Source organism: Corallococcus sp. Z5C101001 (genome assembly GCF_007352635.1).
Taxonomy (GTDB): domain Bacteria; phylum Myxococcota; class Myxococcia; order Myxococcales; family Myxococcaceae; genus Corallococcus; species Corallococcus silvisoli.
Map to the genome: position 1 here is coordinate 55,351 of NZ_VKLU01000019.1, position 56,758 is coordinate 112,108.

Annotated in this window: 52 protein-coding genes (2 of these 52 running past the window's edge); 45 read left to right on the top strand and 7 right to left on the bottom strand. The window is 71.0% G+C overall.

The window, feature by feature from the left end; all coding sequences use genetic code 11:
- The 13 genes from FOF48_RS33035 to FOF48_RS33095 form a co-directional block, all read left to right on the top strand.
- A protein-coding gene (locus FOF48_RS33035) for a response regulator (protein WP_143908397.1) crosses the window boundary here: on the top strand, window positions 1-128 show its final stretch. Its footprint begins 247 nt before the window's first position; the window shows 128 of its 375 coding nt (coding positions 248-375); its start codon lies off the left edge, out of view; it ends in the stop codon at window positions 126-128.
- A complete protein-coding gene (locus FOF48_RS33040) occupies window positions 125-2,662 on the top strand; it encodes a chemotaxis protein CheA (protein WP_143908399.1) in 2,538 nt (845 codons plus the stop codon). Before FOF48_RS33035 ends, FOF48_RS33040 begins: the two co-directional genes overlap by 4 nt.
- 35 nt (window positions 2,663-2,697) lie before the next feature.
- Window positions 2,698-3,261: a chemotaxis protein CheW gene (locus FOF48_RS33045; RefSeq protein ID WP_143908401.1), complete on the top strand. Its 564-nt coding sequence runs from the start codon at window positions 2,698-2,700 to the stop codon at window positions 3,259-3,261.
- On the top strand, window positions 3,258-3,785 hold the full coding sequence (locus FOF48_RS33050) for a chemotaxis protein CheW (RefSeq protein ID WP_143908403.1): 528 nt from the start codon (window positions 3,258-3,260) through the stop codon (window positions 3,783-3,785). Before FOF48_RS33045 ends, FOF48_RS33050 begins: the two co-directional genes overlap by 4 nt.
- A 45-nt stretch (window positions 3,786-3,830) precedes the next feature.
- A complete protein-coding gene (locus FOF48_RS33055; protein ID WP_143908405.1) occupies window positions 3,831-4,223 on the top strand; it encodes a hypothetical protein in 393 nt (130 codons plus the stop codon).
- Window positions 4,211-4,579: a hypothetical protein gene (locus tag FOF48_RS33060; protein WP_143908407.1), complete on the top strand. Its 369-nt coding sequence runs from the start codon at window positions 4,211-4,213 to the stop codon at window positions 4,577-4,579. Before FOF48_RS33055 ends, FOF48_RS33060 begins: the two co-directional genes overlap by 13 nt.
- On the top strand, window positions 4,576-6,567 hold the full coding sequence (locus tag FOF48_RS33065; RefSeq protein WP_143908409.1) for a HEAT repeat domain-containing protein: 1,992 nt from the start codon (window positions 4,576-4,578) through the stop codon (window positions 6,565-6,567). The genes FOF48_RS33060 and FOF48_RS33065 overlap by 4 nt, the downstream gene beginning before the upstream one ends.
- Before the next feature lie 13 nt (window positions 6,568-6,580).
- A complete protein-coding gene (locus FOF48_RS33070; RefSeq protein ID WP_186002174.1) occupies window positions 6,581-7,453 on the top strand; it encodes a protein-glutamate O-methyltransferase CheR in 873 nt (290 codons plus the stop codon).
- The gene (locus FOF48_RS33075; RefSeq protein ID WP_143908411.1) at window positions 7,453-8,496 is read left to right on the top strand and encodes a chemotaxis response regulator protein-glutamate methylesterase; all 1,044 of its coding nucleotides are present in this window, start codon (window positions 7,453-7,455) and stop codon (window positions 8,494-8,496) included. The genes FOF48_RS33070 and FOF48_RS33075 overlap by 1 nt, the downstream gene beginning before the upstream one ends.
- Before the next feature lie 70 nt (window positions 8,497-8,566).
- Window positions 8,567-8,953 (top strand): response regulator, encoded by a 387-nt coding sequence (locus FOF48_RS33080; RefSeq protein ID WP_143908413.1) that lies wholly within the window; start codon window positions 8,567-8,569, stop codon window positions 8,951-8,953.
- 26 nt (window positions 8,954-8,979) lie between these two features.
- Window positions 8,980-9,744, top strand: a complete 765-nt coding sequence (locus tag FOF48_RS33085) for an ABC transporter ATP-binding protein (protein ID WP_143908415.1) — start codon at window positions 8,980-8,982, stop codon at window positions 9,742-9,744.
- Window positions 9,741-11,471 (top strand): putative ABC exporter domain-containing protein, encoded by a 1,731-nt coding sequence (locus tag FOF48_RS33090; protein WP_143908417.1) that lies wholly within the window; start codon window positions 9,741-9,743, stop codon window positions 11,469-11,471. Before FOF48_RS33085 ends, FOF48_RS33090 begins: the two co-directional genes overlap by 4 nt.
- Window positions 11,422-12,387: an NAD(P)-dependent oxidoreductase gene (locus FOF48_RS33095; RefSeq protein ID WP_328701120.1), complete on the top strand. Its 966-nt coding sequence runs from the start codon at window positions 11,422-11,424 to the stop codon at window positions 12,385-12,387. The genes FOF48_RS33090 and FOF48_RS33095 overlap by 50 nt, the downstream gene beginning before the upstream one ends.
- Before the next feature lie 48 nt (window positions 12,388-12,435).
- Here the strand turns inward: FOF48_RS33095 and FOF48_RS33100 are convergent, their stop codons facing one another.
- A complete protein-coding gene (locus FOF48_RS33100; protein ID WP_143908421.1) occupies window positions 12,436-12,633 on the bottom strand; it encodes a hypothetical protein in 198 nt (65 codons plus the stop codon).
- A 9-nt stretch (window positions 12,634-12,642) separates the two neighbouring features.
- Between FOF48_RS33100 and FOF48_RS33105 the strand changes: the two genes are divergently transcribed.
- Complete coding sequence (locus FOF48_RS33105) at window positions 12,643-12,912, top strand: hypothetical protein (protein WP_143908423.1); 270 nt, start codon at window positions 12,643-12,645, stop codon at window positions 12,910-12,912.
- 197 nt (window positions 12,913-13,109) lie between these two features.
- Here FOF48_RS33105 and asnS read toward each other — a convergent pair whose 3' ends face one another.
- On the bottom strand, window positions 13,110-14,510 hold the full coding sequence (gene asnS / locus FOF48_RS33110) for an asparagine--tRNA ligase (protein WP_143908425.1): 1,401 nt from the start codon (window positions 14,508-14,510) through the stop codon (window positions 13,110-13,112).
- Between the two features lie 205 nt (window positions 14,511-14,715).
- Here asnS and leuS point away from each other — a divergent pair, with 205 nt between their 5' ends.
- The 3 genes from leuS to lptE are packed head-to-tail and all read left to right on the top strand — an operon-like array spanning window position 14,716 to window position 18,366.
- Window positions 14,716-17,217, top strand: a complete 2,502-nt coding sequence (gene leuS / locus FOF48_RS33115) for a leucine--tRNA ligase (RefSeq protein WP_143908427.1) — start codon at window positions 14,716-14,718, stop codon at window positions 17,215-17,217.
- A gap of 43 nt (window positions 17,218-17,260) precedes the next feature.
- A complete protein-coding gene (locus FOF48_RS33120) occupies window positions 17,261-17,812 on the top strand; it encodes a hypothetical protein (RefSeq protein WP_143908429.1) in 552 nt (183 codons plus the stop codon).
- A 32-nt stretch (window positions 17,813-17,844) separates the two neighbouring features.
- The gene (lptE, locus tag FOF48_RS33125; protein WP_143908431.1) at window positions 17,845-18,366 is read left to right on the top strand and encodes an LPS assembly lipoprotein LptE; all 522 of its coding nucleotides are present in this window, start codon (window positions 17,845-17,847) and stop codon (window positions 18,364-18,366) included.
- A gap of 47 nt (window positions 18,367-18,413) precedes the next feature.
- Here the strand turns inward: lptE and rpsT are convergent, their stop codons facing one another.
- Together rpsT and mazG are read right to left on the bottom strand one after the other, a co-directional pair.
- On the bottom strand, window positions 18,414-18,677 hold the full coding sequence (gene rpsT / locus FOF48_RS33130) for a 30S ribosomal protein S20 (RefSeq protein ID WP_143908433.1): 264 nt from the start codon (window positions 18,675-18,677) through the stop codon (window positions 18,414-18,416).
- Window positions 18,678-18,838: 161 nt separating this feature from the next.
- Window positions 18,839-20,026 (bottom strand): nucleoside triphosphate pyrophosphohydrolase, encoded by a 1,188-nt coding sequence (mazG, locus tag FOF48_RS33135; RefSeq protein ID WP_143908435.1) that lies wholly within the window; start codon window positions 20,024-20,026, stop codon window positions 18,839-18,841.
- A 105-nt stretch (window positions 20,027-20,131) separates the two neighbouring features.
- On the opposite strand from mazG, the gene FOF48_RS33140 reads away from it, so the two are divergent.
- The 20 genes from FOF48_RS33140 (at window position 20,132) to FOF48_RS33235 (ending at window position 44,724) form a co-directional block, all read left to right on the top strand.
- Entirely contained in the window at window positions 20,132-22,285 is a 2,154-nt protein-coding gene (locus FOF48_RS33140; RefSeq protein ID WP_143908437.1) for a tetratricopeptide repeat protein, read from the top strand.
- Between the two features lie 3 nt (window positions 22,286-22,288).
- Window positions 22,289-23,407, top strand: coding sequence for a DUF4388 domain-containing protein (locus tag FOF48_RS33145; protein ID WP_143908439.1), 1,119 nt, complete (start codon window positions 22,289-22,291; stop codon window positions 23,405-23,407).
- A gap of 96 nt (window positions 23,408-23,503) precedes the next feature.
- Window positions 23,504-24,592: a PhoH family protein gene (locus tag FOF48_RS33150; protein ID WP_143908440.1), complete on the top strand. Its 1,089-nt coding sequence runs from the start codon at window positions 23,504-23,506 to the stop codon at window positions 24,590-24,592.
- Between the two features lie 207 nt (window positions 24,593-24,799).
- Entirely contained in the window at window positions 24,800-27,319 is a 2,520-nt protein-coding gene (locus FOF48_RS33155) for an HD family phosphohydrolase (RefSeq protein WP_143908442.1), read from the top strand.
- Window positions 27,316-28,197, top strand: a complete 882-nt coding sequence (gene ybeY, locus FOF48_RS33160) for an rRNA maturation RNase YbeY (RefSeq protein WP_186002175.1) — start codon at window positions 27,316-27,318, stop codon at window positions 28,195-28,197. Before FOF48_RS33155 ends, ybeY begins: the two co-directional genes overlap by 4 nt.
- A 133-nt stretch (window positions 28,198-28,330) precedes the next feature.
- A complete protein-coding gene (locus tag FOF48_RS33165; RefSeq protein ID WP_143908501.1) occupies window positions 28,331-29,650 on the top strand; it encodes a DUF4105 domain-containing protein in 1,320 nt (439 codons plus the stop codon).
- 48 nt (window positions 29,651-29,698) lie between these two features.
- A protein-coding gene (gene prfB, locus FOF48_RS33170; RefSeq protein WP_235686114.1) for a peptide chain release factor 2 occupies window positions 29,699-30,821 on the top strand; the annotation gives its coding sequence in 2 pieces (ribosomal slippage) (window positions 29,699-29,767 and window positions 29,769-30,821; 1,122 coding nt in all).
- A 156-nt stretch (window positions 30,822-30,977) separates the two neighbouring features.
- Entirely contained in the window at window positions 30,978-31,610 is a 633-nt protein-coding gene (locus FOF48_RS33175; RefSeq protein ID WP_143908443.1) for an RNA polymerase sigma factor, read from the top strand.
- Window positions 31,607-31,987, top strand: coding sequence for an anti-sigma factor (locus FOF48_RS33180; RefSeq protein WP_143908445.1), 381 nt, complete (start codon window positions 31,607-31,609; stop codon window positions 31,985-31,987). The genes FOF48_RS33175 and FOF48_RS33180 overlap by 4 nt, the downstream gene beginning before the upstream one ends.
- A gap of 120 nt (window positions 31,988-32,107) precedes the next feature.
- The gene (gene lysS, locus FOF48_RS33185; RefSeq protein WP_143908447.1) at window positions 32,108-33,667 is read left to right on the top strand and encodes a lysine--tRNA ligase; all 1,560 of its coding nucleotides are present in this window, start codon (window positions 32,108-32,110) and stop codon (window positions 33,665-33,667) included.
- 12 nt (window positions 33,668-33,679) lie between these two features.
- On the top strand, window positions 33,680-36,046 hold the full coding sequence (locus FOF48_RS33190) for an ABC transporter permease (protein ID WP_143908449.1): 2,367 nt from the start codon (window positions 33,680-33,682) through the stop codon (window positions 36,044-36,046).
- A 2-nt stretch (window positions 36,047-36,048) separates the two neighbouring features.
- Entirely contained in the window at window positions 36,049-36,723 is a 675-nt protein-coding gene (locus FOF48_RS33195; RefSeq protein ID WP_143908451.1) for an ABC transporter ATP-binding protein, read from the top strand.
- Window positions 36,724-36,799: 76 nt separating this feature from the next.
- A complete protein-coding gene (bamA, locus tag FOF48_RS33200) occupies window positions 36,800-39,277 on the top strand; it encodes an outer membrane protein assembly factor BamA (protein ID WP_186002176.1) in 2,478 nt (825 codons plus the stop codon).
- 116 nt (window positions 39,278-39,393) lie between these two features.
- Complete coding sequence (locus tag FOF48_RS33205; RefSeq protein ID WP_143908454.1) at window positions 39,394-39,954, top strand: OmpH family outer membrane protein; 561 nt, start codon at window positions 39,394-39,396, stop codon at window positions 39,952-39,954.
- 15 nt (window positions 39,955-39,969) lie between these two features.
- On the top strand, window positions 39,970-41,034 hold the full coding sequence (gene lpxD, locus FOF48_RS33210; RefSeq protein ID WP_143908456.1) for a UDP-3-O-(3-hydroxymyristoyl)glucosamine N-acyltransferase: 1,065 nt from the start codon (window positions 39,970-39,972) through the stop codon (window positions 41,032-41,034).
- The gene (fabZ, locus tag FOF48_RS33215) at window positions 41,031-41,501 is read left to right on the top strand and encodes a 3-hydroxyacyl-ACP dehydratase FabZ (RefSeq protein WP_370456618.1); all 471 of its coding nucleotides are present in this window, start codon (window positions 41,031-41,033) and stop codon (window positions 41,499-41,501) included. Before lpxD ends, fabZ begins: the two co-directional genes overlap by 4 nt.
- A gap of 33 nt (window positions 41,502-41,534) precedes the next feature.
- Complete coding sequence (lpxA, locus tag FOF48_RS33220) at window positions 41,535-42,311, top strand: acyl-ACP--UDP-N-acetylglucosamine O-acyltransferase (RefSeq protein ID WP_143908458.1); 777 nt, start codon at window positions 41,535-41,537, stop codon at window positions 42,309-42,311.
- 33 nt (window positions 42,312-42,344) lie between these two features.
- Window positions 42,345-43,148, top strand: coding sequence for an LpxI family protein (locus FOF48_RS33225; protein WP_143908460.1), 804 nt, complete (start codon window positions 42,345-42,347; stop codon window positions 43,146-43,148).
- A 71-nt stretch (window positions 43,149-43,219) separates the two neighbouring features.
- Window positions 43,220-44,245, top strand: a complete 1,026-nt coding sequence (locus tag FOF48_RS33230) for an OmpA family protein (protein ID WP_143908462.1) — start codon at window positions 43,220-43,222, stop codon at window positions 44,243-44,245.
- Between the two features lie 8 nt (window positions 44,246-44,253).
- Window positions 44,254-44,724 (top strand): hypothetical protein, encoded by a 471-nt coding sequence (locus FOF48_RS33235; RefSeq protein ID WP_143908464.1) that lies wholly within the window; start codon window positions 44,254-44,256, stop codon window positions 44,722-44,724.
- Here FOF48_RS33235 and FOF48_RS33240 read toward each other — a convergent pair.
- The 3 genes from FOF48_RS33240 to lpxB form a co-directional block, all read right to left on the bottom strand.
- Entirely contained in the window at window positions 44,717-45,346 is a 630-nt protein-coding gene (locus FOF48_RS33240) for a MarC family protein (protein ID WP_143908466.1), read from the bottom strand. The two genes, FOF48_RS33235 and FOF48_RS33240, sit on opposite strands and share 8 nt — an antisense overlap.
- An 11-nt stretch (window positions 45,347-45,357) precedes the next feature.
- Window positions 45,358-46,062 carry a polyprenol monophosphomannose synthase gene (locus FOF48_RS33245; protein ID WP_143908467.1) on the bottom strand — a complete coding sequence of 235 codons (705 nt, stop codon included), beginning with the start codon at window positions 46,060-46,062 and terminating at the stop codon, window positions 45,358-45,360.
- Between the two features lie 62 nt (window positions 46,063-46,124).
- A complete protein-coding gene (gene lpxB, locus FOF48_RS33250; protein WP_143908505.1) occupies window positions 46,125-47,294 on the bottom strand; it encodes a lipid-A-disaccharide synthase in 1,170 nt (389 codons plus the stop codon).
- 65 nt (window positions 47,295-47,359) lie between these two features.
- Between lpxB and FOF48_RS33255 the strand changes: the two genes are divergently transcribed.
- From FOF48_RS33255 to FOF48_RS33290, 8 genes are all read left to right on the top strand, one after another.
- On the top strand, window positions 47,360-49,246 hold the full coding sequence (locus FOF48_RS33255; RefSeq protein ID WP_143908470.1) for a DUF4388 domain-containing protein: 1,887 nt from the start codon (window positions 47,360-47,362) through the stop codon (window positions 49,244-49,246).
- 2 nt (window positions 49,247-49,248) lie between these two features.
- Window positions 49,249-51,033 (top strand): ABC transporter ATP-binding protein, encoded by a 1,785-nt coding sequence (locus FOF48_RS33260; protein WP_143908472.1) that lies wholly within the window; start codon window positions 49,249-49,251, stop codon window positions 51,031-51,033.
- A gap of 70 nt (window positions 51,034-51,103) precedes the next feature.
- Window positions 51,104-52,261 carry a PHP domain-containing protein gene (locus FOF48_RS33265; RefSeq protein WP_255442939.1) on the top strand — a complete coding sequence of 386 codons (1,158 nt, stop codon included), beginning with the start codon at window positions 51,104-51,106 and terminating at the stop codon, window positions 52,259-52,261.
- A gap of 20 nt (window positions 52,262-52,281) precedes the next feature.
- Window positions 52,282-53,565: a 3-deoxy-D-manno-octulosonic acid transferase gene (locus tag FOF48_RS33270; RefSeq protein ID WP_143908474.1), complete on the top strand. Its 1,284-nt coding sequence runs from the start codon at window positions 52,282-52,284 to the stop codon at window positions 53,563-53,565.
- Window positions 53,562-54,563, top strand: a complete 1,002-nt coding sequence (locus FOF48_RS33275; RefSeq protein WP_143908476.1) for a glycosyltransferase family 4 protein — start codon at window positions 53,562-53,564, stop codon at window positions 54,561-54,563. The genes FOF48_RS33270 and FOF48_RS33275 overlap by 4 nt, the downstream gene beginning before the upstream one ends.
- Window positions 54,563-55,594, top strand: coding sequence for a glycosyltransferase (locus tag FOF48_RS33280; RefSeq protein WP_143908478.1), 1,032 nt, complete (start codon window positions 54,563-54,565; stop codon window positions 55,592-55,594). Before FOF48_RS33275 ends, FOF48_RS33280 begins: the two co-directional genes overlap by 1 nt.
- Window positions 55,591-56,691 (top strand): tetraacyldisaccharide 4'-kinase, encoded by a 1,101-nt coding sequence (lpxK, locus tag FOF48_RS33285; RefSeq protein WP_143908480.1) that lies wholly within the window; start codon window positions 55,591-55,593, stop codon window positions 56,689-56,691. The genes FOF48_RS33280 and lpxK overlap by 4 nt, the downstream gene beginning before the upstream one ends.
- A gap of 31 nt (window positions 56,692-56,722) precedes the next feature.
- On the top strand, window positions 56,723-56,758 hold the beginning of the coding sequence (locus FOF48_RS33290) for a bifunctional heptose 7-phosphate kinase/heptose 1-phosphate adenyltransferase (protein WP_143908482.1). Its footprint extends 978 nt past the window's final position; the window shows 36 of its 1,014 coding nt (coding positions 1-36); it begins with the start codon at window positions 56,723-56,725; the stop codon falls past the right edge of the window.

The following is a 56,758-nucleotide window of genomic DNA, read 5'->3' on the forward strand; positions in this document are numbered from 1 at the left end:
TCACCACCGAGGGGCGTGAGCAGGACCGCTCGCGGGGGCTGGCGCTGGGGGCGGAGGGGTACCTGGTGAAGCCGTTCCTGCCGGAGGACCTGGAGGCGCTCCTCAAGCGCTTCCTGAAGCCGCTGTGACGCCCGGAGGCAAGGCGCTGGCGGAGTTCGTCGCCGAGGCCACGGAGATCCTCGATGCGCTGGGCAGGGATCTGCTCGCGCTGGACGAGGCGCGCGAGCAGGAGGCGGATCCGGAGCACATCAACGGCATCTTCCGCGCGGCGCACTCGCTGAAGGGGTTGTCGGGGCTCTTCGGTCAGGAGCGCATCACCCAGCTGGCGCACGCCGCGGAGGACTTGTTGGACCGGCTGCGGCTGGGGCGCCTCACGCTGGACAACCAGGTCCTGGACACGCTGGTGGACGCGCTGGACACGTTCCAGGCGCTGCTCGGGGAGGCGTCGCGGAGCGAGGAGGGCGCCGAGCTCACCCAGCGCACCCGTGACATGGAGGACCGGTTCGCGCGGCTGGGCTCGCCGCCACCCGCGGTGGAAGAGGATCCGCTGGAGCGGCTGGAGCTGGACGCGGCGGTGCGCGCCGTCTTCACCGAGTACGAAGAGCACCGGCTGCGCGAGAACGTGCGGCGCGGGGTGGCGCTGTGGCGCGTGCGCGCGGCGTTCGACCTCACGGACTTCGACCAGGGGCTCGCGGACCTGAACACGCGGCTCAAGCCCCTGGGAGAGGTGATCAGCACGCTCCCCTCGTCGCGGCCGGGCGGCGTGAACGGCATCGCGTTCGACCTCATCTTCGGCGCGAAGGTGGCTGCGCCGGCGCTGGAGGCGGGGCTCCAGGGCACCCCCGCGGAGCTGGCTCCGCTGGCCGTGCGTCCGCCGCAGCAGGGGCACACCGGGGCCGTATTCGACGTCCCCGCGCCCCCGCCTCCCGAAGCTGTCGAGGCGGAGGCCCGTCCCCCGAAGCGCGGTGGCAAGAAGAAGGGCGGCCGTGCGAAGGCGCCCGCTCCGGGTGCCACGCCTGAGGCGCCGTCAGCGCCCGTGGACTCCCGGACCGCGTGGGCGCCCGGGACCGCGAGCTCCCCATCGCCCGGCGCGGTGCGCGCTGGGGCGCCGATGGTGTCCGGGCCTTCGAATGAGGTCGCGTCCGGGGCTCCGTCCGCCAGACCCGTGAGCACAGGGCTGTCGCTGTCACGGCGGTCAGAGGGCCCAGGCGTGTCGCGGTCGCCGGGCCTCACGGACACCGGCTCCTCACGGCCGCCGCCACAGTTGGAGACCGGGGACCTGGAGGCCGAAGATGGCGCTGGAGCGCCCTCCGCCCTGGCGCCGGTCTCGGGGGGAAATCCTCCGCGCATGCGGGCGGTGGGACCGCCCCCCACGGTGGTCGGACTCCAGGCCGCCGCGTCCGCGCCCCTGCCGGCCACGGGCCGTCCCCGGACGGAAGAGACGTCCCTGCGCTCGCTCACGCAGACGGTGCGCGTGGACATCGGTCGGCTGGACGGGCTCATCAACATGGTGGGCGAGTTGCTGCTCATCAAGGCCAACCTCCAGCGGCTGGCGGAGACGTCCCGGCAGGATGGGACGGTCGCGCTCTCCAAGCTCTTCGGCCAGGAGCTCTCACGCGAGACGCGGCAGCTGGAGCGCAAGCTGGAGGCGCTCCAGGAAGGCCTGCTCGAAGCGCGCATGGTCCCGGTGGGCCAGGTGTTCGACAAGCTCGCGCGGCTGGTGCGCAAGATCGCCCGCGAGGCCGGCAAGGAGATCGACTTCGTCAGCGCTGGCGGCGAGGTGGAGCTGGACAAGCTCATCGTCGAGGAGCTCAGCGACCCCCTGATGCACCTCATCCGCAACGCCATCGACCATGGCGCGGAGGGGCCGGAGGCGCGGCTCGGCGCGGGCAAGCCCCGGCGCGCGGTGGTGCGCCTGCGCGCGGAGCAGAAGGGCAACCACGTCGTCATCAGCGTGAGCGACGACGGCTCCGGCATCGACGAGGTGCGGGTGCGCGAGGTGGCCCTGTCGCGCGGGCTCGTCACCCCGTCCCAGGTGAGCGAGATGACGCGGCGCGAGCTGCTCAACCTCATCTTCCTGCCGGGCTTCTCCACCCGCTCCAGCGTCAGCGCGCTCTCCGGACGGGGCGTCGGCCTGGACGTGGTGAAGAACAACCTGGGCAACCTCTCCGGCATCATCGACGTGTGGAGCGAGCGCGGCCGGGGCACGGCCTTCCACCTGACGCTGCCGGTGACGCTGGCCATCGTGCGCGCGCTGGTGGTGGGCGTCAGCGGCCGCACCTACGCGGTCCCGCTCAACAGCGTGCTGGAGATCCTCTCCGTGCAGCCGCGCGACATCCGCACCGTGGAGCGCCGCGAGGTGTTGGACCTGCGCGGCCAGACGCTGCCCTTCCTGCGGCTGGGGCGGCTCTTCCACCTGCCGGAGCGCGAGGTGAACCGCCACTTCGTCGTGGTGGTGGGCCTGGCGCAGCAGCGCCTGGGCATCGCGGTGGATGAGCTGTTCGGCCAGCAGGACATCGTCACCAAGCCCCTGGGCGGCCGGCTGAGCAACGTGAAGGGCGTCTCCGGCGCCACCGACCTGGGCAACCGGCGCACCGTCCTGGTGCTGGATGTCGCGGAACTCCTGGAAGAAGGCATCGCGCAGGAGCGGCGCCGCGCGTAAGGCACCCGTGCCGGGGGGCTGATATCCTCCGCCGGGTGTCCCGTTTCGAAGCCCTGCTCGACGCGTTCTTCTACCGTCCGGACGAGGACGTCGGCGGTCTGCTGGACTTCGCGGCGGGCAGTGACGGGCTGGCCCCGAGCATCCTGGAGGAGGAGCCCACCGAGTACCTCGCCTTCCGCCTGGAGGCGGAGTGCTACGCGGTGCCCATCCTCGCGGTGCGGGAGATCTGCAAGGTGCCGCTGCTCACGGAGATCCCGCGCGCGCAGCCGCACCTGCTGGGCGTGATGAACCTGCGCGGCGAGCTGCTGCCCGTCTACGACGTCAAGCTGCGGCTGCGGCTCGCGGAGGTGCCTCCCGTGGTCGCGGGGCCGGATGCGGGCCTGCCTCCCCGGGCCGCGCGCATCCTGGTGCTCAAGACGGAGGATGGGCCCGCGGGCGTGTGGGTGGACTCGGTGGCGGGCGTGGTGCGGCTCAAGCCGTCCATGGTGGAGCTGTCACCCGCGGGGCTGCGAGGGGACCGCGACTGCGTGGCGGGGCTGGGGCGCAAGGGCTCGCAGCTCTACATCCTGTTGGACCCGGAGCAGGCGCTCACCCCATGACGGACCCCGTGAACCTGCTGGCCCGCCGTCCTCGCGGTGGCGGGCCCGACGACCCTCCGGCCCCCGACGCGGAGGCGCAGCTGTGCGCCTTCTTCGTGGGCAATGAGGAGTACGTGCTCGACATCATGCGCGTGGAGGAGATTCTTCCTCCCCAGCGCGTCATCCCCATCCCCCACGCCCCGGCCTTCGTGGAGGGGGTGTTGCACCTGCGCGGCGCGATGCTGCCGGTGGTGGACCTGCGCCAGCGCCTGCTGGGACAGGCGACCCCGGAGACCCGGCGCACGCGGATGCTCGTCTGCCGGCTGGGGACGCGACGCGTCGTGGCGCGGGTGGACCGCGTGGCGGAGGTGCTGCGCGTGCGCCGCGGCGACATCAAGCCCGCGCCGGCGCTCATGGCCGCGGGCCGCACGCCCTTCGTGGTGGGCGTGTGCGGGCCGCCGGAGCGGCTGCGGCTGCTGCTGGACCTGAAGGCGCTCCTGCGCGCGGAGCTGGAGCGGGAGTCACGGCCGCCGACAGCGACCTGAGGGGCCCGTTTTCGTCGTGCGTCCCGGCGGTTTAACGGGGACGCCATGCGAGACCTGACCGGGCATCGAAAGGCGTTGGGGCTTCTCTACGTGTTCGTGCACGCGCTGACGCTCCTGGGCGCCGTCGGGCTGGGGGTCGTCACCTGGATGATGGTCCACATCGCCACGGGCCGCGTCGCGCACTCGCCCGCGGGGTATTCGGTCGCGATCTACGGGATGGTGGCGTTCACGGTCGCCGTCTTGTGGGTGGCGCTCGCCGGGCTGTCCCTGGGCATGGGGCTGCTGCGCGGGCAGTCCGTGTCCAGGGGCACGGCCACGGTGCTCGCCATCCTCGCGCTGGCCAACTTTCCGGTGGGGACGGTGCTCGGAATCTACTCCCTCTGGTTCTTCGGGCAGGAGGGGTGGGATTCTGGGCCCGAGGAGGCATGCGCGACCTGAGCGGACACCGGCGGACCCTGAGCCCCTTCTTCGTGGCGGTGCTCGGCCTCCGCCGGTTCGCCAGCTCGCGCCGCGTCATCGGCTGCCTCCGCGCGCCCTCCGTCGGGCAGGCCCGTATCGCGGACGCGGTGGCCATGACCCGCCTCTTGGTCCTCTCGCTGGCGCGGGCCTTCGCGGGGCGTGTCGTGCGCCAGCGGAGCGGCCGCCCCGTGCCCAGGTTGCTCGGACTGGCGCTCTCCGGGCTCTCGCTGACAGGATTCCCGCCAGGGACCGCGCTGGGGCTCGATGCCCCCGGGGCCCGCATCCCAGCGGCGGACCGCTTCTGGGCCCTGCCACCAGAGGAGGACGGCGGATGAGCGACACGGTGCGGTCTCCCGAAGTGCTGGAGGAGGCGCGCTACCGGGCGTTGCAGGCGGTGGATCCGCGCACGCCAGGGGCCCTGGAAACCCTCACGCAGGGACTGCACGACGAGAGCTGGCGCGTGCGGCACGCGGCCGCGGAGGGCTTGCGCCGCGTCCCGGACGCGCCAGGAGTCACCGCCCGGCTCATCTCCGTCCTGGGCGAGCGGGGCGAGACAGGCGCGCGCAACGCGGCGGCCGAGGCGCTTGCCGGCATGGGGCCCGTGGCGCTGCGTCCGCTGGTGCGCCTGCTGGAGCACGAGGATCCGGATCAGCGCAAGCTCGCGGCGGACATCCTGGGACAGCTGGGTCGCCCGGAGGTGGAGGACGTGCTGCTGCGCGCGCTCTCCGACGTGGACCTCAACGTGCGCGTGGCCGCGGCGGAAGCGCTGGGCCGGCTGGGCGGGGACGCCGCGGCGCGGGCGTTGGAGTCACTGCTGGACGCACCCACGGCCCTCTTGCGGCTGGCGGCGCTGGAGGGCCTCGCGTCGCTCAAGCGCGCGCCGCCCCTGGCGCGGGTGATGGCGCTAGTGGAGGACCCGGGCCTGCAACGCAGCGCCTTGCGGCTGTTGGGGCTGCATCCCCCAGGCGTGTCCACGGAGCGCATCTGTCAGGCCCTGGCCTCTCCGGTGCGTTCGGTGCGCGAGGCCGCCTTCGTCGCGTTGGGCACCCAGGCGGGAGGGCTGGGGCCCTATGAGCGGGGCGAACTGGACGCGGTCGCGCGCGCGGTGGTGGGCGGCATTCCGGAAGTGACGGAGCGGGTGGCGCAAGCGCTGGATGGCGAGGACGTGCAGGTGCGGGCCGGCGCGCTGGTGGTCGCGGGGGCGCTGGGAGAAGCGTCGCTCGCGGTGGCGGTGGCGGAGGTGGCGCGCGAGGACCGGCTCCTGCGCGAGGTGCTCTTCACCCTGGGACAGCTGGGGCCGGAGGGACGGCGGCTGCTGCTGGGCAACATGGGGACGCTGTCCCTGCCCGCGCGCACGGTGGCGGCCGAGGCGCTGGTGCTGCTGGTGGATGCGACGTCGGTGCCGGAGCTGTGCGCGCTCCTGGAGTGGGCGGAGGATGACCTGCGCACGGTGGTGGTGCGGGCGCTGGGGCGCACGCGCTCGCCGGACGCCGTGGCGCCGCTGGTGGCGCTGCTCGCGGATCCTTCCCTGTCGGGGATGGCGTCGCGCGCGCTGGAGCAGCTGACCGTGGGCCACCCGCTGGTGGCGCTGGCCGCGCTGGAGGCGGCGGTGGAGCAGCGCACGACGCCCGCGGCGGTGGCGGTGCTGGGGCGGCTGGGCGGTGCGCGGGTGCTGCCCCTCTTGCGGCGGCTGGCGCGCGACGAGGACGCTGCGTGGCGCGCGGCGGCGGTGGAGGCGGCGGGCAGGGCGGATGGCGAGACGGGCCAGGAGCTGGCGCGCGGCGCGCTGGCGGACGAGTCCGCGAAGGTCCGCGTCGCCGCGGTTCGCTCCCTGGGGCAGCAGAAGGGGACGGAGACGTCGAACTTCCTGGCGCTCGCGCTGAAGGACGAGGACCGCGCCGTGCGCCTGGCCGCGGTGGAGGCGGTGGGGGGCGTGGGGGCGAAGGACCGTTCAGAGGACCTGGAGGCGCTGGTGCGCCACGGCGACGGCGCGCTCGCGGTGCTGTCGGTGCGGGCCCTGGCGAAGCTGGGGACGGTGGGGCCGGGCGTGCTGTGGGACGCGCTGAGCCACCCCGACGCGGAGGTGGTGAAGGCGGCGCTCGCGGCGCTGACGTCGGCGGAGGCGAGCGCGGATGGGGCGGCGCTGGCGGTGTCGCTCCTGGGCCACCCCCGGTGGGATGTCCGTGCGGCGGCCGCGCGCGTGCTGGGCGGCCTGGACCGTCCGGAATGCCTGCCCGCGCTCCAGCAGGCCCTCTCGGTGGAGCACGATGGGCTCGCCCGGGTCGCGTTGTCGGACGCGGTGGCCCGGCTGTCGGGGCGTTGAGGAGGGCGCGCGGATGCCACGCTTCGACGAGGGTCGCCCGGAGATGACGCTGGAGGAGTTCCGGCTGCTGCGCGACCACGTCTACGCGCACTGCGGGATCCTCATCCACGAGAACATGAAGTTCGTGATGGAGCGCAGGCTGTGGCCCCGGCTGGAGGCACTGGGGCTCCAGGACTTCGGCGCGTACCACCGCTACCTGCGCTACGACGTCCAGCGCCACGCGGAGCTGGAAGCGGCGGTGGAGTCCCTCACCACGCACGAGACGTACTTCTTCCGCGAGCCCGCGCAGCTCAAGGCCTTCTGCGAGGAGCTGCTTCCCATCCTGGAGAAGCGCAACGCGCACACGCGCCGTCTGCGGTTGTGGTCCGCGGGGTGTTCCTCCGGAGAAGAGGCGTACACGGTGGCGATGCTGTTGAAGGAGAGCGGCCGCTTCGATGACTGGGACGTGGAGGTGTACGGCACGGACCTGTCGCGCCGGGTGCTGACGGTGGCCCGCCGCGCCGAGTACGGCCCCAGCGCCCTGCGCGCGACCCCCCCGGAGCTGCTGGAGCGCTACTTCGTCCCCGCGGGGGTGAACCGCGTCCGTGTGCGCGACGACGTGAAGGCGTGGGTGAGCTTCGGCCATCACAACCTGTCGGACGTGGCGGCGAGCCAGCTGGTGCCGCGCACCGACGTCGTCTTCTGCCGCAACGTGATGATCTACTTCGACCTGGCCGCGCGCCGCCGGGTGTTGGGCGTCATCCGCGACCGGCTCTGTCCGGGGGGCTACCTGCTCCTGGGCCACGCGGAGAACCTGCTCAGCCTGGGCGCGGACTTCGAGCTGGTGCATCTGAAGGGCGACCTGGTGTACCGCCGGCCGGAGCTTCCGTCCTTGGAGGGGCGCTGATGGGGCGTCCGCTCACGGTGCTCGTCATCGACGACTCGGCCACCAACCGCCGAACGCTCACCACGTTGCTGGAGTCCTCCGCGGACGTGGAGGTGCTGGACTGGGCGCAGGACGGCGAGGAAGGCCTCAAGAAGGTCCTGGAGCTGAAGCCGGACGTGGTGACGCTGGACCTGGAGATGCCCCGCCTGGGGGGACACACCTTCCTGCGCCTGCTGATGCGCGTGTCCCCCACGCCCGTCATCGTCATCTCCAGCTACGCGCACAAGTCGGATGTGTTCAAGGCGCTGGAGCTGGGCGCGTTCGACTTCATCGCCAAGCCGCCCCGGGGCACGCCAGAGGCACTGGAGGGCCTGCGGCGCGAGCTGCTGGACAAGGTGCGCGCGGCCCGCCACGTGAAGTCCGGCGGACGCCATGGCGCCGCGCTGCGCAGCGCCGTGCTCTCCGGAGAAGCGCCGCAGGTCATCGCGGTGGGGGCGTCCACGGGCGGACCTCCGGCGGTGCAGCGGCTGCTGGAGGGGCTGTCCGCCGAGCCGGCCGTCAGCGTGCTGGTGGGCCAGCACATGCCCTCGCAGTTCACCCGGGCCTTCGCGGAGCGCCTGGACCGCATCGGGCCCTTCACGGTGACGGAGGCACGCGAAGGCGACGTGGTGGCGCCGGGCCACGTCTACATCGCGCCGGGCGGGCGGCACCTGCTGCTGACGGAGCGCTCGGGGCGGATGGAGCTGCGCACGCCATCGCCCGTGGCCGCGGACAAGTACGCCCCGTCGGTGGACCGGCTCTTCGAGAGCGCGGCGGAGGTGCTGGGTTCACGCGCGGTGGCGGTGGTGCTGACGGGGATGGGGGCGGACGGAGCCCAGGGCGTGCGCGGCGTCCGGCGCGAGGGCGGGGAGACCTGGGCCGAGTCCGAGGACACGGCGGTGGTGTTCGGCATGCCCAAGGAGGCCATCGCCACGGGGGCGGTGACGCGCGTGCTTCCATTGGACGACATCGGCTCGGAGCTGGCCGCGCTGGTGCGCCGCCGCCGTCAGTCGTCCGGCCAGTGAATCGGTGGTTGCCGGACAGGCCGCGTCACAATCCCGGGCCCGGCGGCGCGCGGGTGTTAGTGTCGGGGGCATGTCGCAGCAGCCGATCCGCGCGTTGGTGGTGGATGACTCGCAGGCCATGCGCCGCAGCATCATGTACGCGCTTCAGCGTCTGGCGGGCGTGGTCTGCGTCGAGGCGCAGGATGGCGTGGAGGGGCTGAAGAAGCTCTCCACGCAGGGCCGCTTCGATCTGGTGATGACGGACATCAACATGCCGTTGATGGACGGGCTGAAGCTCATCCACCACATCCGTCAGACGGAGGAGCACCGGGCCGTGCCCATCGTCGTCGTGACGACGGAGGGCGCGGACGCGGACCGCGCGCGGGCCATGGCGCTGGGGGCCACGGCCTACCTGGTGAAGCCCGTGCAGGCCCGGGTGGTGCTGGACACGGTGAAGGAACTGCTGAAGCTCGGCTGAGCTTCGCGAAGGGTCCCAGGGCACGCATGGAACCGGCGCTGGACGTCGAGGGGTTGGAGAAGACGTACGGCGCGGTGCGGGCGGTGCGTGGGCTCACCTTCCAGGTGGCGCCCGGCGAGGTGCTGGGCCTCGTGGGGCCCAACGGCGCGGGGAAGACGTCCACGCTCCGGTGCCTCGCTGGCATCCTGCCGCCGTCCGTGGGGCGCGTGCGGGTGGCGGGGCATGACCTGTCGGAAGCGCCCGTGGAAGCGAAGCGGCGGTTGGCCTTCCTGCCGGACGAGCCGCGCTTCTTCGAGTACCTCACCGTCTGGGAGCACCTGAACTTCACCGCGCGCCTCTACGGCGTGGAGGACTGGGAGGAGCGGGGCCGCGCGCTCCTGGAGGAGATGGAGCTGACGGGCCGGGAGAAGTCGCTGCCCGGCGAGCTGTCGCGCGGGATGAAGCAGAAGCTGTCCATCGCATGCGGCTTCCTGCACCAGCCGCGGCTGATCCTCCTGGACGAACCGCTGACGGGGTTGGATCCGCTGGGCATCCGCCGGATGAAGGCGTCGCTGCGCCGCCGCGCGGAGGAGGGCACTGCGCTGGTGCTGTCGTCGCACCTGCTTCCGCTGGTGGAGGAGCTGTGCCACCGGCTGCTCGTCATCGCCGGAGGCCGCGCGGTGGCGCTGGGCTCGCTGCCGGAGATCCGTGAACAGATGGCGGGTGGCGCGGGGGACGGCGCGTCGCTGGAGGAGCTGTTCGTGCGCATCACCAGCGCGGCCGCGGAAGCGACGGGGCCCGGGGACTCGTGAGCTTTCCGGGCGCGGTGGCGTTCCTCTGGGTGAGGACGTGGCGCAACCGGGTGGTGCGTCAGGTGCGGCGGCTCAAGCACCCGCGCTACCTGCTGGGCGCGCTGGTGGGGCTCGCGTACCTGTACTCGCTCGTGGGCCGCAGCGTGTTCGTGGTGGGGACGGGGCGCGCGGTGTCCCCGAACGCGAAGCTGTTCGCGGAGCTGTCGCTGGAGGTGTCGGTGCTGGGCACGCTGGTGACGGCGTGGGTGCTGGGCGCGGACCGGCCCGCGCTGACCTTCACGCAGACGGAGGTGCAGGCCTTCTTCCCCGCGCCCGTCACGCGCCGGGCGCTGCTGCACTACAAGCTCCTGCGAGGCTTGTTGAGCGCGGGGCTGGCGGCGCTGGCGGCGACGCTCTTCGTGGGGCGCTTCACCAGCTCCCGTCCGGAGCTCTTCTTCCTCGGGGCGTCGCTGGCCATGGGGACGCTGTACCTGCACGGCACGGCGGCGTCGTTCGTGCGCGCCTGGCTCGTGTCCCAGGGGCGCTGGGGCGGCGCCGTGCGCTGGGCGGTGGTGGCGCTGGTGCTCGTGGCGGCGGTGGGGACGCTGCTGTCCACGCTGGATGCGCACCCGTGGCCCGCGGACGCCTCCGCGCCGTTCGCCGTGCGCGAGTGGCTGCGGGATGTCCTCGACGCGCCCGGCCCCCGCGCGGTGCTGTGGCCGGGCCGCGCGCTGGTGGCCCCCGCGATGGCGCACAGCGGACAGGAGTTCCTGCGCTACCTGCCCGCGGCGCTGGCGCTGCTCGCGGCGCACTACGCCTGGGTGCTGGCGGTGGAGGTCCCCTTCGAGGACTCGGCGGTGGCGAGCGCGGACGCGCGGACGCGTCAGCGGGCGGAGCGGGGGAACCGGGCCGCGCGTGTGGGGGCCATCCACGTGGGCCGGGTGCCCTTCGTGCTGGGGCCTCGGGGGCGTCCAGAGGTCGCGCTCCTGTGGAAGAACCTCATCGCGCGCAGGCGGATGGGCAGCGGGCTGGTGATGCTGCTGGCCTTCGTTGTGCTGGGGGCGACCCTCGCGCTGGTGATGGGCGACACGCGCCTGTTCGCCAACAGCCGCGAGTTCCTGGGCCCCATGGCGCTGATGGTCGCGGTGGCCATGGCCGTGATTGGCCCGAGCGCGTTCCGGACGGACCTGCGCATGGACCTGCCCAAGCTGGAGCTGCTGCGCGCGCTGCCGCTCACGGGGCGGCAGGTGGTGGGCGCGGAGCTGGCCGCGTCCGCGCTGACGTTGGGCGCGGCGCAGTGGGTGATGCTGGCCGTGGCGGGCGTGCTGGGCGTGGGCTCGGACGACGTGACGCTCGCGCAGTGGTCCACGCCGGTGGTGCTGGGGCTGCTGTCGGTGTTGCCGGCGCTGGGGCTCGCGGGGCTGTTCGTGCAGAACGCGGCGGTGGTGCTGCTGCCCGCGTGGATTCCGGCGGACTCGGAGCGGGCGCGCGGCGTGGAGGCGCTGGGGCAGCGGCTGCTCACGCTGGTGGGCACGCTGGTGGTGACGTTCCTGGGACTGTTGCCCGCGGGCGTGGTGGCCCTCCTCGTGGGCTACCCGCTGTTCACTGTCGTGGGGCGCTGGGCCGTCCCGCTCGCGGGCCTGGCGGCGGCCGGAGCACTCTTCGCGGAGGTGGCGCTGGGCGTCGCCGTCCTGGGCCGTGCCTTCGAGCGGCTGGACGTCTCCGAAGAGCAGGCGAACGAAGCGTGAACGCGAGCACGAAGGGAGCATCTCCATGAAGGTCGGCTTCATCGGATTGGGAAACATGGGCGAGCCCATGGCGAAGAACCTGCTCGACGCGGGTCATCAGCTCACCGTCTGGAACCGCACCGAGTCCAAGGCCGCGCCGTTGAAGCAGCAGGGCGCGCGCGTGGCGAAGACGCCCGCGGACGCCGCGCGTGACGCGGAGGCCGTGGTGTCGATGCTGGCGGATGACCACGCCGCGGAAGGTGCCGTCCTGGGGAAGGACGGCGTCGCCAGCGCGCTGCCGAAGGGCGCCATCCACGTCTCGTCCAGCACCATCTCCGTCGCGCTGTCGGAGCGGCTGGCGAAGGCGCACGCGGAAGCCGGGCAGGGCTACGTCGCCGCCCCCGTCTTCGGCCGCCCCGAGGCCGCCGCGGGCAAGCAGCTCTGGGTCATCACCGCCGGCCCCAAGGCCCAGGTGGAGCGCGTGCGTCCGCTGCTCACGGCCCTGGGGCGCGGCCTCACGGAACTGGGCGAACGGCCCTCCGCCGCCAACACGGTGAAGCTCTCCGGCAACTTCCTCATCGCGTCGATGATGGAGTCCCTGTCGGAGGCGTTCGCGCTCGCGGAGAAGTGCGGCGTGGAGCGCGCGGCGTTCCTGGACGTCTTCAAGGCCGTCTTCGCCCGCTCGCCCATCTTCGAGAACTACGCGGCCACCATCGCGAAGGGGCAGTACACGCCCGCGGGCTTCGCGCTGCGCCTGGGCCTCAAGGACATGACGCTGGCGCTGGAGGCGGGCCGTGGCGCGGAGGTGCCGCTGCCGTTGGCCAGCCTCCTGCGCGACCACTTCCTCACGGGCGTGGCCCAGGGCCGCGGCGACGAGGACTGGTCCGCGCTGGGCGCGCTCGCGCAGGAGCGCGCGGGCATCCGGAAGAAGGCATGAGGGGGCAGGGGCCCTCCATGTGGGAAGGCCCCTGCTTCTCGGAGGGCCTCACTTCTTCTTTCGCAGCACCTCCGCGGGAAGGTTGCGGCGCTCCGCCGTCAGGAAGACCGACAGCACCATCACCAGGGGGTTGGGCAGCACGACGAGGATGAGGATGAGGATGAGCCGGCAGGCGCGGATGAGCCTGCGCGGCCCCGCCTTGAGGACGCGCCAGCAGGCGCGCCCCGCGTTCGAGAGAAAAGACATGCGGACTCCATGAACGGAGAAACCTTCCAGGGACGGGGCCTCTGGAAGGGCTCAGTGCAGGAGCGCTCGATGGAGGAGGAAGCGCCGCCGGGGCGGCCCGAGGAGCTGGGGCCGCCGGGCGACACGGTGGACGGCTGCCCGTACGCGGGCAGGGCCGGGGCGCGGCGCCGGGGCGCTGAGCCGCGCGGGGGGCTTCACCTCGCGGGGGCGTGCCTGGGGGGCGCGCCGCTCGACCCAGGCCGCGACGGCCGCCTGGGGCACGGGCAGCGGATGCGCTGACGCACCGGCCCCCAGGGCCAGCGCGACGCACGCCAGCGCCAACCTCAGCCAGCGAGCCATCCGGTGCGCATGCCAGGACACGGGACCAACGTAGCCAGGACGCCGCGCGGGTCAAACCCCCCGTCAAGAAAGAAGGGCCTCCCGGGAACGCATCCACGGGAGGCCCTGGGTCATCGGCGCATCCTGCCCACCGGCCGTTAGAAGGCGGCGGAGCCCGGCACGCGCGGGTAGGGGATGGCGTCGCGGATGTTCTGCAGGCCGCACATGTAGACGATGAGCCGCTCGAACCCGAGCCCGAAGCCCGCGTGCGGCACGGTGCCGTAGCGGCGCAGGTCGCGGTACCACTGGTAGTGCTCGGGGTTGAGGCCGAACTTCCGCATGCGCGCATCCAGCACGTCCAGGCGCTCCTCGCGCTGGCTGCCGCCGATGATCTCGCCGATGCCCGGGGCGAGCACGTCCATCGCGGCCACGGTCTTCCCGTCCTCGTTGATGCGCATGTAGAAGGCCTTGATGGCCTCCGGGTAGTTCATCACCACCACGGGCCGGCCCACGTGCTCCTCGGTGAGGTAGCGCTCGTGCTCGGTCTGGAGGTCCTTGCCCCACTCCGGCGTGTACTCGAACTTCTTCTTCGCCTTCTGGAGGATGGAGATGGCGTCCGTGTAGTCGATGCGCTCGAAGCTGGAGCCGATGAACTTCTCCATCCGCTCCGTGACGCCCTTCTGCTGGCGCTCCTCGAAGAACTTCATGTCCGGCGCGCACTCGTCCAGCACGGCCTTGAACACGTACTTGAGGAACCGCTCCGCCAGCGCCGCGTCCTCGTTGAGGTCCGCGAAGGCGATCTCCGGCTCAATCATCCAGAACTCGGCCAGGTGCCGCGTGGTGTTGCTGTTCTCCGCGCGGAACGTGGGGCCGAACGTGTAGACCTTGGACATGGCCAGGCAGTACGCCTCCACGTTCAGCTGCCCGGACACGGTGAGGTAGGCCTCCTTGCCGAAGAAGTCCTTGCCCCAGTCAATCTTGCCGTCCGGACCGCGCGGCGGGTTGCTGGCGTCCAGCGTGGACACGCGGAACATCTGCCCGGCCCCCTCCGCGTCGCTGGCGGTGATGATGGGCGTGTTGACCCAGCAGAAGCCCTCGGTGTGGAAGAAGCGGTGCACCGCCTGCGCGGCCGCGTTGCGCACGCGGGTGATCGCCCCGAAGGTGTTGGTGCGCACGCGCAGGTGCGCCACCTCCCGCAGGAACTCCAGCGAGTGCTGCTTCGGCTGGATGGGGTAGGTGTCCGGATCATCCACCAGGCCCAGCACCTGGACCTCGTCCGCCTGCACCTCGAAGGACTGCCCCTTGCCCTGGGACTGCACGAGCGTGCCGCGGCAGATGACGGAGGCGCCCGCGCTGAGGCGAAGGACCTCCTTCTCGTAGTTGGGCAGCGAATTGGGCGCGACGACCTGGATGGGGTCGAAGACCGACCCGTCGCTCACGTTGACGAAGCTGATGCCCGCCTTGGAGTCGCGGCGCGTCCGCACCCAGCCGCGCACCTCCACCTTCGAGCCCGCCTCGATGGCCCCCGACAGGGCCTTCTTCACACTCACGACCTGCATGGTGCTCTCCCTCTGCTCCAGACCGGGAAGGCGAGTTAGTCGCGCCCGGGCCCGAGGGCAAGCACCGAGCGAGTCCCACCCCACCTTGGGCCCCTCCCACCAGGGCCGCCCGGTCAGGTGGGGGAGGGCGCCGGCCGTCCAGGCCTTCGACGCGCCAAGACTTGTTGCCCGCGTGTCCTACCTCCCGCTAAGAGTCCGAAGAGCCATGGCGATGAACGAGCGTTACGAGCCGCAGTCGATCGAAGGAAAGTGGCAGACCCGCTGGGAGCAGGAGGGCCTCTTCCGGGCAGGCAGGCGCCCGGATGCCCCCAAGAAGTACGTCCTGGAGATGCTGCCGTACCCCAGTGGCCAGATGCACATGGGGCATGTGCGCAACTACCTCATCGGGGACGTCTACGCGCGCTACTACCAGATGCGCGGCTTCGACGTGCTGCACCCCATGGGCTGGGACGCCTTTGGCCTGCCGGCGGAGAACGCGGCCATCAAGGACGGCGTCCACCCGGCCATCCGCACCCGCGAGAACATCGAGTCGTTCAAGGCGGAGATCAAGACGCTCGGCTACAGCTACGACTGGACGCGCGAGGTCAACACCAGCCAGCCGGAGTACTACCGCTGGAACCAGTGGTTCTTCCTCCAGATGCTGGAGCGCGGGCTCGTCTATCGCCGCTTCAGCAAGGTGAACTGGTGTACCGGCTGCCTCACCGTCATCGCCAACGAGCAGGTGAAGGACGGCCGCTGCGAGCGCTGCGACTCGGAGGTGCAGGACAAGGAGATGCCCGAGTGGGCGTTCCGCATCACGCGCTACTCGCAGGACCTGCTCGACGCGCTCGACACGCTGAAGGAGTGGCCGGAGCGCATCACCGCGGCCCAGCGCAACTGGATTGGCCGCTCGGATGGCGCGGAGGTGGACTTCCGCGTGCAGGGGCATGACGCCGCCCTGCGCGTCTTCACCACCCGCGTGGACACGCTCTTCGGCTGCACCTACGTGGTGCTCGCGCCGGACCACAAGCTCGTCGCGCAGGTGACGACGGCGGAGCGCCGCGCGGCCGTGGACGCGTTCGCGAAGAAGATGGCCGCGCAGAACAAGACGGAGCGGCTGGGCGAGGACGCGGAGAAGGAAGGTGTCTTCACCGGTGGCTACGCGGTGAACCCCGTGACGGGCCAGCCGGTGCCCATCTGGATCGCCAACTTCGTGGTGAGCGACTACGGCACCGGCGCGGTGATGAGCGTGCCGGCGCACGACGCGCGCGACTTCGCCTTCGCGCGCAAGTACGCGCTGCCCGTGCGCGTCGTGATCCAGCCGGCGACGGGCGACAAGCTCGGGGCGGGGGAGACGCTGACGGAGGCGTACACGGACGACGGCGTGCTCGCGGACTCCGGTGACTTCACCGGCATGCCGTCCACGGAGGCGCGCAAGAAGCTGGCCGCGAAGCTGGAGTCGCAGGGGCAGGGCAAGGCCACGGTGACGTACCGCCAGAAGGACTGGGGCTTCAGCCGCCAGCGCTACTGGGGCACGCCCATCCCCATCGTCTACTGCGAGAAGTGCGACCCGGAGCGCAAGGGCATCCCCGTGCCGTTGGAGCAGCTCCCGGTGCGGCTGCCGGACATCGACACGCAGGCGGTGCTCACCGGCAAGGGGGAGCCGCCGCTCGCGAAGGTTGCGTCCTTCGCCAACACGACCTGCCCCAAGTGCGGCGGCCCCGCGCGCCGGGAGACGGAGACGATGGACACCTTCGTCGACTCCTGCTGGTACTTCGCGCGCTACCTGTCGCCGAAGTACGACGCCGCGCCCTTCGACCCGAAGGAGGCGCAGCGCTGGCTGCCGGTGGACGTGTACGTGGGCGGCCCCGAGCACGCCGTGATGCACCTGCTCTACTTCCGGTTCTGGACCCGCGTGATGAAGCTGCTCGGGTTGTCGCCGGTGGACGAGCCCGTCACGCGGCTCATCACCCAGGGCATCGTCAACGGCGCGGACGGCCGGAAGATGGGCAAGCGCTACGGCAACGGCGTGGCCCCGTCCACCATCGTGCAGAAGTATGGGGCGGACACCGCGCGCACCTACGTGCTCTTCGCGGGCCCGCCGGAGCGCGACTTCGACTGGTCCCACGAGCAGGTGGAGGGCGTCTTCCGCTTCCTCAAGCGCGTGTGGACGCTGGCCGCGACGCACCAGGCGTCGGTGGCGGGGGCCACGCATGACGGCCCCTACGAGGGCAAGGCGCTGGAGACGCGCCGCGCGGCGCACAAGTGCGTCAAGCGCGTGAGCGAGGCCATCGAGCGCCTGTCCTTCAACACCGCCGTCGCCGGCGTCATGGAGTGCGTGAACGCGCTCTACGCGGTGGGCACGCCGGAGACGCCCGCGGAGAAGGCGGCCATGGCGGAGGCGATGCGGCTGCTCGCGCGCATCCTCACCCCGTTCGCGCCGCACATCGCGGACGAGCTGGCGGAGGCCTACGGCGCGAAGGCGTCCACCGTCACGGAGGCCTGGCCGGAGTTCGACCCCGCGCTCGTGGTGGACGACGTGATTCCGTACGCCGTGCAGGTGAACGGCAAGCTGCGCGCGGAGGTGCGCGTGGCGGCGGACGCGGGTGAGGCGGACGTGCGCGCGGCGGCGGAGGCGGACGACAAGGTGAAGGCCGCCCTCGAAGGCAAGACGCTGCGCAAGTTCGTCTTCGTCCCCAAGCGGCTGGTGAACTTCGTCGTCGGCTGACGAAAGAAGAGAGGGAGGCGCGGTGCCCGCGGAAGTGCTCGTCATGTGCTCCTCCTGCGGGCGCCCCCAGTCGGCGGCCCGGCGCCGCTGTGCCTTCTGTGACGCGGAGCTGCCAGAGGCCCCCCTGCCGCCCCTGGCCCCGCCACCACAGTCCCCGGGTCGTCCCCCGCTGTCGTTGGACCTGGGCAACCGGCGTGCCCTGGTGGTGAGCGGCGATCGCCTGTCATTCCAGGGACGTCCCGGCGGAGGCCCCCCGCTCGACGTGGCGTGGGCGCGGGTGCGGCGGCTGGAGTGGCGCACGCGCCCCTATCTGGAGGCGCTGGGTCTGCTCGCCTTCACCGCGCTGGGGCTCTGGGCGCCAGCGCGGGAGGTGCGGCTCATGGCCCTGGTGGCGGGGGCCCTCGGGCTGCTGCTGACGGCGCTGTACCGCCATCACGGCCTCACCGTGGAGGTGGAGGACGGCACCCGGCTGAGGTGGCCGCTGGGCATGGCGCTGAGGGGCTCGGCCCGCGAGGCGCGCCTCAAGGCGGCCCGGGTGGCGTTGGAGGACACGGGGCGTGAGCGAGGCGTGCCGCTGGCCAGCCCCGGCGCTTGACGGAGGATCGCCGCCGGGTAGGGTGCGCGCCCATGCGGCCCTCGAGGAACGTGGTGCGGGTGGGTGCGGTGAAGGCGTTCCGCTGGGGCGTGGCCGCGGCGGCGCTGCTGGGCGCCGGGTGCGGCTACCGCTTCACGCCGTGGGGCTCGGCACTGCCAGCGGGCGTGGGACAGGTGTGCGCGCCCATCTTCGCCAACGACACGCCAGAGCCCGCGCTGGAGAACCTCTTCACGCGCTACCTGCGCCAGCAGCTCGTTCAGGCGGGCCGGTTGGCCAGCGCTCCAGGCTGCACGTCCACGATTGAAGGGGCGGTGCTGAACGTCTGGGCGTCCCCGACCATCGTCGTCGGCAACTACCGTGTCTCCACGACCGTGCGTCTGCGCCTCTTGAAGGAGGGGCAGCTGCTCGGGGAGACGGTGGTCTCGGGAACGGAGGATTACCTCCAGGGCCGGGGCGGCGTCCTGGAAGCGGAGGCCAACCGTCAGGCCGCGCTCGCACGTCTGGCTGAGACGCTCATGCGCGACGGATACGACCGGTTGGCCAGCACCTGGTGAGGACCGGGGAACCCGGTCCTCGACGCTCGGTGTGCTTCAGGAGACGGCTAGGCCTTCTTCGCGGCGGCCTTCGCCAGCCGGGAGATGCGGCGCGCTGCGGTGCGCTTGTGCAGGACGCCCTTGCTGGCCGCCTTGTTGAGGGTCTTGGAAGCCGCCTTGAGCGCATCCGTCGTCTTCGTACCGTCCTTAGAGGCAATGGCCTCGCGGGCGGACTTGACGGCGTCCTTCACCGAGGTCCGGACATTGACGTTCCGGGCGCGGCGCTTCAGGGACTGGCGGTAACGCTTCTCTGCGGACTTGGTGTTCGCCAAGGCAATGCTCCAGCGGAAGGCAAGGCAAGGAAAAAGAGGGGCCGTCCTTACTGCGATGCCCCCGTTGCGTCAAGGCACGCGTGCGATCGCGATCAGGATTTCCGGTTCCGGAGGGCCCGGGAAGGCCTCCGGAAGGGGCGCGACGCCGCTCGCGGGAAGAATCATGCCGGCGGGGCGGCGTATTCCCACTTCAGCCCGGCGGGATCCAGGAACTGGAAGCCGGAGGGGGTGGCCGACCCCGGCACCAGCCGCTGGGGGTGGTGCGCGAGGAACAGCCCCTGGAGCCGGGCGACGGCCGCCTCCGAGGGGGCCTCCAGCGTCAGGGCCGCCGGGGGCCCACCGGCCCCAGCCGGGGCGCCCGGCGTGAAGACGAGCCCCAGGCCCGCGCCTGTATAGGCCGCCGTGCCCTCGGGGGAGCGGGTGGGGGTCCAGCCCAGCCAGGAGGCCATGGAGTCCCAGAAGGCCCGCTGGGCCTCCACGTCCGGCACGGCCAGGCGCAGGGTGGCCACGGCCGCGCGGGGCAGGTGGGCGGGCGGGGGAAGCGCCTTCTCCACGGCCTTCGCGGCCTGCCAGTGGCGCTCCATGTGATCCAGGGTCGCGCCGCCGAAGGGGACCTGCTCCTCGTGCAGCTTCGCCTCGATGTACTGGAAGCGGCTGGTGAAGCGGCGGGTGGCCATGCGCAGCGCGTCCTCCGCCGGCGTCTTCACGAAGCGGGCGAGGTTCGCGAGCGAGAACAGCACATCCCCCAGCTCGTGCTCGATGGCGTCCCGTCCGCCGGACGCGATGGCCTCGTCCAGCTCGCGCAGCTCCTCGTCCAGCTTGCCGCGCACCCCGGCGAGGTCCGGCCAGTCGAAGCCGATGCGGCTGGCCTTCTCCGTGAGCCGCTCGGCGCGCAGCAGGGAGGGGGCCGCGGTGGGCACTCCGTCCAACACCGAACCCGCACGCCCTGTCTTCTTCTTGCGCTCCTCCGCCTTCAGCTGCGCCCAGTTGGCCAGCACCTGCTCGGCGCCCTTCACCTGCTGATCCCCGAAGACGTGCGGGTGCCGGCTGGTGATCTTGTCGCTGATGGCCGCGCACACGTCCGCCATCGTGAACTCGCCCAGCTCCGCCGCCAGCTGCGCGTGGAAGACGATCTGGAAGAGCAGGTCTCCCAGCTCTTCGCACAACGGCCGCCAGGGGCCGCCGTCGGAGACGCGGTCCATCTCGTCCAGGACCTCGAATGCCTCCTCGGTCAGATAGGGGCGCAGCGAGCGCAGGTCCTGTTCGCGGTCCCACGGGCAGCCGCCCTCGGCCCGCAGCCGCCGCATGATCTCCACCAGCCGTTCCAGCTCATTTCCAGGCGCCGCCATGTATCCACTCCCGTGCAGTCTGCCGCCGCGGGCTCCTGTAGCACGGGGCCCGGGCACGCCATGATTTCGTGTCGTCCGCGCTGTCGCCTATCATCGGACGTCCGGATGCTCCGCTCGTTCCTCGGCCTGTGTTGCAGCCTCGTGCTGCTTGTCCCCGCGCGTGCCCCTGCCTTGACGCAGGACGCGCCCACGCGCATCCAGGAGACCTACCTGGGGGACCCGGAGCCGGACCCCAGCTCCTTCCAGGCCACGGACGATGATCCGGAGACCGACTCGTCCGCCGAGGAGGCCGACGAGCCGGATCCCCGGCCCCGCCCCGACACCCGCCGCCGCGTCATCGCCCCGCCGCCAAAGGCCGCGGCCCCCGCCGCGCCGGAGCCTCCGCCCGTCGTCGTCGCGCCCCGCCCCGCCCTCACCCCGGTGCTGGCGCCGAAGGTGACGGACGCGGACCTGCTGGCCCTGTGGGAGAAGTGGAAGGCGGCCCGCTCGCGCAACGACACCGCCTCCGCGGAGGCCGCCCAGAAGGAGCTGCTCACGCTGCGCGAGGAGGTCCTCGCTTCCGATCTGGAGCCCCTGAGCATGGGCTTCGTGCGCGAGGCGGAGGTCCGCCGCCGCGCCGGAGACCTGACGGGCGCGCTCGCGCTCCTGGACGTGGGCGTGTCCTTGTCGCCAGGGCTGCCCGCCGCCCGCTTCGCCCGGGCGGAGATGTACGTGGTGGAGGATCCGCTCAACGTCTCCCGCGCGCTCGGAGAGTGGAAGGACGCGCTCGTGACGCTGGCGAAGGATGCGCGCTACCGCCGGCCGGCGCTCACGGACCTGGGCGCGGTGGCGCTCGCGGCCTGGGCGGCCACGGCGGTGGCGGTGGTGGCGGTCCTCTTCCTGCGCAGGGTCCGCTACGCGCTGCATGACTTCCACCACGTCTTCCCCCATGCGGTGACTCGCTGGCAGTCCGGACTGCTGGGCCTGTTGCTCCTGGCGCTGCCCGCGGTGCTGGGCGTGGGCCTGGTGCCGCAGCTGCTGCTGCTCTTCGCCGTGTCCGCGCTGTACGTGGGCCGCGCCGAGCGCTGGGTGGCGGCGGCGCTGCTCGTGGGCCTGGGCCTGATGCCGCTCGCCGCGGGGGCGCTCGCGCGCTTCACCGTCTTCGCCGGCACGCCCGCGGAGGACGTCTACCTCCTGGAGCGCGGGGGCCTGTCCGCGGAGGGCGCGGCGGCCCGGGTGCGCGCGCGGGCCGGGGCCCGGACCGCCCGTTTCCAGGAGCTGGGGGCGCTCGCCTTCTACGAGTCGCGTCGCGGCCTGCTGGAGGAGGCCCGGGCGGACTTCAAGGCCGCCTCCGCGCTGCGCGAGGGCGATGCGCGGATGCTCACCCGCTTCGGCAACGCGCTGCTGGGCCTGGGCGACGTGGACGGCGCGGTGCTCCTCTACACCCAGGCCTCCAAGGCCGACCCGTCGATGGCGGCGCCGCACTACAATCTGGGGCAGGTGTACCGGCGGCGGGCCCGGCTGCTGCCAGATGATCAGCTGGGTCCGGAACTGGACCGGTCCACCTCCGCCGTCGCCACCGCGCAGTCCCTGGATGGCTCGCTCATCGCGCGCTCGCCTCCTCCGGAGGACCGCCCGCTGCTCAACCTCCTGCTGCTGTCCCCCCAGGTGCCGGAGCGGGACTGGATGGCGCTGGCGGATGACGCGCAGGAGGGCGCGCGCGTGGAGGCCCAGGTGGGCCGCTGGCTGCTGGGCGGCATGCCGCAGGGCCCGGTGGGCTGGGGGCTCACGGCGGTGCTCGCGGCCCTGGTCGCGCTGTGGGGCGAGGCCGCCTGGCGCATGAAGGCCTCCCGAGGCTGCGAGCGCTGCGGCCACGCCGTCTGCCAGCGCTGCGACAAGGACCTGGGCGTGGGCAGCGCGATGTGCGGCCAGTGCGTGCACGTCTACGCGCGCAAGAGCCAGGTGCCCAAGGAGTTCCGCTCGCGCAAGCAACTGGAGGTGGAGCGCCACCAGGCGTGGACGAAGCGGGTGACGTACGCGCTGGGCGGGCTGGTGTCCGGGGCCGGCCACGTGGGCACGGGCCTGCCGGTGCGCGGGGCCCTCTATGCCTTCGTGTTCAGCTTCGCGGTGGCCGCGCTGGTGCTCCACCGGGGCCTGGTCCGCACTCCCTACGGGGATGCGCCGCTGTACCTCAAGCTGGTGCCCGCGGGCGCCATGCTCTTCTTCGTCTACCTGCTGACGCTGCGCGGCCTGCGCCGCCACCAGCGGGGGGAGGCCTGAGCCATGGCCCTCAAGGGGACCCTCAAGGATTTCGGCATCGGCGACATCCTGCAGCTCATCGGTCAGCAGCAGAAGACGGGCACGCTCCACCTGCGCAACAAGGACCAGGAGGTGCGCGTCGGCTTCCAGGACGGCCACATCATCAAGGCCGAGAGCCTCACCCGGAAGCGCAAGGAGCTCATCGGCGCCATGCTGGTGCGCGCGGAGATCATCACGGAGACCCAGCTGGAGGCCGCGCTGGAGGTCCAGAAGCGCACCCTCAAGCGGCTGGGCGACGTGCTCGTGCAGAGCCACGCCCTCACCGCCGAGCGCTTCCAGCAGATGGCCCAACTCCAGGTGACGGAGACGCTCTACCGCCTCTTCACCTGGAAGGCGGGCACCTACGAGTTCATCCAGGAGCCCGTGGAGCCCGGCCCCGAAGGCATCACCCCGCTGCGCGCGGAGACGGTGCTGATGGAGGGCTTCCGGATGGTGGACGAGTGGCCCGTCATCCGCAAGCGCATCCACCGCGACGACATGACCTTCGAGCGCGTCAAGGCGCTCCCTCCGCCCCGCGCCCACGCCGACGAGGGCGGGGAGCTGGGCGTCATCGGGCCGTCCGAGCGCCACGTCTACGAGGAGATCGCCGTGGGGCGCGACCTGCGCCGGATGGTGGACCTCTGCGGCCTGGGGGAGTTCGAGACCTGCAAGGCGCTCTACACCCTGGTCAAGGGCGACTACGTGCGCGCCATCGACCCGGAAGGTCGCGCCCCCCTCCCCGACGACAGCCGCCTCGTCGCCCGGGTGGCGGGCCCCCTGGGGCGGATCGCCGTCACCATGGCGGTCATCGCGGGGCTCGCCTTCATCGCCTCCCGCTGGGTCGAGGGGCGGGGACCGGAGTCAGGTGCCTCCCGGTTGGGCGATCCCGCCGCCCAGCGTCAGATTGCCCACGCGCAGCGCGTCCGCATCGAGGCCGCCCTGGAGGTATTCCAGTTGGAGAAGGGAACCCTGCCGGAACGCCTGGATGCACTGGTGGATGCCGGATTGTTGACGCAAGAGGAACTGCGTTACCCGTGGCGGGAGGAGTACTATTACCGCCGCACGGCCGCTCGACAGTTCATCCTCCTCCCGCCCGTGCGCTAGCCAGCGGGCAGGCTCGCACCGGAGGGTTGGCGGGCATGGGGGGGAGGGCGGCGTTACGTTGTCGGCGAGCGACCACTGAACGAGGAACCACGCGCATTGCGAAACCCCGCCACGCTGGAAGTGCCCGCTGCTCGCGCTGAATCCACTCCCACCTCCGCCAAGGTGGACGTCCGTGACAACGAGACGACCCAGGCCCTGTGCGGAAACCAGAACGAGAACCTCAAGCTGATGGAGCGGCGCCTGGGCGTCCGGGTGGGGCAGCGCGGTACGGAGCTGCTCCTGTCGGGCCCCGCGGACGCCGTCGCCTTCGCCGTGCGCCTCGTGGAGAACCTGGAAGGGATGATCCGCGCCGGCCGCACCGTCTACCGCGAGGACGTGGAGCAGGCCATCAAGGTCCTGGGCCGCGGCCCGGAGTCGCTGCAGGAGGTCATGCTCGGCACGGTCCTCAAGAGCTCCGGCAACCGGCAGATCGCCCCCAAGAGCATCGCGCAGAAGCGCTACGTGGACGCCATCCGCGCCCACGACATCGTCTTCGGCGTGGGTCCCGCCGGCACCGGCAAGACGTACCTGGCCATGGCCATGGCGGTCGCCTTCCTCCAGGAGCGCAAGGTCAAGCGCATCATCCTGGCGCGCCCCGCCGTGGAGGCCGGTGAGAAGCTCGGCTTCCTCCCGGGCGACCTGGCGGAGAAGGTGAACCCCTACCTGCGCCCGCTCTACGACGCGCTGCACGACATGATGGCCGTGGAGCGCGCCCAGCACCTGGTGGAGCAGGGGGTGGTGGAGGTGGCGCCGCTCGCGTTCATGCGCGGCCGCACCCTCAACGACGCCTTCGTCATCCTCGACGAGGCGCAGAACACCACCGTGGAGCAGATGAAGATGTTCCTCACCCGCCTGGGCTACAACAGCAAGGCGGTCATCACGGGCGACGTCACCCAGGTGGACCTGCCCACGGGCAAGCTGTCCGGCCTGAACCACGCGCGCACCGTGCTGAAGAACATCGAAGGCATCCACTTCTCGGAGTTCTCCGACGTGGACGTCGTGCGCCACCCCCTGGTGCAAGAGGTCATCCGCGCCTACGAGCGCTCCGAGTCCGCCCAGAAAGAGGCCCAGGCCGCCCGCGAGTCCGCCCTGGCTCCGGAGGCCTCGGCCCCCGCGGCCCCGCAGACGGACGGCTCCCAGGCGTGACGTTCCACCCACCACCCCCGCTCCCAGGCTCACGCCGGGACGGGGGTGGAGTCGCTCGATGGCCCACATCCCGGCCTGTTGGCTTACCTGCATTTTTCGCAGAGCGAACTGGCGTCCGGGCGGCGGCTGTCCCACCCTCACGAATTTTCCCCGTCCCTGCTTCCTTGTAGGGAGCCTCGACGTCTTCGCAGGGTGAGGAGTTCCCCCATGGCCGATCCTGAATCACCGACCCCCGGGCCCAGTCCGCTGGACGCGCTCGCGGTCCGCCTGGGGCTGGGGCGCGGCGGGGATTGGGGCCGGCGCGTCGTGCAGGGCCTGCTGTTGCTGGTGGTGTCGGTGGGCGCGGGCTTCGTCATCTCCCCGGGCCTCTACAGCCAGCAGATCCCCGCGCTCACCGAGGAGCACGTGGGCAAGCCCTTCCGGGCCAACTCACCCGCGGGCTTCAAGGCCGCGCGCGACTACGACATCGTCCACCAGGCGATGACGGAGCAGCGCCGCCGCGAGGCCCGGAGCGCCGTCCGCCCGGTGTACGACCTCAACCCCGCGGTGGTGGGCACCCTGCGCGCGTCCGTGCGCGCCGCCTACTCCACCGCGCGAGACCGCCTGGAGGAGGAGAAGGAGGCCCGCGCGGAGGAGGCCCCGCTTGAGGAAGGACAGGGCAAGCGCCGCCGCCCCGCCATCCCCACGCCGGAGGCCCTGGAGCGCCAGCGCCGCGACCGCGAGGAGATGCAGGCGCAGTTCCAGGAGCAGCTCTTCGGCCAGCGGGACGCGGGGCTGGAGGGCGAGGACTTCCAGGCGCTCGTCGCCAACGGGTTCTCCGAGGAGGCGGAGGCCGCCACCCTGGTGCTGTTGGACCGCGCCTACCGCGCGGACCGGGGCCAGGTGTACGTGGCCGGCTCCCGCGACGAGCTGGTGCGCGAGGCCCCCCAGGGCCTCACCGTGCGCGACGTGCAGCGCAAGAACGAGGAGACGCTGCCCGCGGGGGCCGTGCAGGTGGTGGACATCCGTGAAGCGCACCAGGAGCTGGACCGCTTCGCCTCCGTGCCCGGCAACGTGCTGCCGGAGGCCCCGGCGGTGCAGCGCCGCGCGGTGCTGCGCATCGCCAAGCGGCTGGTGCGCCCCAGCCTGACCATCAACATCGCGGAGACGGACCTGCGCCGCCGGCTCGCGGGCGACGCGGTGAAGGACGCCGTCATCGCCATCAAGAAGGGCCAGCGCGTCATCGGCGACGGGGAGCTCGTCAACGAAACGCACCTGGTGGTGCTGCGCGGGATGCGCGCGCAGACGGACCGCCTGGACCTGCTCCAGCTCCAGGTGGGCGGCACGGGGCTCGTGGCCCTGCTGGTGGTGTCGTTCTACGGCTTCTGCCGCGCGGCCTTCCGCCGCTTCCGCCCCACGCGCAAGGACGGTGTCCTGTTGGGCCTCCTGCTGGTGGGCCTGCTGGGCCTGCTCCAGGTCTGGGTGTCCATCGCGGACGCGGTGCAGGACCGGTACACGGCGCTGCCCATCGAGGCGTTCTATTACGCCTTCCCGGTGGCGGCCGGCGCCATGCTGGTGCGCTTCATCCTCGCGCAGGAGCTGGCGCTCTTCTTCGCCATGGTGTTCGCGTGCCTCGCGGGGGTGATGCTGGGCAACTCGCTGGCGTTCGGCATCTACACGCTGGTGGGCTCGCTGGTGGCGGCGGACCGCATCGTGAAGGCGAAGGACCGCGTCGGCATCTTCCGCGCGGGGCTCGTCACCGGCGTCGCCAACCTCATCGCGGTGCTGTTCCTGTTCCTCGTGGAGGGCAAGGGCCTGGCGGGCGACACGCTCGTCACCGGGGTGTGCGCGTTCTTCGGCACCGCGCTGGCCGTCCCGGTGATGGTGATGGCGCTGACGCCGCTCATCGAGGCCACGTTCGGCTACGCGTCGGACATCAAGCTGCTGGAGCTGGCGAACCTGAACCACCCGGCGCTCAAGGAGCTCATCGTCCAGGCGCCCGGCACGTACCACCACTCCATCATCATCGGGACGCTGGTGGAGAACGCGGCGGAGACCATCGGCGCGAACCCGCTCCTGGCGCGCTCGTGCGCGTACTACCACGACATCGGCAAGGGCCGGAATCCGCTCTACTTCGGGGAGAACCAGAAGGGAGAGAACCGGCATGACGGCCTGGCGCCCGCGATGAGCGCGGTCATCATCAAGCGCCACGTGACGGAAGGCCTGGAGATGGCGCGGCAGTACCGCCTGCCCAAGCTGGTGGCGGACGCCATCCCGCAGCACCACGGCACCCGCACGGTGGGCTTCTTCTTCCACAAGGCCCTGAAGGAGCAGGAGGGCAAGGAAGGCGCGCCCCCCATCGACGAGAGCATCTACCGCTACCCGGGCCCCAAGCCGCAGTTCCGCGAGGCGGCGCTGGTGATGATCGCCGACGCGGTGGAGGCCTCCACGCGCTCCATGCCGGACCCGACCAGCGCGAAGCTCCAGGCGCAGGTGCAGAAGATCATCAACATCATCTTCTCCGAGGGCCAGCTCGACGAGTGCGACCTGACGCTCAAGGACCTGAACCTCATCGCCCAGTCCTTCCTGCACACGCTGGAGGGCATCTACCACACGCGTCCCGTCTACCCGGCGGGCGCGATGGGCGGGGGCAAGGCGGGGTCGCCGCTGATGATGGCGCCGGCCCCGGCGAAGACGGACGCCAAGGACTCGAAGGACACGAAGGCGAGAACGGCGGGCATGTCATGAGCCGCAAGGTGGAGGGCGTGAAGCTGCGCAAGGGCAAGGTGATTCCGCGCGACGACGGCAAGCGCATCGAGGAGTTCGTCGGCGTCGCCAGCACGCAGACGGAGTCCGCGTCGGTGGCGCGCATGCGGGCGCCTCCGGGCTGGAGCGAACCCGCGCAGACGCCGGAGTTCGACGAGGTGGTGCTCGTCCTCACGGGCGAGCTGACCCTCGTCGTGGACGGCAAGCGCGAGCGCATCAGCGCGGGCGAGGTGGGCCTGGTGCCGCGCGGCAAGCGGGTCGTGTACCGCAACGACAGCCAGGGCGCGTGCGACTACTGGTCCATCTGCGCGCCGGCGTTCCGCGTGGAACTGGCGCACATCGAGAAGCCGCAGGTGAAGCCGAAGGCGGCGGACAACCAGGTGACGGTGCAGGTGGCGCACGGGCAGGGCGCGGACTACGAGCGCCTCTTGACCACCTGGGGCCGCGACTACCTGAAGCGCCTGGGGCTCACCGGCTGCGAGCTGTCGCTGTCGCTCGTGGGGGACCGGGCCATCCGCCGGCTCAACCGCACCTGGCGCCAGAAGGACAAGGCCACGGACGTGCTGTCCTTCCCCGCGGGGGACCAGCCCAAGGGGACGCCGGGCCCGCGCCCGCTGGGCGACGTGGTCATCTCCCTGGACACGGCGAAGCGGCAGGCGAAGGAGTACGGCCGCACGCTGGAGTCGGAGATGGGCCGCTACCTCGCGCACGGGCTGCTGCACCTGCTGGGGCACGACCATGAGAAGCCGCGCGACGCGAAGCGCATGGCCGCCCTGGAGGAGCAGCTGCTGGGGGAGCGCGGGATGGTGGCGGATTCGCTGACCATCGACTCGCGCGCCCGCCGGGCCAAGCTCATCTGAGGACCCTGACCGGGGGCCTGCCGGGGCCCCGGGCCCACCCCCGGGTGGTCGACACCCTTCCGGCCCCGCCGTTGAGTCAGGGGCCGCGCGTGATAGGTAGTCGGCGCCCGCCTTCCGCGTGTTGGATGGAATGATGCTCCGCCTGCCGTCCCTGATTGTCTCCGCCCTCCTGGGGCTCCTGCTGCTCTCGTCCCCCGCGCGCGCCGCGTCCGTGCCGCCGTGGGGCACGGGCGAGAGCCGGGGCGAGGACCTGTCCATCTGGCTGGTGACGTTCAGCCCTGGCGACGACGTCTTCTCGTGGTGGGGCCACGGCTCGCTGGTGGTGGAGGACCGCGCCCGGCAGATGCAGCGCCTCTACAACTACGGGATGTATTCGTTCGACGACCAGACGGTGGTGCACTTCGCCAAGGGCCGCCTGGAGTTCTGGGTGGGCGAGTCGAGCGTCAACGGCACCTTCCGCTTCTACAAGTCGCTGGGCCGCGACGTGCGCGTGCAGGAGCTGAACCTCACGCCGGAGCAGCGCGTGACGGTGGCGAAGAAGCTGGCGGACAACGTGCTGCCGGAGAACCGCGACTACCTCTACGAGCACTACAGCGACAACTGCGTGACGCGGCTGCGCGACATGATCGACACGGCGGTGGGCGGCCAGCTCTCCCAGGCGGAGAAGGCCCCGGCGCGCATGACGCTGCGCGAGCACACGCGGCGCTACACCGCGGTGAGCCCGCCGATGAGCTTCCTGCTCGACTTCATGATGAACGACTCCATCGACAAGCCCATCACCCGCCGCGAGGAGGCCTTCCTCCCGGACGAGCTGGAGCAGCAGGTCGCGGAGCTGAAGGTGCCGGGGCCGGACGGGCAGCCCGTGCCCCTGGTCGAGAAGCAGTGGGACTACTTCGCGTCGTCGCGCCCACGCCCCCCCGCGGAGCCGCCGAAGTTCGGCCCGTGGATCCTCGCCCTGGGCGTGCTCCTGGGCACAAGCGCGCTGGGGCTCGCCGCCTGGGAGCGCAAGGGCAGCCGCGCGGCGCGCATCCTCCTGGGCCTGGAGAACGCGGTGGTCGGCCTGGTGCTGGGCATCCCGGGGCTGGCGCTCGTCGTCATGTGGGTGGGCACGAACCACGTGGTGACCCACCACAACGAGAACCTCTTCCTCGCCAACCCGCTGACGCTCCTGGCCGTGCCGTACGGCATCCGCCTGACGTGGAACAGCGCGAAGGCGCGGGCGCGGCTCAAGTGGGTGTGGGCCTGCCTCGCGGCCACCGGCGCGCTGGGCCTGGTGCTGAAGGTGCTGCCCTGGTTCGACCAGGACAACTGGCGCTGCATCGCCCTCATCCTGCCCATCTCCCTGGGCATGGCCGGCGCCTTCTGGCTGGACCAGCTCCGAGCCCGCGTGACAGGTACGGCCCGCCCGCCGCCCCGTCAGGACGCGCCGGTGTCATCGCTCAAGGCTTCCTGAACGCCCCCCGACTTCCTCAAACCTCCCGACACACGAAGGACGAACACCATGGCGAACGATTCGATGGAGAAGATCCAGGCCCTGAAGGAGCGCCTCAACGCGCTCCGGGGGCATCTTTGACCTCGACCGCAAGCGGTCCCGCATCGCGCTGATTGAACGTGACTCCACGCAGCCCAACTTCTGGGACGACAACACCAAGGCCCAGGGGCTCCTGAAGGAGAAGTCCACGCTGGAGGCCAGCGTGGGCGCCTTCGACAAGACGATGCGCGGGCTGGACGACGCGCAGACGCTGCTGGAGCTGGCGGCGGAGATGAACGACGAGGCGAGCGCGCAGGAGGCGGAGGGTTCGCTCGCGTCGCTGGAGGCGGAGGTCGCGAAGCTGGAGCTGGCGCGGATGCTCTCCGGCCCGCAGGACCGCAGCAACTGCTTCATGGACATCAACGCGGGCGCTGGCGGCACGGACTCCATGGACTGGGCCGCCATGCTGCTGCGCATGTACTCGCGCTACGGTGAGACGAAGGGCTGGAAGGTCGAGCTCAGCGACGAGGTGCCCGGCGAAGAGGCGGGCTTCAAGAACGTCTCGCTGCGCATCGAGGGCGAGAACGCCTACGGCTACCTGAAGGCGGAGGTGGGCGTGCACCGGCTCGTGCGCATCAGCCCCTTCGACGCCAACGCGCGCCGGCAGACGGCCTTCGCGTCCGTGGACGTGTACCCGGAGGTCGACGACAGCATCCAGATCGACCTGCCGGAGAAGGACATCGAACTGAAGTTCATCCGCGGCGGTGGCGCGGGCGGACAGAAGGTCAACAAGACGTCGTCCACGGCGCAGCTGCGCCACCTGCCCACGGGCATCATCATCACCTGCCAGACGGAGCGCTCGCAGTCGGCCAACAAGGACATGGCCTTCAAGATCCTGCGAGGCCGCCTCTACGAGCTGGAGATGAAGAAGCGCGAGGCCGAGCGCGACGCGGCGGAGGCGGCGAAGAAGGACATCTCCTTCGGTTCGCAGATCCGCAGCTACGTGCTGGCGCCGTACCGCATGGTCAAGGACCTGCGCACCGGCGTGGAGACGGGCAACGTGGACAAGGTGCTGGACGGCGACCTGGACGAGTTCGTCACCGCGCAGCTCCTGGGCGTGAAGAACCCGAACCGCAACGCCTCCGCGGACTGAGGAGCACCCCAAGGGCTTCCGGCGCTCCACCCCTCCCTGGCGAAGGCCGGGGAGGGGTTTTTCGTTTCGGGGAACCTTTTCCCGGAGGCCGGTGTCAGGGGGCGGGGCAGGGGCGTGCGGTAGGATGCGGCCGGGCCCACACGGGCGGGAGGCACGGTGTCACCGGGCGGAGTGCTCGATGTTGGACAGCAGGCCCTGGCCTCCGAGGCCGCCCCGGACGTGCGCCGCGAGGAGCAGGCGCTGGTCTCCCGGCTGCGGCGCGGTGACCCGGAGGCCTTCGAGTCGCTGGTCCGCGAGCACCAGGACCGCCTCTATGACTTCTGCTTCCGCATGCTGGGCGACCGCGAGGAGGCCCACGACCTGGTGCAGGAGATCTTCGTCAGCGTGCACCAGAACGTCCGGCGCTTCCGCGAGGACGCGCGGCTGTCCACCTGGCTGTTCCGCATCTCCAAGAACCACTGCCTCAACCGGCTGAAGTACCTCCAGCGCCGGGGGCGGGGCCGCTCGGACGTGTACGACGAGGCGAGCGCCGCCGCCATCGCGGAAGGAGGAGGCGCGCCCCCGCAGCCGGACGCCGCCCTGGACGCGGCGCGCGAGCGGGCCCGGGTGCAGCGGGCCATTTCCCAACTGGAGCCCGATGCGCGCATGCTGGTGGCGCTGCGCGACATCGAGGGCTTGAGCTACGACGAGATTGTCGACATCACCGAGCTGCCCGAGGGAACCGTGAAGAGTCGGCTCCACCGGGCGCGCGAGAAGCTGGCGGACCTGCTGGGGCGGTTCGAACCATGAACGGCCTGGGGCGAAGGGGAACGGACGTGGAACCGCGATTGGATCATCTCCAGACGAAGGCGCTGTTCCTGGCGCTCGTCGACGAAGCGCTGCCGGCCCCCCAGGAGCAGGCGGTCCGCAGCCACCTGGACGGCTGCGAGGAGTGCCGCCAGGGGTGGGACCAGTACGCACGCACCGTGGAACGCGTGCGCACCGTGGAGCGGGAAAAGGCCCCGCCCGCGCTCGCGTCGCTGATCGCGGGCCGCGTGCGCCGTCAGCGCCGCTTCGGTCTGCGGGGGCTGCACCTGGCCCATGCCCACCACCGCTTCCCGGTGGAAGTGCTCATCCCGCTGCTCCTGGCCGCGGCGGTGGCCGCGTTTCTTTTGATGTCTTCCTGACGTCTCCCGCCGCTCCGTCACCCTCTGGGGAGGCAACCTCCGTCGGAAACACGCCTCCCTGATGCGTTGCGTACCGGGGGCCGCTTGGCTAGCGTGCCGCGCCTTTCACGAGAGCGCGTCATGGCCGAGACCGAAAACAAGACCCCCCCAGGTGAGAAGAGCGGCGAAGCGGCGGATCTCGGCTCCAAGGAGCAGGAGATCTACCAGCAGCGGTTGGACAAGGCCGGCAAGTGGCGCGAGGCCGGCTTCAACCCCTATGGCAACGGCTACGCCCCCAAGCACCAGGCGGCGGAGATCCTGGCCACCCACGCCCAGCACTCCACCGAGGACCTGGAGAAGGACGCCCCCGTCTACGACGTCGCCGGCCGCATCGTGGCCATGCGCTCGTTCGGCAAGGCCGCCTTCATCAAGCTGCGCGACCGCTCCGGAGAGATCCAGGCGCATGTGAAGAAGGACGCGCTGGGGGACCTCTATGAGGTCTTCAAGCAGGTGGACCTGGGCGACTTCGTCGCGGTGCAGGGCCCCGTCTTCCGCAGCAAGACGGGGGAGCTGTCCCTGTCCGCCACGAAGTTCGTGCCGCTCACCAAGTCCCTGCGCCCCATGCCGGAGAAGTGGCACGGCCTGACGGACGTGGAGATCCGCTACCGCCAGCGCTACCTGGACCTCATCTCCAACCCGGACGTGAAGCAGGTCTTCCTCAAGCGCAGCAAGCTGGTGAAGTTCATCCGGAGCTTCCTCGACGGGCGGGACTTCGTCGAGGTCGAGACCCCGATGATGCACCCGCTGGTGACGGGCGCGGCGGCGCGGCCGTTCGTCACGCACCACAACACGTACGACATCGACCTCTTCATGCGCATCGCGCCCGAGCTCTACCTGAAGCGGCTCGTGGTGGGCGGCATGGAGCGCGTCTACGAAATCAACCGCAACTTCCGCAACGAGGGCATCAGCACCCGGCACAACCCGGAGTTCACGATGCTGGAGTTCTATCAGGCGTACGCCACGTACGAGGACCTGATGGACCTCACCGAAGAGATGCTCTCCGAGGCCTCCCGCCACGTCACCGGCGACTCCAAGGTGAAGTACGGCGAGCACACCGTGGACTTCGGCAAGGGGTGGAAGCGCATCCCCATGGTGGAGGCCATCCGCGAGACCGTCCCCGGCCTGTCCGACAAGGACATGGCGGATCCGGACCGGCTGCGGCACGAGCTGCTCAAGACGGTCCACTCGGAGTCGGAGCGCCGCGCCGTGGACGCCATGAATCACGGCGAGCTGGTCGGAGGCCTCTTCGAGGCCCACGTCGAGCACACGATCATCCATCCCACCTTCATCACCCAATATCCCACCGCGGTCTCCCCGCTCGCCCGCCGCAACGACCAGAACCCGGAAATCACGGACCGGTTCGAGCTCTTCGTCGCGGGCCGGGAGATCGCCAACGCCTTCTCCGAGCTGAACGACCCCCTGGACCAGAAGGGCCGCTTCCAGGCCCAGCTGGACGCGAAGCAGCGGGGCCAGGAGGAGACGATGGACTACGACGAGGACTACATCCGCGCGCTGGAACAGGGCATGCCGCCCACGGCCGGTGAAGGCATCGGGATTGATCGCGTCGCCATGTTGTTCACGGACGCGGCCAGCATTCGCGACGTGATTCTCTTCCCTCTCCTCAAGCCGCTGTCGAAGTAGCCACGAGGCCTCGTGCACCCCGCCGAACGGCAGACAGACTATCGCTGGCCCTTCCTCTGGGCCGGTGCCCTCGTGGCTCTCGTGGGAGCCGCCCTCCTGGGCGTGGCCATCTCCGAATCCGAGGCGTGGGCCGAGGTGGCCGGCGCCCTGGGGTTGTCCTTCGTGGGGTGGGGCGGGCTCGTCCATACCCTCGAAGCCGGGGTGCTCGCCCTGGGCGCCAACCCGGCGGGGGCCGTCGCCGGGCCCCGGATGCTGGTGGCCGGGACGCTCGTCTGGCTGGCCGGCTGGAGCCTGATGGCCGCGGGCATCCGCCGCGCGCCGGCCTCCCCGGAAGGGCCCAGCCCCGCCGCGGGTGCCCCCCTGTATCCGCGCCTGGCGCGCTACCGGGACTTCTACTGGAGCACCCTGGGCGCCTACGGCGGCGGCATCCTGCTGGCCGAGCTGGCCATGCTGCTGCTCCAGACGGTGCTCTCCAGCGGCGTGCCGTCCGACCTGGGCGGCGCGGCGCGGGAGGCGGGCGGGGGCCTGTCGCTGCCTCCCACCATCGCCTTCGCCATCGCGCTCGTCATCGGCATGGGCGTGGCGTTCGCGTCGGGCTTCGTGGGCGCCTCGCGGGCCCAGCGGCTGTCCTTCCCGGAAGCCACCATCGGCGTGTTCTACCTGGGCCTGCCGGTGCCCATCCTCCTGTCGCTGATGGAGCGCGTGCCGAGCCTGCAGCTGGCGCTGGGCTACCGGCTGCGGGAGGTGACGTACGTCGCGGGGCTCATCGGCCGGCCGGAGCTGGCGTACTGGCTCGTCTTCGCCGCGCTGGTGCTGGCGTTGGTCCTGGGCATCAACACGGGCTTCATCGCGGCGGGCAGCGGCCGGGTGGACCTGCGCCTGGGCTTCGAGCTCTTCGTGGCGCGCCGGCACGTGGCGGTGTTCCGCCCGTCGCTGCTCCTGGGCGCGCTCGCGGTGCTGATGTTCGGAATCATCCCGCCGCTCATCGTCTACTTCATCATCCGCGGGGCGGAGTCCGCGGTGGAGCGCACGCGGGTCAAGTCCCTGGGCCTGGCGGATCCGCTCGCCGCCGCGTCCGCGCAGCACCGGATGAAGCTGCATGAGCAGTCCCCCACCATGATGATGACCGCGCTGTCGGTGGGCGGCGTGGGCGTGGGCGTGATGGCGCTCATCATCGTGCTCAGCGTGATGAGCGGCTTCGAGGCCGACCTCCAGAAGAAGATCCTCGGCACCAACGCGCACGCGGTGGTGTCCCGGTACGCGGGCGACCTGCCGGACTACGAGAAGGTGATGGAGCAGGTGAAGCGCGTGCCTGGCGTGGTGGGCCAGACGCCCTTCATCATCAACCAGGTGATGATCGCGTCGGAGGGCAACGTCGACGGCGTCATCATCAAGGGCATCGACCCGAAGTCGGTCGGCTCGGTGACGGACCTGCCTGAGAACATCCTGCCCGGCGGCGACCTGGGCCACCTGGAGAAGCCATCCGCGATCCTCCCCAGCAGCGCCGTGGAGGATCGCGAGGGCAAGGGGGCACAGGAGGAGGACCCCATCATCGGCAAGGCGTCCAGGCCGACGAAGGCCCCGGTGCTCCCGGGCATCATCATCGGCCGGGAGCTGGCCGCTTCCTTGCGCGTGGTGGTCGGGGACCGGGTGAACGTCGTCTCGCCGCTCGGCACGGAGCTGAGCCCCTCGGGCCCCATCCCCAAGAGCCGGGCGTTCCGGGTGGCGGGCGTCTTCTACTCGGGCATGTACGAGTACGACTCCAAGTTCGTCTACATCCTGCTCAAGGAAGCGCAGGACTTCTTCGCGGTGAAGGGCGCCACCGGCATCGAACTGAAGGTGGCGGACATCGACGACGCGCGCCGCATCGCCAACCAGGTGGTGCGCGTGCTGGGCGGCTATCCGTACCGCGCGCGCGACTGGGGAGAGATGAACAAGAACCTCTTCTCCGCGCTGCGCCTGGAGAAGCTGGTGATGGGCATCATCCTGTCCATCATCATCATCGTCGCCGCGGGCCTCATCGTCGCCACGGTCATCATGCTGGTGCTGGAGAAGCGCAAGGAGATCTCCGTCCTCAAGGCGCTCGGTGTCCCCGATGGCGGCATCGTGAAGATCTTCCTCGCCGAAGGGCTCCAGATTGGCGTGGCCGGCGGCTTCCTGGGCCTGCTCTCGGGCCTCGCGTGGTGCATCTTCATCGAGAAGGTGGGCATCAAGCTGGACCCGGAGGTGTATTACATCCCCGCGCTGCCGGTGCGCATCGAACCGGTGCAGACGGCGCTGGCGGTGGTCATCGCGGTGCTCGTCACCTACCTGGCGTCCATCTACCCGGCCCTCAAGGCGAGCAGCGTGGAACCGGTGGAAGGTCTGAAGGCGGAGTAGCCATGGCGCTGTTGTCCATTCGCAACGTCTTCAAGAGCTACTTCCTGCACGGCAAGCGCATCGACGTGCTGCGCGGCGTGTCGCTGGACATCCAGTCCGGAGAGCTCGTCTCCATGATTGGCGCGTCCGGCGCGGGCAAGAGCACCTTCCTGCACGTGCTGGGCACGCTGGATGCTCCCGCCGCGGGTGAAGTCCTCTTCGACGGGCGGTCCGTCTTCTCCATGAACGACGCGGAGATCGCCGAGTTCCGAAACCGCACCATCGGCTTCGTCTTCCAGAGCCACTACCTGCTGCCGGAGTTCACCGCGCTGGAGAACGTGGCCATGCCCGCCCTCATCCAGCGCAAGGAGCGCGGGGGGGCGTACACCTATGCCCGCGAACTCCTGGAGCGCGTGGGCCTGGGCAGCCGCGTGGATCACCGCCCCGGGGAGCTGTCCGGCGGCGAGGCCCAGCGCGTGGCCCTGGCGCGCGCGCTGGTGCTCAAGCCCGCGGTGTTGCTCGCGGACGAGCCCACCGGCAACCTGGACCCCACGACGGGTGAGGGCATTCACCAGCTGCTCCGGGACGTCAACCGGGACCTGGGCATCACCGCGGTCGTCGTGACGCACAACGAGACGCTTGCTCGCTCCATGCCCCGCCGCCTGAGACTGGCCGGCGGGCAGGTGTCGGAGGCCTGATGGCCGCTCGCTTTTGGATTGAGGGGCCCTTGCCCCATCCCGTAGATTGCCCCGCCTTTTCCTGGCCGGACTGCACTTGAGGCTCACCGTTCTGCGCAAGTCATTGCTCCCGCTGCTGGCGGTCGCCCTGTGGGCGCTCTGGCCCGGCCCTGCCCACGCCCAATTGGATGTGGACGCGGGCTCCCCCGCCGTTGTCCCTTCGCCCACCCCTGCCGCCACCCCCGTCACCGGTTCGGACGGCGGCCCGGCCACGAGCGGAGACGTCCCGCTCGCCACGCCCGCGGACGACGAGGACGCGAACGTGTCCCCCGCGGACCGCGTGGTGGAGGTCCGCATCGAGGGCAACCGCCGCGTGGAGGCGGAGGCCATCCGCCGCGCCCTGCGCACCAAGGTCGGGGACTCGCTCACCGGCAACCGCTCCGCGGAGGACCTCCGCGCCATCTGGGCCCTGGGCTACTTCTCGGACGTGCAGCTGCTCGTCCAGCGGCTGGCCAACGGCATCGCCTATGTGGTGCGCGTCACCGAGCGCCCCACCATCCGCGCCGTGCAACTGCAGGGCAACGAGGAGCTCAGCGCGGAGGACCTGAAGGAGCAGCTGGATCTCAAGGCCGGCACCATCCTCGACATCGAGGCCGTCCGCGCCACCCAGAAGAAGATCCAGGATAAGTACGTCGAGAAGGGCTACTTCCTCGCGGAGGTGACGTACCGCCTGGACCCGGTGGAGCAGGGCGCCGCGGTCAACGTCGTCTACGTCATCAACGAGCACTCGAAGGTGATGGTGAAGCAGATCACCCTTCAGGGCGCGGAGAAGGTGTCCGCGGATGACCTCAAGGCGGTGATGATCACCCGTGAGGGCGGCTTCCTGTCCTTCTTCACCGGCGAGGGCACCTACCGCGAGGAGGCCTTCCAGCGCGACCTCGCCGTCATCCAGATCGCCTACTACGACCGCGGCTTCATCAACGTGCGCGTGGACAAGCCCACCGTGCAGCTGTCCGCGGACAAGCGCGACATCTACATCACCCTGCACATCACCGAGGGTGAGTCCTACGACATCGGGAAGATCGACTTCGCGGGCGACCTGGAGCGGCCTCCGGAGGAGCTGCTCAAGCTGATGAAGTCGCACGCCAAGGAGCGCTTCAACCGCGGCCAGCTCTCCGAGGACATCACCGCCATCTCCGACGTGTACTTCGACAAGGGGTATGCGTACGCCAACATCAACCCCGTCACCTCCGTCAACGCGGAGACGCGGACGGTGGACCTGACCTTCGACATCCAGAAGGGCCCGCTCGTCAACATCGAGCGCATCGACATCGTCGGCAACTCGAAGACCCGCGACAAGGTCATCCGCCGCGAGCTGCGCGTCTACGAGGGCGAGCTCTACAACGGCACCGGCGTCAAGCGCAGCCGCGAGCGCGTCACCGCGCTGGGCTTCTTCGAGACGGTCGAAATCACCCAGCACCCGGGCAGCTCCGACAACGCCATCGTGTTGCAGGTGGAGGTGAAGGAGAAGGCCACCGGCACCTTCCAGGTGGGCCTGGGCTTCTCCAACGTGGAGAACTTCATCTTCACGGCCCAGGTGTCGCAGAACAACTTCCTCGGCTGGGGCCAGAGCGTGTCCGCGTCCGCGCAGATCTCGGGCCTGCGCTCCCTGGTGCAGCTGTCTTTCTACGATCCGTACTTCCTGGACACGAACTACCTGCTGTCCGCGGAGTTCTTCCGCGTCCAGGCGGACTACGAAGGCTTCATCCGCAACTCCACGGGCGGCACCGTCTCCCTGGGCCGCCAGCTGGTGGACGACGTGCTGGCCACCATCGGGTACACGCGCGAGTACGTGAACGTGACCGCGGGGCAGGGCATTGGCGCGGTGCTGCTCGCCAACCAGTTCCAGTCCGGCGTCACCAGCGCGCTGCGCCTGTCGGTGTCCTTCGACCGGCGCAACAACCGCCTCTTCCCGTCCAAGGGCTTCATCCACTACGGCTCGGTGGAGACGGCGCCCTCGTTCCTGGGCGGCACGTTCCTCTTCAACCGGTACACCGCCTACTCGCGCATGTACTTCCCCATGCCGCTGGGCTTCGTCTTCAAGACGAACGCCACCTTGGGCTACGTGCAGCAGCTGGACTCCAGCAAGCCGCTGCCCATCAGCGAGCTGTACTACGTGGGCGGTATCAACACGATCCGCGGCTACTACCTGCGCAGCATCAGCCCCACGCTGCTGGTGCCGCGCGCGGACAACCCGGACGCCAACGTCACCGAGTTCCGGGTGGGCGGCAACAAGCAGCTCATCTTCAACTTCGAGCTGGAGTTCCCCATCTTCGAGAAGGCCGGCCTCCGCGGCGTGCTCTTCTACGACGCGGGAAATGCCTTCGGCTCAAACGAGAAGTTCTTCCAGGACCGCCAGGACAAGCTGCCCCTGGGCCTCTTCCACTCGGCGGGCTTCGGCTTCCGCTGGTTCTCGCCCATCGGGCCCCTGCGCTTCGAGTGGGGCATCCCGCTGACCAAGCGGCCGTCGGACGACCCCATCCTGTTCGAGTTCACGATCGGTAACTTCTTCTGATAGGCATCGCCCCCAAGGCCCTCCCGGCCCCACTTCCGCCTCCCGAGGGCGGGAGTGAACAGGCCGGGCGGGTGGACGTCGGAGCCTGCAGCACCTTTTCCGAGGAGCCGTAACCCATGTCGCTTCGAAGCACCCTGGCGGTTGCCGCCGCTGTCCTGTCGCTCGCCCTCCCGGTTGCCGCTTCGGCCGCCGACCTCAAGGTGGCCTACGTCGACCTGCAGCGCGTGCTGCTGGAGGTGGATGACGGCAAGGCCGCCAAGGCCCGTCTCCAGAAGTGGCTGGAGGACCGTCAGAAGGAGATCGACAAGGAGCAGGAGACGCTGCGCAAGGAGAAGGAGGTCCTGGACAAGCAGGCCAGCGCGATGAGCGAGGCCACCCGCACCCAGAAGGCCACCGAGCTCCAGAAGAAGGTGATGGAGCTGGCGCAGAAGTACGAGCGCAGCCGCGCCGAGGCGGCCAACAAGGAGCGCCAGGAGATGGAGCCCATCATCAGCCGCATCGACCAGGTCATCGCCAGCATCGCGGAGCGGGACGGCCTGGGCTTCGTGCTGGACAAGCGCGACTCCGGCATCGTCTTCGCGCTGGCCCAGTACGACATCTCCAACGAAGTGGTCCGCAACTACAACAACGCCAAGAAGCCCGCGCCGGTGGCCAAGGACGCCCCGGTCAAGAAGTAGGCGTTGGACGCCCCCGTGCCCTCCGCATCCAACGCGCACCGGCTGGGGGACATCGCCGCCCACGTCCGGGGTGAGCTCCTCGGCGACCCCGGCCTGCTCGTCCACGGCCTGAATGGCCTGGAGGAAGCCGCCCCGGGGGAGGTGTCGTTCTACGGCAACCCCCGCTACCGCCGGCAGTTCGAGGCCACCCGGGCCTCGGCGGTGCTGGTGGGCATGGACGCGCCGGCCCGCGACGGGCTGGCGCTGGTGCGGGTGAACAACCCGCACCTCGCCTACGCGAAGCTCCTCGCGCTGTTCCACCCGTCCGTCCGTCCGGCGGCGGGCATCCATCCGTCCGCCCACGTCCACCCGGAGGCCACGGTGCACCCGGAGGCGTGCGTGCGCGCCGGGGCGGTGGTGGAGCAGGGCGCCCGCGTGGGAGCCCGCACGGTGCTGCACCCCGGGGCCTACGTGGGCGAGGACGCGCGCGTGGGCGACGACTGCGTGCTCTACCCCCACGCCACGGTGCGGGAGCGGTGCGTGGTGGGCTCGCGCGTCATCCTCCACGCCTCGTCGGTGGTGGGCGCGGACGGCTTCGGCTTCGCCTTCGACGCGGAGGCGGAGGACGGGCCCGTCCACTTCAAGATTCCCCAGGTGGGCATCGTCCGCATCGAGGACGACGTGGAGGTGGGTGCTTGCACCTGCATCGACCGCGCGACGGTGGGTGAAACGGTGGTGGGGAAGGGAACGAAGCTCGACAACCTCGTGCAGATCGCCCACAACGTGCGCGTGGGCCCGCTGTCGCTCATCTGCGCGCAGGCGGGCGTGTCGGGTTCGGCGGAGGTGGGCACCGGCGTGGTGCTCGCGGGGCAGGTGGGCGTGGTGGGCCATATCCGCGTGGGAGACCTGGCCAAGGTGGGCGCGCAGTCCGGCGTCGCCCACGATGTCCCGGACGGTCAGGTCGTCAGCGGCAGTCCGGCCATCCCCCACAAGGACTGGCTGCGCGCCAGCGCCGCGTCGGGCCAGCTGGCGGACCTGCTCAAGGAAGTGCGCGCCCTTCGCAAGAGGGTGGAGACGTTGGAGAAGGAGAAGGGCGGATGATGGACATTGGCGAGATCCAGGCGCTGCTCCCGCACCGCTACCCGTTCCTCCTGGTGGACCGGGTGGTGGAAATCGTGCCGGGCCAGAAGCTCACGGCGTACAAGAACGTCACCATCAACGAGCCCTTCTTCAACGGCCACTTCCCGGGGCACCCGGTGATGCCGGGCGTGCTCATCCTGGAAGCGCTCGCGCAGGCCACCGCCATCCTCGCGTACAAGACGGAGAACATGGACCCGTCGCGGCTGGTGACGTACCTGATGGGCGTGGACAACGCGCGCTTCCGCAAGCCGGTGGTGCCCGGGGATCGGCTCCAACTGGACATCGAGGTCATCCGCCACAAGGGCGCCATCTGGAAGACGAAGGGCCTGGCGTCGGTGGATGGCGCCAAGGTGGCGGAGGGCGAGTTCCTCGCCACGGTGGTGGACAAGAACAAGGCCGCCAAGGGCGACGAGGGCGCGGCGCCGTAACCACGGCGCACGCGCTGCTGAGGAGAGAAGGACATGGCGCAGGTTCATCCCACCGCGGTCGTCCATCCGGGGGCCCGCCTCCACGACACCGTCGAGGTGGGGCCGTTCTCGGTCATCGGGCCCCAGGTTGTCATTGGCGCGGGCTCGCGCATCGGGCCTCACGTCGTCATCGAAGGTCGCACGACGCTCGGGGAGCGCAACCACCTCTTCCAGTTCTGCTCGGTGGGCGCGGCGCCCCAGGACTTGAAGTACGCGGGCGAGGACACCGAGCTCGTCATCGGCGACGACAACCAGATTCGCGAGTTCGTCACGGTGAACCTGGGCACGGCCGCGGGCGGTGGGGCCACGCGCCTGGGCCACCGCAACCTGCTGCTGGCCAACAGCCACGTCGCGCATGACTGCGTCATGGGCAACGAAATCCTCCTCGCCAACGGGGCCGCGCTCGCGGGCCACGTGGTGGTGGAGGACGCCGTGAAGATCTCGGGCCTCGTCGCGGTGCACCAGTTCACCCGGCTGGGGCGCTACGCGTTCATCTCCGGCGGCTCCATGGTCACCATGGACGTGCCCCCGTACTGCACGGTGCAGGGGGACCGGGCCACGCTCGTGGGCCTCAACACCGTGGGCCTGGAGCGCGGCGGCTTCACCGAGGAGCAGATTGGCCGCGTCAAGGAGGCCTACCGCATCCTCTTCCGCTCCAAGCTGGGGCTCCAGGACGCGCTCGCGCAGCTTCGCGGGGAGCTGGCCAGCCACCCGGAAGTGGAGCACCTGGTGCGGTTCGTGGAGCAGAGCAAGCGCGGCGTGACGCGCTAGGCGCACCCCTTTCGCGGGAACGGAGTGGAACGGGTGGAGCGCATCGGGCTCATCGCGGGCAACGGCCAGCTTCCCTTCCTCTTCGCGCGGGCCGCCCGGGCACGGGGCCTGGAGGTGGTGGTCGCCGCGCACCGAGGGGAGACGGACCCGGCCCTGGAGCAGGAGGTGGGCCACTTCTCCTGGGTGCGCGTGGGGCAGGTGGCCCGCATCCAGAAGGTCTTCCTCCAGGCGGGCGTCACCCGCGCGGCCATGGCGGGCGGCATCGGCCGCGTGCGGGCGCTCACCGAAGCCCGGCCGGACCTGGGCGCGGTGCGCATCATCTCGCGCCTGCGCAGCTTCCGGGACGACGCGCTCCTGCGCGCGGTGGCCGCGGACTTCGAGGCGCGCGGCATCACCATCATCGCGCCCACGGACTTCCTGGGCGAGGTGCTCTGCCCCGAGGGGCACCTGGCGGGCCCCGCGCTCAAGTCCGCGCAGGAGAAGGACGTGGCCCTGGGCCGCGAGGTGGCCGTGCTCCTGGGCCAGGCGGACGTGGGCCAGACGGTGGTGGTGCGCGACGGCCACGTGCTCGCGCTGGAGGCCGTGGAGGGCACCGACGAGACCATCCGCCGGGGCGGCCGGCTGGGCGGGCCCGGCGCGGTGGTGGTGAAGCGCTGCAAGCCGGAGCAGGACCTGCGCTTCGACCTGCCCGCCGTGGGCCCTCGTACGCTGGAGGTCATGGCGGAGGTGGGCGCCCGGGTGCTGGCGCTGGAGGTAGGGCGCACGGTGCTGCTGGACGCACCCGCCCTCTTCGCCGGGGCCGCCGCGCGAGGCATCACCCTGGTGGGCGTGCGCTAGGCTCCGGGAATCCGTTTCCCCGGGCTGGAGTTGCCTTCCCACCTCCCCCGCGACGCCGAGGCTGACGCCGCATGTCCGTTCGAATCGTACCTCTCGTGGTCCTGCTGGGCCTGCCGCTGCCTGTCTTCGCGGAGGCCATCCGGGTGTCGCTGGAGGGCCGCGCGGCGCTGGGCGAGGGCCTGCCCGCGCTCGTCATCCACATCGAGGAGCCCATCACCGGCTTCGAGGTGAAGCTCAAGCGCAGCGACGGCAAGGCGGTGGAGCTCAAGGGGGGCGGCAAGCCGGGCGTCACCCGGCGCCTCCCCCTGGAGCAGCCGGAGGGGAAGTTCCACTACGAGGGCGAGCTCACGGTGCGCTTCCCGGACGGCGCGGAGCCGGGCGCCATGCCGCTCGCCTTCGACACGGAGCTGTACGGCCCGCTGAAGCTGGAGGTGCGCCGCGAGGACGTGGACGTGGCGGGGCGCACGCTGCGCTTCACGCTGTCCCGCCCGGCCGCGAAGACGGAGGTGACGGTGTTGATGGACACCGGCAAGACGGCCTTCGCGGGCGACGTGGACTTCAAGGGCGCGCCCGCGGGCACGCCCCTGGAGGTGAAGTGGCTGCCGGCGGAGGGCCAGGTGATGCGCATCCGCCTGCGCGCCTACGACACCTCCGACTTCTACACCGGCGTGGACCTCTACCCCTGGCAGGTGGACATCCCGCACGAGGAGGTGGGCTTCGCATCCGGGCGCTCGGACGTCCCCCCGGCGGAGAAGGGCAAGCTGGACGCCAGCTACAAGAGCATCGCGGACGCGTTGAATAAGTATGGCCGCTGGGCGTCGCTGCGGCTGTACGTGCTTGGGCACACCGACACGGTGGGAAAGTCGGACGACAACCGCGAGCTGTCACTCAAGCGGGCGAAGAGCATCGCGTCGTACTTCCGCCAACGCGGGCTGAAGGTACCAGTCTTCTACGAGGGGTTCGGAGAACAGTCCCTGGCGGTGCCCACGCCGGACGAGACGGCGGAGGCGGCCAACCGTCGCGCGGAATACATCATCGCGGTGGAGGACCCGTCCCTGACGAACGCGCCCTTCGCCCCTCGCTGGCGAAAGCCATGAGGTGACACATGGTGGGAACTCCTGGCATCCGGTGGGCGCTCGCCGTGGCGGCCCTGGGCCTCGTGGGCACGGTGGGCTGCGTGCACACGGTGCCGTACGCGGAGCGCGTGGAGGCGGAGGACGAGAAGTGCACGCTCGTCCAGGCGTTGATGCGCCAGCCCGGGCCAGCGCGGGCCATCCAGGAGTTCGTCGCGGAAGGCAAGGAGGCGAAGGCCCCCGTCGTCGTCTACATGCGCCATCCGGAGGAGGCCTCGCTGGAGCGCTTCTTCACTGGCGACACGCAGTGCGCGGACGCCTCGTTCAAGGTCGTGCAGGAGAACGTGGTGGACGCGGTGGTGGTGTACCTGCAGGCGGTCCAGGGCGGCTACGCGTACGACGCCCAGCGCTCCAGCCCGGAGCACCTCAGCATGGACAGCCGGCCCCAGGGCACCGTGCGCAGGGACGGCGCGGTGTGGGTGGCGGGCGCGGACGCTATTTGAGCAGGTCCTTCGCCCCGTCGGCGATGAACTGCACGGCGATGGCGGCCAGGATGAGGCCGGACACGCGCTCCAGGATGGCGACGCCGGACTGACGCAGCACCCGCTGCACCAGGCTGGACGCGTTGAGGATGAAGTAGCTGGCCCCGAAGGTGAGCACCACGGCGGCCACCACCGGCAGGGCGGACACGAAGGACGGCCCCGAGCGCGCCATCAGCACCATGGCGGTCGCGATGGCGCCCGGCCCCGCCAGCAGGGGGATGGCCAGCGGGACGATGGCCACGTCCTCCTTCACCACGCCTTCTTCTTCCTCGGTGGGGCTGGTGCGCGTGGAGGACGGCCGCGCGCGCAGCATGTCCAGGGCCGTGATCAGCAGCAGGATGCCGCCCGCGACGCGGAAGGCGCCCAGCGACACCGCGAACACCTGGAAGATGACGCGGCCGAAGAGGGCGAAGAACAGCATCAGGCCGCACGCCACCAGGCAGGCGCGGAGCGCGGTGCTGCGGATCTGCTGCTTCGAGTCCCCCGCCGTCATCGCCAGGAACAGCGGCACGACGCCAATGGGGTCCACCACGAAGAAGATGGCGGACAGCGACACGAGGAAGGTGGAGACGGCGCCGGACATCGACATGGTGCTCAGACGGTGAAGCGCAGCTTCCAGACCATGCCCAGGGCCTCGACGAAGATCTTCTTGTTCATCTTCGAATGTCCCACGCGGCGGTCCTCGAACACGATGGGGACCTCGCGCACGGTGAAGCCCTTGCGCAGGGTGCGGTAGGTCAGCTCGATCTGGAACGCGTACCCGGTGCTGCGCACCTCATCCAGGTTGATGCTCTCCAGCACGCGGCGGTGGAAGCACTTGAAGCCGCCGGTGAGGTCGCGCACGCCCACGCCCAGGATGCTGCGCGCGTAGAGCGAACCGCCGCGGCTGATGATCTTCCGGCCCACGCCCCAGTTCACCGTGCCGCCGCCCTCCACGTAGCGCGAGCCCAGCACCAGGTCCGCGCCGCCCTCCGCGGTGTCCAGGAAGGTGGGCAGGTAGCGCGGGTCGTGGCTGAAGTCCGCGTCCATCTCCAGGATGAACGTGTAACCCTCGGCGAGCGCCCACCGGAAGGCGGCCAGGTACGCGCGGCCCAGGCCCTCCTTCTTCTCGCGGTGGAGGACGCGCACGCGCGGGTCCTTCGCGGCCAGCTCATCCGCGAGCTGCCCCGTCCCGTCGGGCGAGTTGTCGTCGACGACGAGGATGTCCACACGGGGGTCCGCCGCCAGCACCGCCTGGGTGATGGGGCCGATGTTGTCCCGCTCGTTGTAGGTGGGGATGCAGACCAGCGCACGATTCATGGCCCGGCGGACATACCCCAAACCCGGCGCGGGAACACCAGAAGCGGCTCCCACCCTGTCGGTTAGACGTCTCCCGCCGCGGGGCGAGGGGGCAGGAGCTCCAGCACCGTCTCCGCCGCCCGGTGGGCCGCGCCGGCTTCGCCCAGGCGCCCGCGCACCTCGGCCAGCCCCTGGACCATCGCGTCGCGGGGCCCGCCCGGCAGCCACACCCGGCGCACCTCGGCGGCGATGTTCGCTGGCGTCATGTCGCCCTGAATCAGCTCCGGCACCACGCGCCGGCCCGCCAGCAGGTTGATGAGGGACACGAAGGCCACCTTCAGCATCAGCCGGCCCACCAGGTACGTCACCAGCGACACCCGGTAGACGACCACCAGGGGCCGCTCCATCAGCCCCGCCTCCAGCACCGCCGTGCCGGAGGCGACCACCGCGGCGTCGCTCGCCCCCACCACCTCCGGGGCGCGGCCCTCCACCAGCACCGGCGTCACGCCGCTGCCCTCGAAGCGGGAGGTGATCTCCTCCCGGGCGATGGTGGGGGCCACCGGCACCACGACCTGGAGCCCTGGCCGCTCGGAGGACAGCTGCTTCGCGGCGCCCACCAGGGTGGGCAGGATGCGGCGGATCTCACTCATCCGGCTGCCGGGCAGGAGCGCGAGCGTGGGGGCGTCCGGGGACAGGCCCAGGCGCTGCCGGAACTCACGGGGGCTGGCGGCCGGGGGCATCTGCTCCAGCACGGGGCTGCCCACGTAGCGAGCGGGGACCCCGGCCTCGCGGTAGAAGGCCTCCTCGAACGGGAGGATGCAGAGCATCCGGTCCACCAGCCGCTGGATGGTGCGCACCCGGCCCCGGCGCCAGGCCCAGATCATCGGGGACACGTAGTAGGCCACCGGGATGCCCAGGGCCTTGAGCTTCCGGGCGAGACGCAGGTTGAAGTCCGGGATGTCCACCAGGATGGCGCAGACCGGGCGGCGCTCGGCGGCGGCGGTGGCCAGGTCCTTCATGATCCGCAGGATGCGCGGGATGCGGGGGAGCACCTCGGTGATGCCCATCACCGACACCTCGCGGGCGTCGTGGATGAGCTCTACCCCCCGGGCGGCCAACCGGGCGCCTCCCATGCCGAAGAAGGTGAGGTCGGGGCGCAGCGCCTGGAGGGCAGCGACGAGCTCCGCGGCGTGGGTGTCGCCAGAGGCCTCACCGGCCACGACAAGGATGCGAGGGGAGGGCGGCTGCGTCATGGGAGACAAGGGCCTCGCATCGTAGCTGATGCGCGGGGGGAGGGAGGCTGTAGACTGCGGCCCCCTTGAAGACGCTTCTGCTCGCCGAGAGCCACCCCCCGACATTGGAGCACCTGACGGGCCTGCTCTCGCAGGCCGGGTACACCGTGCGGGCGGTGAACGACGCCGTGATGGCGCTGGAGCACTTCTCGGCGGACAACCCGGACGTGGTGGTGCTGGGAGTGGACCTGCCGCGCGTGGAGGGCCAGCACGTCGTGCACCTCATCCGGGGGCACAGCCAGGGCGGGCGCGTGCCCATCGTGGCCATCGACAAGGGGCACCTGGGCCGGGCACGGGGCGTGGGCTCGGTGTTGGACCTCAAGGTCAACGCCTACATTCCGGATCCGCTCAAGCCGGGGGAGCTGGTGCCGCGCCTGGAGTCGCTGGTGAAGGCCGCCCAGGCCCTCCCGCTGGCGGGCCTTTCTTCCACGCTGTCCAGGCCCGCGGTGGCCGCGGGGGAGCTGAAGGCCTACCCGCTGCCGGCGTTGCTGCACTCGCTCCACCGGCTGCGCCGCGACGGCGTGCTGGTGGTGGCGCACCGGGGGCTTTCGCGGCGGGTGTACTTCCTGCGTGGCGGGCCGGTGAACTTCGACTCCTCCGCCAAGGAGGACGCCCTCCCGCGCTTCCTGCGCGAGCGGCAGGTGCTCACGCAGGCGCAGGAGCAGCCGGTGGTGGAGGCGCTTGCCTCCGGGCTGCGCATCGGCGCGGCCCTGGCGGACGTGGGCGTGGAGGCGGTGGGGGAGGACCTGCTGGCCCTCTTGCGCGACTTCACCCGGGATCGGCTCGGGCGCGTGCTGGGCATGCGGGAGGGCCGGTACGCGTTCTACGCGGGCGACGAGTTCTCCTCCGAAGTGGCCTCGGTGGAGCAGCCCGCGCTGGCCCCCCTGTTGGCGGCCGCCCGACTGCGGGTGCCCCTGCGGGTGGTGGCGGCCGGCCTGCGCGCGCACCTGAACGAATACCCGGTGCGCTCGGCGGACTTCGGTCGCGATCTCCAGGCGATGGCGCTGGACACGGAGGACCTGAAGCTGGCCATGCAGGTGAATGGCCGCATCGTCCTGAGGGATCTGCTGGCGCACGGGCGCGCGGAGCTGCGAGCGGCGTACACGCTCTTGTGGTTCCTGCGGCTGACGGGCGGCGTGACGTTCTCGCCGTCACCGGTGGCGACGGGAACGGACGTGCTGAGCGCGTCGGCGGAGCCGGACGTCATCGCGCCGCGCAAGCGCAAGAGCCTTCCCGTGGAGACGGCGGCGGCGCTGCGCGAGGAGGCGGTGCGGATCATCACCCGCAGCTACTTCGGCGGGCTGGGGCTGGACCTGGCGGCGGACAAGGAGGCGGTGGAGCGCGCGTACCACGAGACGGCGATGCGCTTCCATCCGGACACCTACGCGGAGTTCGACATCTCGGACCTGCGCGACCTGTTGGATCAGGTGCAGGAGAAGCTGTCCGCGTCGTACCGGGTGCTGAGCGTGGACGAGAAGCGCCGCGCCTACCTCCAGTACTTCTTCAGCCGGCAGGAGGTGGTGGGCCGCGCGACCGCCATCAACGTGGACGCGGAGCTCGCGCTGCGCCGGGGCGAGTCCGCGATGAAGCGGGGCGACTACCGCGCGGCCATCCAGGGCTTCGAGGAAGCGGTGTCGCTCAACGCGCACGAGCCCGAGTACTACTCGTACCTCGCCTGGGCGATGTACCGGGGCTCGGCGGGGCCGCTGATGCAGCGGGCGCTCGCGGCGCGCAAGGTGCTCAAGCGGGCGCTGACGTTGGACCCGTACCTGGAGCGCGCGCAGATCATCGCGGCCATCATCGAAATCGACCTGGACGACGTGCCGCTCGCACGCAAGAAGCTGATGAAGGTGCTGGAGCTGAACCCGTATTCGGTGCTCGCGAGGGCGGCATTGCAGAAGGTGGTGAAGTAGTCATGCATCGCGTGCTCTGGCGGTTGTTGCGCTACGCGAAGCCACACGCGGGGATCATCGTCCTGGCCTTCGTGTGCATGGCGGTGTTGGGGCTCGCCACGGGCGCGTACGCGTACCTGCTGGGCCCGGCACTGCGCTTCCTGTTGTCCGGGGGACAGGAGGGCTTCGCGAGCGCGCATCGGGTGCCCTGGCTGTCGGACCTGCCGCGCGAGGCGGCGCTCTGGGGCTTCCCGGTGTTGGTGCTGGGCGTGGGCGCGGTGAAGGGCGTGGGGTATCTGGGCCAGTTCTACTTCATGGGCCTGTTCGCGCAGCGCGTGGTGAAGGATCTGCGCCGCGACCTGTTCCTGCGGCTCACCGCGCTGTCGCCTTCGCAGCTGTCGAAGGAGCGGACGGGCGACCTGCTCAGCCGCTTCTCCTCGGACGTGATGGCAGTGGAACTGGCGGCCATGTACACGGTGGGCTCGTACCTGCGCGACTCCCTCCAGGTGCTGGTGCTCGCGGGCGTGGCGCTGGCGATGAGTCCGCTGCTGGGCGGGCTGATGCTGGCGGTGATTCCGCTGGCGGCGCTGCCCGCGTCGAAGCTCACGCGCAAGGTGCTGAAGGGAACACGCGAAGGCCAGGCCCACCTGGGGCAGCTCGCGGGTCAGCTCCACGAAGGGTTGGGCGGCCTGCGCACGATCCAGGCCTTCAACGGTCAGCAGGCGGAGTTGGCGCGCTTCGAGTCCTACGCGAAGGCGCATGAGGAGGCGGTGGTGGGCGCGGCCTGGGCACGCGGAGGGGTGCCGGGGGTGATGGAGGTGCTGGCGGCGGCGGCGCTGGCGGGTGCGCTGGGCTACGCGGCGGCGACCCGGGCCATGGAGCCGGAAGCGCTCCTATCGCTGCTCACGGCGGTGATTCTGGTTTACCAGCCGGTGAAGGACCTGGGCCGGGTGACGCAGTTCGCGGTGCAGGCGGGAGCGGCGGGGGAGCGCCTCTTCGCGCTGCTCGACTTGAAGCATCCGGTGGAGGACGCGCCAGGGGCCGTGCCCGCTCCGGCGCTGCGCGACTCGCTGCGGATGGAGGACGTGCGCTTCTTCTACGGAGAGCGTCGGGCGCTCGACGGGCTGTCGCTGGAGCTGAAGGTGGGCCAGGTGGCGGCGTTGGTGGGCGGCAGCGGTGGCGGCAAGAGCACGGTGACGTCGCTGCTGCTGCGCTTCGAGCGTCCCCAGCAGGGACGCATCCTGCTGGATGGCGTGGACGCGGACACGTACACGGCGGCGAGCGTCCGAGGTGAGTTCGCGCTGGTGACGCAGGAGCCGCTGCTCTTCCACGGCACGGTGCTGGAGAACCTGCGCCACGCGAGGCCCACGGCGACGCGCGAGGAGGTGGAGGCCGCGGCGAGGGTGGCCAACGCGGACGGCTTCATCCAGGGGCTGCCGCAGGGCTACGACACGCGCATCGGCGAGCGAGGCGTCATCCTGAGCGGCGGCCAGCGTCAGCGGCTGTGCATCGCGAGGGCGGTGCTGTCGAAGGCGCCGGTGCTGGTGCTGGACGAGGCAACCAGCAGCCTGGATCCGGAGAACGAGCGGGAGGTTCAGGCCGCGCTCGCGAAGGTCCTTCCGGGCCGCACGGCGCTGGTGATCGCCCACCGGCTGTCGACGGTGACGAACGCGGACGTCATCCACGTGGTGGAGGCGGGCCGCATCGTGGAGCGCGGAAGTCACTCCGAACTGCTCCAGAAGGAAGGCCGTTACGCCGCCATGTGGCGCCTTCAGACCGCGAGCCCCAGCGAGCGGGGAGCGGCATGACCGGGGTGGGGCCTCCTCGCGTCATGAAGCGCGGGCCGGGACGCGCGGCTGTTCCACCAGGGCCCCTCCCGTGAAGCGGTACGTGTCGCTGGGAGCGCGCGCCGTGTCGGGCCTGGTGCTGCTGCTCGTGGGCATCGCGGGCTTCTTCGCCTTCGCGGCGGGCTTCGCGGACTACCCGGTGGTCGCTCCCGTGCCGGGGGCGAAGCCATGGATCCGTGGCGCGTACCACGTGCACACCACCCGCTCGGACGGGAGAGGGACGCCCGCGAAGGTCGCCGAGGCGGCGAAGGCCGCGGGGCTGGACTTCGTGGTGCTCACCGACCACAACGACCTCAAGCCCTCCGCCGCGACGTGGGTGGACGGCGTGTTGCTGGTCCCTGGTGTGGAGATCTCGACCAGCGCGGGCCATCTGGCCGCGTTCGGGATGCAGCGGCCCATCGAAGGCGTGAAGCCCTGGGGGCCGCCCGAACAGGCGGTGGCCGCGGTCGCGGCGGCCGGAGGCACGGCGGTCCTCGCGCATCCCGTCCAGACGAAGAACCCCTGGAAGGACGAGGCCACCGCGCACCAGGTCCCCGGCTTCGAGCTGTACTCGGCGGACACCTTCTTCCGGCAGGCACTGCGAAGCCCCGTGAGCCGCCTCCTGCCTGCGCTGGGGGCGTCACTGGTCAACCCGGTGCATGGCGTGATGCTGCTCGCGTCCCCCGAACCACGACCCACGGAGCGCTTCCTGGAGCTGGCGCGTGAGCGCGGTCGCATCGCCCTGTGCGGCGCGGACGCGCACGGGCTGCCCGAGTACGAGGACATCTTCAACGCGCTCGACATGGAGCTTCCGCCGGAGGTGTTGCCCGGTCCGCTGTCGAGTGACGCAAGCGAAGCCGCGGCCCAGGTAACGCAGGCCCTGGCGAGCGGCCGGGCCCTGTGTGTCTTCCGGGCCCTGGGAGCGCCCGAGGGCTTCGCCCTGGAGGGCTACGACGAAAGCACGCGGGAAGCCCCCGTGGGGACGGTCCTGACGGTGCGGCTCCCCGAGCACGCCCCTGGAACACTCGAGGTCCGCGTCTGGGGGGACGGCCGCCTGCGCCCCGACGGAGCGCACATCGAGCTGACCGGTCCCGGAGCGGTGCAGGTGGAGGTCTGGGCCCTGGCGCCAGGACGCTTCTTCGGCCACGAGTGGCGGCCCTGGCTGGTCCCCAGTCCGGTGCGAGTGGTGCCGGGACCACCGGGCATCTGATAGAGCGCGGGACGTCGCCCATGCGCCTGCTCTACGTCGTCGCCACCTACGTCCTCTTCGCGCTGCTGTTCCCGGTGCTCTGCCTGCACCGGAAGACGCGGCACGGGCTGAAGCAGCGGTTGGGCTTCTACGCGCCGGGAGATCTCCCTCGTGGAGAGGGCCCCCTGCTGTGGCTGCACGGAGCCAGCGCGGGAGATCTGCTGGCCCTGGCGCCGATGTTCGGCCCCCTGCGCCAGCGCTTCCCCGGCTGCCGCATCGTGCTGTCGACGATGACGGACAGCGGCCACACGATGGCGAGAGAGCGCCTGGCGAAGCAGATCGACGGTGTCGTGTACGCGCCCTACGACCTCTGGGGCGCGACGCGCAGGGCGGTGCGGGCGCTGCGGCCGGACCTCCTGGTGCTGGAGTACACGGAAGTCTGGCCCAACCTCATCCGAGCCGCGAAACGGTCCGGGGCCCGAGTGGTGATGACCAATGGGCGCTTCTCCCCGGCGAACGTGGGGAGGTACCGGGCGCTCTTCGGCCTCATCGGGAACCCGCTGAAGGACATGGACCTGCTGTTGATGCGGCAGGATGAGGAGTCCGAACGTGCCCGTGGCCTGGGCGCTCCCGCCGAGCGGGTCCTCACCAGCGGGAACACCAAGTTCGACGCCCTGGCGGCGGGGCCCGCGCCGGAGGACGAAGCCCTGCGAAGCGCCCTGGGCCTGTCCCCGGAGCACCCCGTGTGGATCGCGGGGAGCACGCACGAAGGGGAAGAGGAGATCCTGTTGCAGGTGTATCAGCGTCTGCGGGAGCGCTGGCCCCTGCTGTCGCTGGTCATCGCCCCGCGCTACGTCAACCGGGCGGAGCGGATCATGACCCTGGCGAGGGAGCGCGACCTGACCGTGGGGCTGCGCTCCCAGGGCAACCCGGAGCGCGCGCCGGTGGTCGTGATGGACTCCATGGGGGAGCTGTCGCGGGCCTACCGGCTGGCGACGGTGGTCTTCGTGGGTGGGTCGTTCACGAAGCGCGGAGGCCAGAACATCCTGGAGCCAGCGGGGCAGGGGAAGCCGGTGCTGTTTGGCCCGCACATGGACAACTTCCGGGACAGCGTCGCGGTGCTGGAAGGAAACGGAGGCATCCAGGTGGCGGACGGAGACGCGCTGCACGCCGCGCTGGAGGGGCTCCTCGCGAAGCCCGAACACCTGCGGGCCCTGGGCGCGAAGGCGGAAGCCACGGTGCGCCGCATCTCCGGGGCCAGCGAACGCAACGCGGAAGCCATGGCTGCCCTGCCGCGTCGGCAGGAAGGAAGCACCTCCTCATGACGCTCATTGTCCATCCCCACTTCCACAAGCGTTACACGGGAGTGACCCGGCACGTGGAGTCCGTGGTGCCGGAGCTCGCGAAGGGCGACGAGACGCGGGTCATCGGCTCGGGCCTGACGGGGGACCTGCCGCGCATCACCTGGGGAGAGCTGATCCGCCGCTCGCACCGCGAGCCCATCGTCTGGCATGCGCACCGGAACAACGAGCTCCTGGCGGGGATGCTCCTGAAGGCATTGGGGGGACGCGTCCGGCTCGTCTTCACCCGGCACACGTCGATGGCTCCGACGGGCTTCACCCGCTGGCTGGCCAGGGGCGCGGACGCGCTCGTCTCCCTCACGGGGCAGATCGCGGAGATCATCGCGCTCCCGTCCACGGTGATTTCCCACGGCATCGACCTCACGCGCTTCCGTCCACCGGAAGACCGGGACGCGGCCTGGGCCCGCCTGAAGCAGGGAGGCCGCCATGGCATCGGCGTCGTTGGACGCATCCGCAAGGAGAAGGGGCAGGGCGACTTCATCGAAGCGCTGAGGCCGCTGTTGCCGGAGAGGCCGGAGTGGCAGGCGGTGCTCGTCGGACTGGCGAAGGGGCCGGACCTCGCGTGGGTGAACGGCCTGCGCCAGGGCATCGAGGACCGCGTACGTCTCGCGGGTGAGCAGTCCACCATCGAGCCCTGGTACCAGGGCCTGAGCATCCTCGTGCATCCGTCCTACGTGGAGGGCTATTCGTTGGTGCATGTGGAGGCGATGGCCTCGGGCTGCTGCGTGGTGGCCTCCAAGCTGCCGTACCTGCACACCCTCATCGAGCACGGCCGCACGGGCTTCTTCTTCGAGCCCGGTGACGTGAAGGGCCTGCGTGAGGTGTTGGACGAACTCACCCGCGAGCCGGAGCGCGCACGTCAGGTGGGACGCAACGCCGAGGAGGAAGCGCGCGGCCGTTGCGGCGTCGAGCACGAGGCACGGGCCCTCGGGGACCTCTACCATTCGCTGGTGAAGCGCTGATGCGCATCCTGCACCTGCTCGCGAGTCCATTCTGGAGCGGCCCGGCGGAGAACGTCGCGCTGCTGGCCATGTCACAGCGGGCGTTGGGGCATGAGGTCACGGTCGCGGTGGACCGCAAGCGCCGGGACATCACCGCGGAGGAGCCCGCCGTCCCCCGGTTCCAGGCGCTGGGCCTGTTGGACGAAGGGGGCCTGGCGTTGTCGGTGAAGTCTCCGCCCTGGGAGATCTGGGGCGACCTGCGCGCCCTCCGGCGCAGGCAGGTGGACGTGGTGCATGCGCACTTCACCCATGATCATCTCGTGGCCCGCTGGGGAATGCCGAAGGATGCGGTGCGGATCCGCTCCATCCACGCGCCGCGTTCCCTGCGCAGGTCCCTGCCGGAAGCGAGCGCCTACACGGTTCCCGCGAGTCACTTGCAAGCGAAGCTCGAGGCCAGGAAGCGTCCCGTCCAGGTGCTGCCTGCCTTGGTGGATCCGCGCTTCGAGCCGCCGGTGGACCGCGAGGCCCTGCGTCGGACCCTGGGCCTTCAGGGCACGTACCTCGTGGGGATGATCTCCACGTTCCAGCAGAGTCGGCGTCACGCGCTGGGCGTCGAGGCCTTCGCCGCGTTCATCCAGCAGCGCCCCGAAGCGCGCCTCGTGCTCGTCGGGGACGGCGCCCTGCTCGAAGCGACCCGGGCGCGGGTCGCGGAGCGAGGCCTCACAGGCAGCGTGACGTTCGCGGGCTACCAGCAGGGCGCTGACTTCACGAAGTGGCTCCAGGCGTTGGACGAGGTCTGGATCCTCGGCTTGGGAAACGACTGGAGCGCGCGGGCCGCGGCCCAGGCGAGGGCCTGCGGTGTCCGGGTGGTCGCGGTGAAGGAGGGGGCGCTCCCGGAGCTCGCGGACGCGCAGGTGGAAGTCCCCACGGTGGAGGCCGTGGTCGCATCCGCCCTGTCCGGAGCGGGGGCGAGCACCGGACACCCGACGAACGAGCGCATCGCCAAGGACATCCTGGCGCTCTACGAGCGGGCCGCGGAGTTCCGCCGATGACCGCGACGGGCCCTGGTGCACCGACCGCGATGGAGCGGCTCTTCTATCCGCCGGCGCCGGAGCCCTGGGGCCGCCGAGCCCTCCTGTCCCCGCTCGCGCTGGTGTCCTGGGCCTACAGCGGTGCCGTGCGTCTGCGGGCCGCCCTCTACGACAGCGGCCTGCTGCGGGCCGAACATGTCGATGGCCTGCGAGTCATCTCCATCGGCAACCTCAACGTGGGAGGCACGGGCAAGACGCCCGCGGTGCTGTACCTCGCGGAGCTGTTGATCCGAGAGGGCCGCAAGGTCGGCATCCTCACGAGAGGCTATGGGCGCGAGTCCACGGAGCCCCTGACCTTCACGGGGACCGAACCACTGCCAGCGGTGGCGGAAGCAGGAGACGAACCCCTGTTGCTCGCGCGGCGGTGTCCCGAGGTCCGGCTGTTCGTGGGCGCGGATCGGGTGGCAGGGGCACGCCGGGCCCGGGACGACTTCGGCCTGGACACGGTGCTCCTGGACGACGGCTTCCAGCATCGACGTCTGCACAGGGACCAGGACCTGGTGGTCGTGGACGAAGCGGTGGGCCTGGGCAACGGCCAGCTGCTCCCACGAGGCCCCCTGCGAGAGCCCCCCACGGCCCTGCGCCGCGCGACGCTCCTCTGGCTCCGAGCCGCCCCGACGTCAGCCTCGCCTCCCGTCGTGAATCCCTGGCTCGAGTCCGTGAGCGCGCCACGAATCAGGACGCGGTATGGCCCCACGGGCTGGTGGGATCCCTCGGGCCGCGAGCACGCGACGAACGCGCTGGAAGGAAAGCCTGTCCTCGCGCTCGCGGGGCTGGCCCGGCCCGGAGGTTTCCTGAGGACGGTGGCCGCGCTTGGCGCGGACGTGCGGGACTCGGCCCTGTTCCCGGATCACCATCGCTTCACCTCGGACGAACTGCGGCAGGTCGAAGCCCGGGCCCGTGAGCAGGGGGCGTGGGTGGTGACGACGGAGAAGGACGCGGCGCGGTTGCCTGCTGGCTTCGAGGCCTGGGTGGTGCGCCTGGGGGTGGAGGTCCTGGAGGGCGGAGCGCATCTGCGGCGGGCCCTCGGGCTTCCGGCGGAGACGCGCGACTTGTGAGGGCAGGAGCGCTGTGGGACAACGCGCGCCCATGGCCGCGGCCCCGTCTTCACGTCCGTCAGCTCCC

What these genes read in the sequence shown, in the direction of transcription:
- FOF48_RS33230 (WP_143908462.1), top strand. Translation starts at nt 43,220, where the DNA reads ATGTCCGTTCGAATCGTACCTCTCGTGGTCCTGCTGGGCCTGCCGCTG.
- FOF48_RS33120 (WP_143908429.1), top strand. Translation starts at nt 17,261, where the DNA reads ATGTGCTCCTCCTGCGGGCGCCCCCAGTCGGCGGCCCGGCGCCGCTGT.
- mazG (WP_143908435.1), bottom strand. Translation starts at nt 20,026, where the DNA reads ATGGCGGCGCCTGGAAATGAGCTGGAACGGCTGGTGGAGATCATGCGG.
- FOF48_RS33075 (WP_143908411.1), top strand. Translation starts at nt 7,453, where the DNA reads ATGGGGCGTCCGCTCACGGTGCTCGTCATCGACGACTCGGCCACCAAC.
- FOF48_RS33270 (WP_143908474.1), top strand. Translation starts at nt 52,282, where the DNA reads ATGCGCCTGCTCTACGTCGTCGCCACCTACGTCCTCTTCGCGCTGCTG.
- FOF48_RS33105 (WP_143908423.1), top strand. Translation starts at nt 12,643, where the DNA reads ATGAACGGAGAAACCTTCCAGGGACGGGGCCTCTGGAAGGGCTCAGTG.
- FOF48_RS33080 (WP_143908413.1), top strand. Translation starts at nt 8,567, where the DNA reads ATGTCGCAGCAGCCGATCCGCGCGTTGGTGGTGGATGACTCGCAGGCC.
- lptE (WP_143908431.1), top strand. Translation starts at nt 17,845, where the DNA reads ATGCGGCCCTCGAGGAACGTGGTGCGGGTGGGTGCGGTGAAGGCGTTC.
- FOF48_RS33195 (WP_143908451.1), top strand. Translation starts at nt 36,049, where the DNA reads ATGGCGCTGTTGTCCATTCGCAACGTCTTCAAGAGCTACTTCCTGCAC.
- FOF48_RS33070 (WP_186002174.1), top strand. Translation starts at nt 6,581, where the DNA reads ATGCCACGCTTCGACGAGGGTCGCCCGGAGATGACGCTGGAGGAGTTC.
- lysS (WP_143908447.1), top strand. Translation starts at nt 32,108, where the DNA reads ATGGCCGAGACCGAAAACAAGACCCCCCCAGGTGAGAAGAGCGGCGAA.
- lpxB (WP_143908505.1), bottom strand. Translation starts at nt 47,294, where the DNA reads ATGACGCAGCCGCCCTCCCCTCGCATCCTTGTCGTGGCCGGTGAGGCC.
- FOF48_RS33205 (WP_143908454.1), top strand. Translation starts at nt 39,394, where the DNA reads ATGTCGCTTCGAAGCACCCTGGCGGTTGCCGCCGCTGTCCTGTCGCTC.
- FOF48_RS33275 (WP_143908476.1), top strand. Translation starts at nt 53,562, where the DNA reads ATGACGCTCATTGTCCATCCCCACTTCCACAAGCGTTACACGGGAGTG.
- FOF48_RS33060 (WP_143908407.1), top strand. Translation starts at nt 4,211, where the DNA reads ATGCGCGACCTGAGCGGACACCGGCGGACCCTGAGCCCCTTCTTCGTG.
- fabZ (WP_370456618.1), top strand. Translation starts at nt 41,031, where the DNA reads ATGATGGACATTGGCGAGATCCAGGCGCTGCTCCCGCACCGCTACCCG.
- FOF48_RS33050 (WP_143908403.1), top strand. Translation starts at nt 3,258, where the DNA reads ATGACGGACCCCGTGAACCTGCTGGCCCGCCGTCCTCGCGGTGGCGGG.
- FOF48_RS33145 (WP_143908439.1), top strand. Translation starts at nt 22,289, where the DNA reads ATGGCCCTCAAGGGGACCCTCAAGGATTTCGGCATCGGCGACATCCTG.
- FOF48_RS33245 (WP_143908467.1), bottom strand. Translation starts at nt 46,062, where the DNA reads ATGAATCGTGCGCTGGTCTGCATCCCCACCTACAACGAGCGGGACAAC.
- FOF48_RS33280 (WP_143908478.1), top strand. Translation starts at nt 54,563, where the DNA reads ATGCGCATCCTGCACCTGCTCGCGAGTCCATTCTGGAGCGGCCCGGCG.
- FOF48_RS33085 (WP_143908415.1), top strand. Translation starts at nt 8,980, where the DNA reads ATGGAACCGGCGCTGGACGTCGAGGGGTTGGAGAAGACGTACGGCGCG.
- FOF48_RS33235 (WP_143908464.1), top strand. Translation starts at nt 44,254, where the DNA reads ATGGTGGGAACTCCTGGCATCCGGTGGGCGCTCGCCGTGGCGGCCCTG.
- asnS (WP_143908425.1), bottom strand. Translation starts at nt 14,510, where the DNA reads ATGCAGGTCGTGAGTGTGAAGAAGGCCCTGTCGGGGGCCATCGAGGCG.
- FOF48_RS33260 (WP_143908472.1), top strand. Translation starts at nt 49,249, where the DNA reads ATGCATCGCGTGCTCTGGCGGTTGTTGCGCTACGCGAAGCCACACGCG.
- FOF48_RS33140 (WP_143908437.1), top strand. Translation starts at nt 20,132, where the DNA reads ATGCTCCGCTCGTTCCTCGGCCTGTGTTGCAGCCTCGTGCTGCTTGTC.
- FOF48_RS33155 (WP_143908442.1), top strand. Translation starts at nt 24,800, where the DNA reads ATGGCCGATCCTGAATCACCGACCCCCGGGCCCAGTCCGCTGGACGCG.
- lpxA (WP_143908458.1), top strand. Translation starts at nt 41,535, where the DNA reads ATGGCGCAGGTTCATCCCACCGCGGTCGTCCATCCGGGGGCCCGCCTC.
- FOF48_RS33165 (WP_143908501.1), top strand. Translation starts at nt 28,331, where the DNA reads ATGCTCCGCCTGCCGTCCCTGATTGTCTCCGCCCTCCTGGGGCTCCTG.
- FOF48_RS33100 (WP_143908421.1), bottom strand. Translation starts at nt 12,633, where the DNA reads ATGTCTTTTCTCTCGAACGCGGGGCGCGCCTGCTGGCGCGTCCTCAAG.
- ybeY (WP_186002175.1), top strand. Translation starts at nt 27,316, where the DNA reads ATGAGCCGCAAGGTGGAGGGCGTGAAGCTGCGCAAGGGCAAGGTGATT.
- FOF48_RS33240 (WP_143908466.1), bottom strand. Translation starts at nt 45,346, where the DNA reads ATGTCCGGCGCCGTCTCCACCTTCCTCGTGTCGCTGTCCGCCATCTTC.
- FOF48_RS33055 (WP_143908405.1), top strand. Translation starts at nt 3,831, where the DNA reads ATGCGAGACCTGACCGGGCATCGAAAGGCGTTGGGGCTTCTCTACGTG.
- FOF48_RS33180 (WP_143908445.1), top strand. Translation starts at nt 31,607, where the DNA reads ATGAACGGCCTGGGGCGAAGGGGAACGGACGTGGAACCGCGATTGGAT.
- lpxK (WP_143908480.1), top strand. Translation starts at nt 55,591, where the DNA reads ATGACCGCGACGGGCCCTGGTGCACCGACCGCGATGGAGCGGCTCTTC.
- FOF48_RS33065 (WP_143908409.1), top strand. Translation starts at nt 4,576, where the DNA reads ATGAGCGACACGGTGCGGTCTCCCGAAGTGCTGGAGGAGGCGCGCTAC.
- leuS (WP_143908427.1), top strand. Translation starts at nt 14,716, where the DNA reads ATGGCGATGAACGAGCGTTACGAGCCGCAGTCGATCGAAGGAAAGTGG.